The 57,671-nt window shown below is 46.1% G+C and carries 45 protein-coding genes and 3 pseudogenes (1 of these 48 only partly in view); 19 read left to right on the top strand and 29 right to left on the bottom strand.

The annotated features are described in order from the left end of the window. Window positions 1-84: 84 nt before the first annotated feature. On the top strand, window positions 85-555 hold the full coding sequence (locus tag OU793_RS10880; RefSeq protein ID WP_069508220.1) for an ASCH domain-containing protein: 471 nt from the start codon (window positions 85-87) through the stop codon (window positions 553-555). Window positions 556-623: 68 nt separating this feature from the next. On the opposite strand, the gene OU793_RS10875 is transcribed toward OU793_RS10880, so the two are convergent. Continuing rightward, window positions 624-1,211 carry a trans-aconitate 2-methyltransferase gene (locus OU793_RS10875; protein WP_021452443.1) on the bottom strand — a complete coding sequence of 196 codons (588 nt, stop codon included), beginning with the start codon at window positions 1,209-1,211 and terminating at the stop codon, window positions 624-626. A 122-nt stretch (window positions 1,212-1,333) separates the two neighbouring features. Beyond that, a pseudogene (locus OU793_RS10870) lies at window positions 1,334-2,910 on the bottom strand (phospholipase D family protein). 742 nt (window positions 2,911-3,652) lie between these two features. Here OU793_RS10870 and OU793_RS10865 point away from each other — a divergent pair. The 5 genes and pseudogenes from OU793_RS10865 to OU793_RS10845 all read left to right on the top strand — a co-directional run bounded on the left by OU793_RS10865 (window position 3,653) and on the right by OU793_RS10845 (window position 11,046). Continuing rightward, a pseudogene (locus OU793_RS10865) lies at window positions 3,653-4,794 on the top strand (efflux RND transporter periplasmic adaptor subunit). 13 nt (window positions 4,795-4,807) lie between these two features. Continuing rightward, window positions 4,808-7,966 (top strand): efflux RND transporter permease subunit, encoded by a 3,159-nt coding sequence (locus tag OU793_RS10860; protein WP_159404288.1) that lies wholly within the window; start codon window positions 4,808-4,810, stop codon window positions 7,964-7,966. A 337-nt stretch (window positions 7,967-8,303) separates the two neighbouring features. Continuing rightward, the gene (locus OU793_RS10855; RefSeq protein WP_005464185.1) at window positions 8,304-8,570 is read left to right on the top strand and encodes a hypothetical protein; all 267 of its coding nucleotides are present in this window, start codon (window positions 8,304-8,306) and stop codon (window positions 8,568-8,570) included. 411 nt (window positions 8,571-8,981) lie between these two features. After that, window positions 8,982-10,202, top strand: a complete 1,221-nt coding sequence (locus OU793_RS10850) for an alpha/beta hydrolase (RefSeq protein WP_159408130.1) — start codon at window positions 8,982-8,984, stop codon at window positions 10,200-10,202. A gap of 4 nt (window positions 10,203-10,206) precedes the next feature. Beyond that, entirely contained in the window at window positions 10,207-11,046 is an 840-nt protein-coding gene (locus OU793_RS10845; protein WP_159404289.1) for a DNAase, read from the top strand. Window positions 11,047-11,615: 569 nt separating this feature from the next. Here OU793_RS10845 and OU793_RS10840 read toward each other — a convergent pair. From OU793_RS10840 to OU793_RS10815, 6 genes are read right to left on the bottom strand one after another with little or no spacing between them, the layout of a single operon-like run. Further along, window positions 11,616-12,275 carry an HAD family phosphatase gene (locus OU793_RS10840; RefSeq protein WP_159404290.1) on the bottom strand — a complete coding sequence of 220 codons (660 nt, stop codon included), beginning with the start codon at window positions 12,273-12,275 and terminating at the stop codon, window positions 11,616-11,618. Between the two features lies 1 nt (window position 12,276). Further along, window positions 12,277-13,296 carry an ABC transporter ATP-binding protein gene (locus OU793_RS10835; RefSeq protein ID WP_140143456.1) on the bottom strand — a complete coding sequence of 340 codons (1,020 nt, stop codon included), beginning with the start codon at window positions 13,294-13,296 and terminating at the stop codon, window positions 12,277-12,279. Continuing rightward, window positions 13,296-14,081 (bottom strand): ABC transporter permease, encoded by a 786-nt coding sequence (locus OU793_RS10830; protein ID WP_005464197.1) that lies wholly within the window; start codon window positions 14,079-14,081, stop codon window positions 13,296-13,298. Before OU793_RS10830 ends, OU793_RS10835 begins: the two co-directional genes overlap by 1 nt. A gap of 3 nt (window positions 14,082-14,084) precedes the next feature. Further along, a complete protein-coding gene (locus OU793_RS10825) occupies window positions 14,085-14,984 on the bottom strand; it encodes an ABC transporter permease subunit (RefSeq protein WP_025525367.1) in 900 nt (299 codons plus the stop codon). After that, window positions 14,981-15,805, bottom strand: coding sequence for an alkaline phosphatase family protein (locus tag OU793_RS10820; RefSeq protein ID WP_042780351.1), 825 nt, complete (start codon window positions 15,803-15,805; stop codon window positions 14,981-14,983). The genes OU793_RS10825 and OU793_RS10820 overlap by 4 nt, the downstream gene beginning before the upstream one ends. A 30-nt stretch (window positions 15,806-15,835) precedes the next feature. After that, window positions 15,836-16,918, bottom strand: a complete 1,083-nt coding sequence (locus OU793_RS10815; RefSeq protein ID WP_005464148.1) for an ABC transporter substrate-binding protein — start codon at window positions 16,916-16,918, stop codon at window positions 15,836-15,838. Between the two features lie 209 nt (window positions 16,919-17,127). Here OU793_RS10815 and OU793_RS10810 point away from each other — a divergent pair, with 209 nt between their 5' ends. Beyond that, window positions 17,128-17,856, top strand: a complete 729-nt coding sequence (locus tag OU793_RS10810; protein ID WP_064484233.1) for a UTRA domain-containing protein — start codon at window positions 17,128-17,130, stop codon at window positions 17,854-17,856. Window positions 17,857-17,925: 69 nt separating this feature from the next. Here OU793_RS10810 and OU793_RS10805 read toward each other — a convergent pair whose 3' ends face one another. Further along, complete coding sequence (locus OU793_RS10805; protein ID WP_193237401.1) at window positions 17,926-19,509, bottom strand: BCCT family transporter; 1,584 nt, start codon at window positions 19,507-19,509, stop codon at window positions 17,926-17,928. A gap of 303 nt (window positions 19,510-19,812) precedes the next feature. Here OU793_RS10805 and OU793_RS10800 point away from each other — a divergent pair, with 303 nt between their 5' ends. Beyond that, the gene (locus OU793_RS10800; protein WP_159404292.1) at window positions 19,813-22,221 is read left to right on the top strand and encodes a glycoside hydrolase family 2 protein; all 2,409 of its coding nucleotides are present in this window, start codon (window positions 19,813-19,815) and stop codon (window positions 22,219-22,221) included. 52 nt (window positions 22,222-22,273) lie between these two features. On the opposite strand, the gene OU793_RS10795 is transcribed toward OU793_RS10800, so the two are convergent. From OU793_RS10795 to OU793_RS10760, 8 genes are all read right to left on the bottom strand, one after another. Beyond that, window positions 22,274-22,927: a LuxR C-terminal-related transcriptional regulator gene (locus OU793_RS10795; protein WP_024703103.1), complete on the bottom strand. Its 654-nt coding sequence runs from the start codon at window positions 22,925-22,927 to the stop codon at window positions 22,274-22,276. Continuing rightward, complete coding sequence (locus OU793_RS10790; RefSeq protein ID WP_005479824.1) at window positions 22,927-23,742, bottom strand: helix-turn-helix domain-containing protein; 816 nt, start codon at window positions 23,740-23,742, stop codon at window positions 22,927-22,929. The genes OU793_RS10795 and OU793_RS10790 overlap by 1 nt, the downstream gene beginning before the upstream one ends. Window positions 23,743-23,807: 65 nt before the next feature. Further along, window positions 23,808-24,824, bottom strand: coding sequence for a GGDEF domain-containing protein (locus OU793_RS10785; protein ID WP_005479826.1), 1,017 nt, complete (start codon window positions 24,822-24,824; stop codon window positions 23,808-23,810). A 371-nt stretch (window positions 24,825-25,195) separates the two neighbouring features. After that, window positions 25,196-25,450, bottom strand: a complete 255-nt coding sequence (locus tag OU793_RS10780) for a hypothetical protein (RefSeq protein ID WP_011106259.1) — start codon at window positions 25,448-25,450, stop codon at window positions 25,196-25,198. Window positions 25,451-25,634: 184 nt separating this feature from the next. Next, a complete protein-coding gene (locus OU793_RS10775) occupies window positions 25,635-27,137 on the bottom strand; it encodes an efflux transporter outer membrane subunit (RefSeq protein WP_140103194.1) in 1,503 nt (500 codons plus the stop codon). Next, complete coding sequence (locus OU793_RS10770) at window positions 27,134-30,196, bottom strand: efflux RND transporter permease subunit (RefSeq protein ID WP_140103195.1); 3,063 nt, start codon at window positions 30,194-30,196, stop codon at window positions 27,134-27,136. The genes OU793_RS10775 and OU793_RS10770 overlap by 4 nt, the downstream gene beginning before the upstream one ends. Before the next feature lie 10 nt (window positions 30,197-30,206). Further along, window positions 30,207-31,289 carry an efflux RND transporter periplasmic adaptor subunit gene (locus tag OU793_RS10765; protein WP_005464114.1) on the bottom strand — a complete coding sequence of 361 codons (1,083 nt, stop codon included), beginning with the start codon at window positions 31,287-31,289 and terminating at the stop codon, window positions 30,207-30,209. Between the two features lie 104 nt (window positions 31,290-31,393). After that, on the bottom strand, window positions 31,394-32,275 hold the full coding sequence (locus OU793_RS10760) for a LysR family transcriptional regulator (protein WP_140103196.1): 882 nt from the start codon (window positions 32,273-32,275) through the stop codon (window positions 31,394-31,396). 112 nt (window positions 32,276-32,387) lie between these two features. Here OU793_RS10760 and OU793_RS10755 point away from each other — a divergent pair, with 112 nt between their 5' ends. After that, entirely contained in the window at window positions 32,388-32,747 is a 360-nt protein-coding gene (locus OU793_RS10755; protein WP_180793859.1) for a DUF6559 family protein, read from the top strand. Between the two features lie 137 nt (window positions 32,748-32,884). Then, window positions 32,885-33,919: a PotD/PotF family extracellular solute-binding protein gene (locus OU793_RS10750; RefSeq protein ID WP_005373831.1), complete on the top strand. Its 1,035-nt coding sequence runs from the start codon at window positions 32,885-32,887 to the stop codon at window positions 33,917-33,919. 105 nt (window positions 33,920-34,024) lie between these two features. On the opposite strand, the gene tyrS is transcribed toward OU793_RS10750, so the two are convergent. From tyrS to ppsA, 4 genes are all read right to left on the bottom strand, one after another. Further along, entirely contained in the window at window positions 34,025-35,284 is a 1,260-nt protein-coding gene (gene tyrS / locus OU793_RS10745; RefSeq protein WP_159404293.1) for a tyrosine--tRNA ligase, read from the bottom strand. An 82-nt stretch (window positions 35,285-35,366) separates the two neighbouring features. Further along, window positions 35,367-36,173 (bottom strand): helix-turn-helix transcriptional regulator, encoded by an 807-nt coding sequence (locus tag OU793_RS10740; protein ID WP_015312930.1) that lies wholly within the window; start codon window positions 36,171-36,173, stop codon window positions 35,367-35,369. Between the two features lie 224 nt (window positions 36,174-36,397). Then, the gene (locus OU793_RS10735) at window positions 36,398-37,177 is read right to left on the bottom strand and encodes a hypothetical protein (RefSeq protein ID WP_005464130.1); all 780 of its coding nucleotides are present in this window, start codon (window positions 37,175-37,177) and stop codon (window positions 36,398-36,400) included. Window positions 37,178-37,396: 219 nt separating this feature from the next. Further along, window positions 37,397-39,766 carry a phosphoenolpyruvate synthase gene (gene ppsA, locus OU793_RS10730; protein WP_005479906.1) on the bottom strand — a complete coding sequence of 790 codons (2,370 nt, stop codon included), beginning with the start codon at window positions 39,764-39,766 and terminating at the stop codon, window positions 37,397-37,399. A 216-nt stretch (window positions 39,767-39,982) separates the two neighbouring features. Between ppsA and OU793_RS10725 the strand changes: the two genes are divergently transcribed. Next, a complete protein-coding gene (locus tag OU793_RS10725) occupies window positions 39,983-40,819 on the top strand; it encodes a pyruvate, water dikinase regulatory protein (RefSeq protein ID WP_005464081.1) in 837 nt (278 codons plus the stop codon). Window positions 40,820-40,900: 81 nt separating this feature from the next. On the opposite strand, the gene ansB is transcribed toward OU793_RS10725, so the two are convergent. Both ansB and OU793_RS10715 read right to left on the bottom strand, forming a co-directional pair. Continuing rightward, the gene (ansB, locus tag OU793_RS10720) at window positions 40,901-41,965 is read right to left on the bottom strand and encodes an L-asparaginase 2 (protein ID WP_005483970.1); all 1,065 of its coding nucleotides are present in this window, start codon (window positions 41,963-41,965) and stop codon (window positions 40,901-40,903) included. A gap of 413 nt (window positions 41,966-42,378) precedes the next feature. Beyond that, window positions 42,379-43,635 carry an adenylosuccinate synthase gene (locus tag OU793_RS10715; protein WP_140103199.1) on the bottom strand — a complete coding sequence of 419 codons (1,257 nt, stop codon included), beginning with the start codon at window positions 43,633-43,635 and terminating at the stop codon, window positions 42,379-42,381. 105 nt (window positions 43,636-43,740) lie between these two features. Here OU793_RS10715 and OU793_RS10710 point away from each other — a divergent pair, with 105 nt between their 5' ends. The 3 genes from OU793_RS10710 (at window position 43,741) to OU793_RS10700 (ending at window position 45,699) form a co-directional block, all read left to right on the top strand. Next, entirely contained in the window at window positions 43,741-44,610 is an 870-nt protein-coding gene (locus tag OU793_RS10710) for a LysR family transcriptional regulator (RefSeq protein WP_005373812.1), read from the top strand. A 4-nt stretch (window positions 44,611-44,614) separates the two neighbouring features. Beyond that, the gene (locus tag OU793_RS10705) at window positions 44,615-45,007 is read left to right on the top strand and encodes a ribosome recycling factor family protein (protein WP_025508641.1); all 393 of its coding nucleotides are present in this window, start codon (window positions 44,615-44,617) and stop codon (window positions 45,005-45,007) included. Window positions 45,008-45,084: 77 nt separating this feature from the next. Further along, entirely contained in the window at window positions 45,085-45,699 is a 615-nt protein-coding gene (locus OU793_RS10700; protein WP_005464091.1) for a LysE family translocator, read from the top strand. Window positions 45,700-45,792: 93 nt separating this feature from the next. Here the strand turns inward: OU793_RS10700 and OU793_RS10695 are convergent, their stop codons facing one another. Both OU793_RS10695 and OU793_RS10690 read right to left on the bottom strand, forming a co-directional pair. After that, entirely contained in the window at window positions 45,793-46,314 is a 522-nt protein-coding gene (locus OU793_RS10695) for a DUF2058 domain-containing protein (protein ID WP_005479918.1), read from the bottom strand. 135 nt (window positions 46,315-46,449) lie between these two features. Beyond that, window positions 46,450-47,454 carry an AraC family transcriptional regulator gene (locus OU793_RS10690; RefSeq protein ID WP_140103200.1) on the bottom strand — a complete coding sequence of 335 codons (1,005 nt, stop codon included), beginning with the start codon at window positions 47,452-47,454 and terminating at the stop codon, window positions 46,450-46,452. A gap of 131 nt (window positions 47,455-47,585) precedes the next feature. Here OU793_RS10690 and OU793_RS10685 point away from each other — a divergent pair, with 131 nt between their 5' ends. Genes OU793_RS10685 through OU793_RS10675 form a run of 3 tightly spaced genes read left to right on the top strand, consistent with a single transcriptional unit; the run spans window position 47,586 to window position 49,963 of the window. Further along, complete coding sequence (locus OU793_RS10685) at window positions 47,586-48,347, top strand: SDR family NAD(P)-dependent oxidoreductase (RefSeq protein ID WP_029845534.1); 762 nt, start codon at window positions 47,586-47,588, stop codon at window positions 48,345-48,347. Window positions 48,348-48,387: 40 nt separating this feature from the next. Continuing rightward, a complete protein-coding gene (locus OU793_RS10680; protein WP_023585584.1) occupies window positions 48,388-48,900 on the top strand; it encodes a 2,4'-dihydroxyacetophenone dioxygenase family protein in 513 nt (170 codons plus the stop codon). Between the two features lie 4 nt (window positions 48,901-48,904). Beyond that, a complete protein-coding gene (locus OU793_RS10675; RefSeq protein ID WP_159404294.1) occupies window positions 48,905-49,963 on the top strand; it encodes a zinc-binding dehydrogenase in 1,059 nt (352 codons plus the stop codon). An 83-nt stretch (window positions 49,964-50,046) separates the two neighbouring features. Here the strand turns inward: OU793_RS10675 and OU793_RS10670 are convergent, their stop codons facing one another. After that, window positions 50,047-51,171, bottom strand: coding sequence for an alkene reductase (locus OU793_RS10670; RefSeq protein WP_005483963.1), 1,125 nt, complete (start codon window positions 51,169-51,171; stop codon window positions 50,047-50,049). 10 nt (window positions 51,172-51,181) lie between these two features. After that, window positions 51,182-51,811 carry a glutaredoxin 2 gene (grxB, locus tag OU793_RS10665; RefSeq protein ID WP_017447933.1) on the bottom strand — a complete coding sequence of 210 codons (630 nt, stop codon included), beginning with the start codon at window positions 51,809-51,811 and terminating at the stop codon, window positions 51,182-51,184. A gap of 199 nt (window positions 51,812-52,010) precedes the next feature. Between grxB and OU793_RS10660 the strand changes: the two are divergent. Next, window positions 52,011-52,932 (top strand): annotated as a pseudogene (locus tag OU793_RS10660) (LysR family transcriptional regulator). Here OU793_RS10660 and OU793_RS10655 read toward each other — a convergent pair. Further along, on the bottom strand, window positions 52,885-53,796 hold the full coding sequence (locus tag OU793_RS10655; protein ID WP_086590430.1) for a LysR family transcriptional regulator: 912 nt from the start codon (window positions 53,794-53,796) through the stop codon (window positions 52,885-52,887). The pseudogene OU793_RS10660 and the gene OU793_RS10655 sit on opposite strands and share 48 nt — an antisense overlap. A 220-nt stretch (window positions 53,797-54,016) precedes the next feature. Here OU793_RS10655 and OU793_RS10650 point away from each other — a divergent pair, with 220 nt between their 5' ends. Beyond that, window positions 54,017-56,896: a Six-hairpin glycosidase-like protein gene (locus OU793_RS10650; RefSeq protein ID WP_140103206.1), complete on the top strand. Its 2,880-nt coding sequence runs from the start codon at window positions 54,017-54,019 to the stop codon at window positions 56,894-56,896. A 105-nt stretch (window positions 56,897-57,001) separates the two neighbouring features. On the opposite strand, the gene OU793_RS10645 is transcribed toward OU793_RS10650, so the two are convergent. Further along, on the bottom strand, window positions 57,002-57,671 hold the 3' end of the coding sequence (locus OU793_RS10645) for a DEAD/DEAH box helicase (protein WP_069544733.1). 899 nt of this gene lie beyond the right edge of the window; the window shows 670 of its 1,569 coding nt (coding positions 900-1,569); its start codon lies beyond the right edge, outside the window; it ends in the stop codon at window positions 57,002-57,004.

Here is a 57,671-nt window from a genome sequence, read left to right as displayed (position 1 = left end):
GAACGGTAAATTCTTTGGTCAGTTGTTCTTTGTTTTACAACTGGTTATGCTCGTCCTTAATTCTTTCTCAAGTGTGATAAGTGCATGGACGCAAAAGCAAAAAACTACTTAAATCGGTATCTTGATTCACTCTCCCCAGAGCAGAAAAGTGCTATTCCATCAGTCAGTGCTGACTACTATTGTGCCGATGAATACAACGCGAATGTGTGCGCCGAACTCGTACGTATTGGGCAGAAAACGGCATCGTGCAGTATGGATCTGTGGTACCGAGAGCACGGGGAGCCGATGCCAGAGGTCGGGCATTTGCAAGTCGTCACCAATTGGGACGGTGAGCCTGTTTGTGTGATTCAAATGACGGACGTGAGCACTTGTCGATACGATGAAGTCACCGCAGAGTTTGCCTACGCAGAAGGCGAAGGTGATAGAACGTTGAACTGGTGGCGTGACGCACATGCTGCATTTTTTAAAGCCGAGTGCGATGAGTTGAACATCGATTGGCATGAGCAACGTTTGCTGGTTCTAGAACGCTTTAAAGTGGTGTATCCATCTGAATAATCAGCGTTGAGTGACTAAAAAACAGCACCGAGTTTGGTGCTGTTTTTGTTTTTATTCCTGCATTCAGATTAACGTTTCACAGCCGTGACGCTGAATACATGCCAATGTTTAGGCGTCCCGACTATGGTGGTGCCATCTTCATCTCTTTCATGCATGGAGACGATGTCATAGCCCTCAAAACATTGCTCGACTTGCTGGCGAGTGAGTGAAGTTAGATGAGCATGCGAGTTTGAATCAACCCAAGAATCGTTCACGCCTAAAAAGTCTCCGCAGAAAACACCACCTGATGGCAAAGAAGAATCGATTTGATTCCACACGTTTTCAAAGTGCGCTTTTGGGCAAAAGAACAGGCTGGCGCTAGCAATAAATAGGGTGCACTTAGGGTAATCAAAATCGCTGAAACACGCTTGCGAGATGGAGAAGTTCGGCTGTTCAGAAAAACGCGTCTCACAGGTTTTTATTGCATCTGAGTTGTTGTCGAATGCGTGAACACGAAAGCCTTGTGCGAGAAGAAAATTGGAGTCTCTCCCTGTACCGCAGCCAGCGTCAACGGCAATTTTCTCTGCTAATGTGTGAAATTGTAGGGCTTTTTCTACATTGACCCTGTGTGGTTGTTGAGCGACTTTTTGATAGTACGGATCCCATGAAACTGACATTGAATTTCCTTTTCGTTATAAAAAACGCCATTCAAATTTGAATAGCGTTTTTGTTGTCCTTGAAGCTAGCCTACACAACTCTATTTTTGCGGCGCTAACGAAATGCGGAGAATGTGACCAAGTTAAAGTTGATCTTCTATTGGCAAAATGCCGGAGAACCAAGCGCCTAATCGGCGAAAAACGCCTGCTTCGGGTTCCGAATCATATTCCTCACCAGTTTTGGTGTTTGTCCAAACAAAACGCCTGCTTCGGGTTCCGAATCATATTCCTCACCAGTTTTGGTGTTTGTCCAAACAATGTCTCCGTCACGTAGAGTGAGTCGATAAGCGTTGTCTTTCAGTTGGCTGGGTAATTTTGCCAAGAACGTTTGCACGTATTCCGGTTGTTCAATCACAACGGCCATTTCGGTATTCAAAGCCGCAGATCGAGGGTCCCAGTTCATAGAGCCGACGAACAGTGTTTTGTCATCAATCGTCATTGCCTTTGCGTGTAAGCTCGCGCGGCTACTACCTGTTAAGCTCCATTTACTCTTGAGCTTCGCGCTGGATTTCACTTCCCAAAGTTTGATGCCGGATTCGAGCAAATCTTCACGATATTTGGCGTACCAGCCATGAACGGCAAAGACGTCATTCGACGCAAGGCTGTTGGTTACGATGGTGATGTCGACACCTCGCTTAGCTGCATTCGTCAGAGCTTTTGTGCCAGCTTCTGTTGGGATGAAATAAGGCGAGATGAGTACGAAAGAGTGCTCAACACTTTTTAATAGCTCGGTTAAGTTTCCGACTAACTGACTATCGTGTGTCGTGACTTTATCTGGCAAATCGAACCAAACTTGTCCATCACCCCAGTACAAATTCAGTTTGCCTTGTTTGAGGTCTTGATACATATCCAAGGCGGTAAAATCGTATCGGCCAGAAGAGAATTTTTCTTGCAAGTTCAGTTTGGTGACTTGTTTTTGAATCGCGGCATCGGAGACGCTTTGAGACTCTGGCGATATCCACTCCATCGGCACGGCGTGTACGCTGTTCCAATAAAGATCAAACTGATCCGCCGTTTGCTGCACGGCTTCCCCGTAGAGCAGTAAATCGAAGTCGCCGAACTCTACTTCTGATTCAAAAGAGAAATACTCGTTACCGATATTTCGTCCACCGACAATCGCAGAGACACTGTCAGCAATCAGCGATTTATTGTGCATTCGGCGGTTCAGTCGTTCGAAGTCACTGGTTAACGCAAAGATTCGTGCAGAGCGGTATTGATGAGGATTGAACAGGCGTATCTCAATATTGGGGTGCGCATTTAGAGCCGCCATGACGTTGTCGTTGCGTTTTTGCATGTCATCAAGCAGCAGTCGGATTCTGACGCCTCGTTTGGCTGCTTCGTACAAACGCCAAGTGATCAGCTGGCTGGTTTCGTCACCGCGATAAATATAGTACTGAAGATCCAAGCTTTTTTGTGCGGACTCGATGAGAGAAGTACGAGCAAGAAGGGCATCGTGTCCTTGGTTGAGCGGGTAAAAGCCAGTGATGGTTTTAGGATCTTCACCATAAGCTTCAAAGTAATGAGCCAGAACCGAATCTTGTTGATAGCCGAAATGGAAAGTTGTGGATTTCTCACTTGGCTGATTTGATTCGATTGATGAGCATGCTGAAAGCACTGAGAACATGGATGCGAAAATGAATTTGGAGAGCGTATGTAACAATGGCACATTTCCTTGTCTTACAAAACCTTACTGTATTGAAGTATAGACATAAGTGCTTTCAACGTGCAGTTATCGCGGCTAAAGAACGAGTGTTTAGTCAAGTAAATCCATGAAGTGAGATCATACTGCGGGAAGAAAGCGGTATTGGGCGCGTTTTTCTCCTAATTTCAGTTTATTTTTATGGCGCACAAAATCATTTATTTTACTTATGTTTCTTGTTGTATTGGTCATTATCACTAATATCTGGCGATAATAACCAATAGCGCTCTGTAATAAATCAATTGAAATATATAACCATATGAATTTATTGAGGTAAATGTTTGGCACAGCGTTTGCCTAGAGACAAAAGAAGTAGGTCAGCACAACTTGCGGAGCTGGTTAATTTTTTGTTAATTTTATTAACTTTGAATAGACGGTTATTTGTGGCTAGTCACCACAGAAAAACGCAGCTCTCTTACTTTACTTGTAATTGGCCTCAGCAAGCAGGCAACGAACACGGGTTCCTTGCCTTGAACTGCATGATTTCGTTTCAAGTTAGTTGAATGATGTAACGGCCACACACCATGTTGTTAGTCGCTACAGAAGTACAAATATCTTCGTCTATTTCAGATGCAATGAACTCACCGATTGCTCACAGGGAGTACTTGCTAACTCATTGAGCATTATGCTTTTTGATGTCGCATTTAGGTTGAAAAACCAACAAGAGCATTCGGCTGAATACAACAATAAAAAAGGATTTTTGATGTTAGCAAAACCCATAGTACGTTGGCTTTTACCCTTCGTTGTCGTCGGCGGATCTTACGCTGGATATGCCGCGATTGCAGCGACAGCTCCAGAGAAAGAGTCAACAAAAGAAACCATAACCGAACCCACAGTTCGAGCCTCTTCTCTTTTTCCTACTGACCATAAAGTCGTGATTACCAGCCATGGCGAATTGGTTCCATTCGAAAAAACACACCTTTCTGCTCAAGTCAGCGGTGAAGTGATCAGTTGGCACCCTAATTTTGTAACCGGTGGCATCGTGAAGCGTGGGGAAGTGCTATTCACGATAGAAAGCGATAATTATGAAGCGGCCGTACTTCAAGCTGAAGCGGGTCTGGCTAGTGCTCGTGCATCGTTAATTGAAGAACAAGCAAAAGCGGAAGTGGCGAAACGCCAAGCGAAAAAACTTAGCGACAAGCAAGTCACCGATCTGTACTTGCGTAAACCTCAGGTGCTTAGCGCGCAAGCGCAAGTGAAGTCTGCTCAAGCCGCTCTCAAACGTGCAAATCGCGACTTGGAAAACTGCCGAGTGGTTGCGCCATACGATGCTTTAGTGGTCGAGCGTGATGTCGGTGTGGGTCAGTTTGTGACGTCGGGATCTCGTGTCGCAACTTTGAATAACATCGAAGTGGCGGAAGTGCATGTTCCAATTGCTGGTTTTGATAGTGCGTTTTTGCCGGAGTCAATCAAAGAGCTGACAGCAACCGTAACTCAGCAAGGCATTCTCTCGACCACACGTGAAGGTAAAGTCGTTCGCGATTTAGGAATGATTGATAGCGCCACGCGCATGATCAATATGGTGATTCAGGTTGAAGATCCTTATGGCATCGATAACCAGCAACCGCCAATCAAATTTGGTTCTTACGTCGAAGTCAGCTTTACGGGCAAAGAGCTCAAGCATATCTATCGTCTTCCACAAGAATTAGTGAAAAACCGCACGGTTTGGGTCGTCAACGATGAAAATCAACTTCAGCCTCGCACTGTCACAGTGTTAAGAGCGGAGGGAGAATTCATGTTGGTAGGTGAAGGTTTGGAACAAAGTGACCAATTGGTTCTGACTCTTCCTGAATACCCGCAAAAAGGCATGGCGGTTATAACGACTCCGAAACCGTCGTACAGTAAGTAGGAGTTTGTCATGGAAGATACGAATCAAAAGGGCATCATTGCCTATTTTGCCAATAACCCTGTGGCTGCCAACCTGTTGATGGTGTTTATCATCATCATGGGTATCGTGAGTTACATGTTTATCCAGCGTCAGATGTTCCCGAATATCGAAGTGAACTACATCGACGTTCGCGCGACTTATCCAGGTGCGTCTCCTCAAGAAATTGAAGAGAGTATTTTGGTCAAAGTGGAAGAGTCGATCAAAGACGTTACTGGCATTAAAAAAGTGGTGTCGCGAGCTTCTCGTGGCAGTGCTTATATTTCTATCGAAGTTGATGTCAACGCGGATATCAAGCGAGTGCTTGATGATGTGAATCAGCGCATCGATACTATTTCTAACCTGCCTCTTGGCATGGAGCCCATCAATGTCTATCAGGTTGAATGGCGACAAGACGTGATAGAAATGGGGCTGGTGGGGGACAGGCCTCTTGAAGAGCTTAAGCCGATTGCGAAGCAGATTGAAGATGAGCTTCTGCAGCTTAATAACGTCATGTTGGTGTATTTAAGTGCGCCAGAGGAAGAGATTGCGATTGAAGTCGATCCCCTTGTGCTGCGTAAGTATGACCTAACGTTGAATGACGTAAGCAATGCCATTCGTCGTTACTCGGCAAACTTCTCGGCGGGCGAAGTCAAAACAAACTCCGGGATGATTGCGGTTCGAATCGAGAACCAATATTACCGTGGAGATGAGTTTAGAAATATTCCCGTTAAGCTAGGTGCCAATGGTGCCAAGGTATTGTTGCAAGACATTGCTACCATCAAAGATGGCTTTACCGAAGAAGAGCGCTACTTCGAGTATTCAGGTCAAAATGCTATCTACATGTCAGTCGAAGCTACGCGCGATCAAAACATCATTCCGGTTGCTCAGTCAGTTCGTAACTACATCGAAGCCAAAAACAAAACCTTGCCGAGTGATGTTCAGCTAAAAATTCTGGTCGACATGACGTACTACCTAAATGGTCGTCTCGACATGATGCTGAAAAACTTGCTGCAAGGCGCGGTGCTTGTTGCGATCATGTTGACGATTTTCCTACGTTTCCGTTTGGCGATGTGGGTAATGATCGGCTTACCAGTGTGTTTCCTTGGTGCGGTGATGATGATGCCAGCTTTGGGTATTACAGTGAACATCGTCTCGCTGTTCGCTTTCATCATGGTGCTCGGAATTGTGGTGGATGACGCCATCGTCATGGGAGAAAGTGCGTACAGTGAAATCGAAGAAAAGGGCGGCGGTGTCGAGAACGTGGTACGCGGTGTCAAACGCGTTGCTACGCCAGCGACATTTGGTGTTCTGACAACGATTGCTGTATTCGCACCATTCTTGCTTTCGAGTGGTATTGATAGCGCTTTCTTTTACGGCATTGCTGGTGTCGTGATTCTGTGTTTGATCTTCAGTTTGATTGAATCAAAGTTGATCCTACCAGCGCACTTGGCGCATACCCATTTTAAACCAGTCAAACCTGGTGGATGGCGAGATCGTTTCAACCAACGTTTCTTCGGCTTTGTAAACGGCACTTATCGTAACTTCGTGAAAGCTTGTACGCATTGGCGTTGGACTGTATTTGCTGTGTTCTGTGGTTTATTGCTGATCAGTGCTGCATTGGTTAAATCCAACTATGTGCGTGTTATCCCTAACCCGAAAGTACCGACGGATTACCCTGCGATTACTATCGAGATGAATGACACGGTTTCCAGTGAGCAAACCATTGAAGCGTTGAAAACCATCGAGCGTGTCATGCAAGAGGTCGAGTCTCAAACTATTGCTGAACATGGGCAAGGAATGATTCGCGATGTGCTTTCTTACAATAGAAGCCGCACCGAAGGACGAGTGTTAGTGCCGCTTGTCGATGAGGAAATTCGTCCGTTCAATACCTTTGAACTTGCTCGACGCTGGCGTGAGGCGATGCCTGTTATTCCGGGGATGAAGAGTATCAAGATCCGCGAACAAAGTGCAGGTGGTGGCGATCGTGATGAGTTTGGCTACTTACTGTTTGGCTCCAACATCAATGAACTTAATCAAGCAGGACGTTACTTGATTGAACGTTTGCAGCAAGAAGAAGGGTTGTACGATATCTCGTCATCCATTGATTCAGGCAGCAAAGAAGTGCTTCTTTCTCTTGCGCCTGTTGCGTACGATCTCGGTCTTGACTTGACCATGATTGCGCAACAAGTCGGCGGCAGTTTTTACGGCGGAGAAGCACAGCGTTTGATTCGCGACGGTGAAGAGATCAAAGTCATGGTTCGCTATCCTCAACTGACTCGTGAAGCGTTTTCTTCATTACGTTACGCTGTCATTACTACGCCAGCAGGCAAGAAAGTGATGTTGGGCGATGTCGTGAATATCAGTGAGCAGCCTGGGGTTAGCACAATTCGTCGCGAAGGTGGTTATCAAACCGTTTATGTGTACGGCTCTATTGATGAAGAACTCGTTGAGCCACAAGAAATTGTGAAAATCATCGACGATAGTATTTTGCCTGATATGAAGAAGCTGCACCCAAGTGTCAAAACAGAGCTGGGTGGTGACATCGAAGAGCAAGCCGCGCAACGCAACGAACAAATCATGTTCTTTGTGGCAGGGATGATCATTGTTTATATCTTGCTTGCCGTACCATTGAAGAGCTATACCCAGCCTCTTATCGTGATGTCCGTTATCCCGTTTAGTTTAACAGGGGCGATTTGGGGACATTTCTGGTTGGGGCTAGACATTAGCATGATGTCGACATTCGGTTTGATCGCAGCCGCAGGTGTGGTGATCAACGACTCGTTGGTGATGACAGATTATGTGAACCAAGTGCGAGAGAAAGGAATGAGCATCAAGCAGGCGGTGGTTGAGGCTGGTTGTGCGCGTTTTCGAGCGATTACGCTGACATCCATCACGACCTTTGCGGGTGTATTGCCTATTATGTTCGAAACCAGTCTACAAGCACGTTTCGTAATACCAATGGCCGTCGCTTTGGGCTTTGCTGTGCTGTATGCCACAGTCCTGACGTTGGTGTTAGTGCCTTGTCTGTATCTAATGCTTGAAGATATTAAAAACATCTTTCGAGCGATTAAGCGCTTCTTCCAGCGTGTCATTGGTCGTTTTAGAAAAGCGTCAGTATCTTCAGATGTTTCTGCGAATACATCGAACTAGCATCTCTTGTCTTAATAAAAAAAGCAGCCTTCGTGCTGCTTTTTTTATGCCGAGGATTTAGGCCTGAATGACTTTAGATGAATGTTTGAGGCGCACGTTTTGAGCCGATAACTGTGAGGATAAATGGCGCTCTATACTATAGATTAACTGAATGAAATTGGCTGTTGGATTTGCTTGGTTAATTTAACACTTGGGGTGCGAAATTTACCATGCTGATATAAATATAAAAACGAACGTTCAATTAAGTTGTTGAATTTAAAGGATTAAAAAGTTGGCATCGTATGTGCAATATATAAATTGTAACCAAAATGAACTGCTAATCCTCAAGGAGCTTATTATGAAAAGCGTAATTCTATCTACTCTAGGTCTTATTGTTGTAACTTCATCGCCAATCGCTGCTGCTAACACTTTAGACAGAGAAGAGTGGAGCTCAGATTTACGTCAGGACTTTTCTGAAATGAAGCATGAAGCTGTAGCAGATATTCAGCAAATGAACATAGACGCAATTGATGCGCGTGATGCTCGAATCGTGAAAAACATCAAAGATGAGCAGGCACAGCTGGTAAAGGTGAAATGCCGCAAAGACGAAGCGAGCAAGTCATAACCTCCGATTGTGAACAATTAATAAAATTAAAATGATGTATCCAATACGAGTTCGACGCTAGTTAGCAGTAGGCGTTGACCTTGTTGCTCTACTTGCCAGCCTTTCAGGCTGGCCTTTTTGTTACAGGTGTACTGTATAATTAGTATCTATGGATAAGTATCTCAATAATTTCTAGTTCAATGGTTAAGTGTCTCTTGTTTCAAACGAGAGACACTTAACCTTTGTATCAATAGATGTATATATCTAGTGAATTATCATCAAGTATAGGGATGAGTGTAATTTTTAAAATTGTTGTTTTCATTAAATTGGAGGCGATGCTATATATTTGAAATTTCGAAAAGATCTAGTCTCCTTTTTATCCTTCATCATACCTTAGTATATGTCCCACTTTTATTTGAATAGGGATTCGTAATGACTTGGGAGTTTATTGAAAGGAAAGAGGCTTTTGATTACATTGGGCTAAATAATAAATCGGTTAATGAAATCGAACAATTCTTACATGGGCGAGTGAGAATTTCGGCTGCACTCTTTAGCAATAAAAAGCTGTATCTATCAAGACAATCTCTCATCATGCTTGCGTCTCTAAATGAGTATGATCAGAAACAAGTTATCAAAGAAATGTATTTTCTTTCATCGAATCCAAGCGCACCGTCGGTAGTTAGACATAAACGTAATCCGCTGCTTCGAATATTTCGCACCAGATATCCCTTCAAAAATTATCATTATTTATTAACTTGTACCCTTAGAGATGGGAAAGTGGTAATCCATGATATAGCTTTTGACCGACAATTACATGGTAAGTCTGTTTTTAAGCATTCACATCAAAGAACCCAAATGTATCATGTGAAAAAAGAAACAGGTAAAAATGGTGAATACAATGGGGTGCAAAACAATGAAGAAGCAAAGTTATTGTTGGCTGAGTGGGATCACACTAAAGCTCAAGTAACTCATCAAGTCAATACACTTCATGCTACGGTAAATGGAATGCTGAATGATTATGAGAAAGCAGCGACACTGATGGGAGTGCATACGCAGGTGGCATATTCAGAAGATAAGCCAACAGAATATACGTTGTTTCACAACCCTTCTGATAATGCGAAGCTAGATCTAATTGAATGTGTTTATGACAAAACTCGATTTACTTCGCACAATGCTCAACACCTAGCGGCGGTAATGAAACAATGTGCGGAGCAGGGTAAAAAAGTTAAATGGACAGTACATAGTCAAGGTGCCATTATTTTTAACTCTGCACTTGAATATGTGAGAAAAAAGAATCCGAGCTTAAAATTATTGAATCAACAAGTCGTGGTGCACGCAGGAGGAGAAAACACAACGAAGATAGGAAAAAACGCACAGCATGTTGGTTTGAAGATAAACTACAATAAAACCCGGACTAACCCTTTTGATATTGTCCCCAACATTGCTGCGAGGCAAACTCCATTGTCGACAAGTAGTCTCGTCCGTTGCTGTAAGTTTTTAGGATTGGTGATGAATGGAGAGGTCACAGAGAGCCCACATACATTACCCTATTTTGGTGTTGAATCCTATCGAAGACAACTGATGATGTCTGGTACTAATATGGCTAGTAAACGTTTAAAAGATATTGATGCATATTTAAAGAACAAGAGTTAGAAATATGGGCCTTATTAAAATTTGTAAAGATGGCTTTCGAGGAAAACCAGATTTTTCAAACTTGCTACATAATGTATTCCAGATAGATGACTTAGTATTGTCATTTGAGTGTCCGAATAATATATATGAAGGGCATGTATACCAAGATCTTGTGGAGTTAAAAAAATTCGATATTGACTCAAAAGTAGAACGGCATGAAAAGTTAATAAAATTGGCTTCTATTTATTTCTCATTTCAAAAAAAAATATTAAACCCTCTATTACCTATAAATAAACAAGGTGGTTTATATATTAGGCTAAGGATCAAGTCTGCCAATGAGAGCATTCACTCTGTCAATCAGTTATCTTCATTAATAGAAAAAGAGTATGTGGAGTTTTATCATGCTCTAGAGTCTCCTGAAGGATCTAAGAAAGGAGATCATACAGAGATGATGAATGATGCTATCGATTACGCAAATCATCGCTGGGGATTAGAGCCGATAAACGAAGAAAAAAAGAGAGCGAAAGAAGAGTTTCTCGTAGGGGAGTTTCTTCGCGGCTACCCCCCAATTAAATGCCAAGTTATTGATGTTGGAGAGAAAACGTACTCAAAATACGTAGAAGGTAACTTGGAGTATAAGAAGGACTATCGAAGAGTTTACAATTTGCATATCAAAAACGAGTTTTACTTTAGTATCGAGTTTTTATACGAAATCGAGCCTATGTTTGCTCAAAAGAAGTTTTTAGATTGGGTGAGAAGTGCTGATGAAACCTTTGAGAAAAAGGTGTTAGAGTTACTAGAATTGTCTCCGCTTGTTGATTCGTATACTACCTCCAAGGTAGAGAGATTGACGAAACAAAACTGATCCTGTGCGCTCTGACTTTAAAACTAAAAGAAAAAAGCCCGCAAAGAATTTCCTCTGCGGGCGTAAAAAGGGCACCAAATTGGGTGTCTATTCATTTTGGAGGTGGTCGAACGTCCATATAAAACTGACAATAGGCTTGGTGAAAGGCTTACCACCAGCGCGACCAACGGAGCTAAAGTTAACATTGTTGTAATCATTGTTAAAATGTTAATTCTTCAATCAATGATTTCATTATCGTTAGTCTGGATTGTGAATATGTTGTTCGACTGTACGCGCAGTGTGCATAAACTCAGTTTTTGATAACCAATTGACTCATAAATTGAGTTTTGCTTATTTGTTTTTGTTATATAAATTCGCTCTCAGTATGTTCTCAATCTTTCATATCTCAGATTAAGGTGACATAAAGTCCTTGCGTTTGTTAATGATGTGTTTTGTTTTTGCGCGAGAGCAGCAGCGTGTTTGAGTGGTAGGTTATGCTCTTAGGTGCGATGGAAATTAAAGCCAAGAAAGTAAAAGAGCAGCCTATTTCGCTCTTTTACTTTGTAAAGATTAGCTTAAGATGTTGGCGACTAACCCCAAGACAAAACTGTCCAATTGGCTTTATCTGCGCGTGCTTTTAATTGAGGGCAAGGATTCACCAAATATGCGTAATCTGCGTATTCGCATAAAGGTAAATCATTGATGGAGTCGGTGTAAAAATGGACTTCAGAATAAGATTCTGGCTGAGCATCTAACCATGCTTTCAAGCGTATAACTTTGCCTTCACGATAACTCGGAACACCTGCAATTTCAGCGCTGTAGCTGCCGTGCTTCTCAACCAAATCAATTCCTAATGCGACGGGAATTCCTAATCGACGGCCGACCGCTTCGACTAAGAATGTCACGCTCGCAGAGATGATAACCATATCGATGTCATCGCGAGCCAACTGTGCTATCAACGTTTTGGATTGCTCAAACTGCTTAGGCAGGATGTGGTGCTCTACACACTCTTCTACCAACGTATGGACGTGTGCAACGGGCATGTCAGCCAATGGCGCCATGCAGAATTCTAGGTAGTCCTCCATGTCCATTTTGCCTTCTGCGTACAAGGCCATTAAACGCTGATCTTCCTCTATGAAGTTTGATTGCGTTGCTATGCCTTTTTCAACCAAAAGCGCATTCCAAATCATCGCACAGTCGGCGTTGATTAGAGTTTCGTCCATATCAAAGACGTACAAAGGTTTGGACATGTTAGGCTCTCACTGGTTGAATTTCATTAAGGTTAAATAGCAGCTCTAGTTGACTGCCGTTAGCTAGCAAGCGTTCGGATGAACGGTTGAGCAAATCGACCGTAAGATCGCACTCTTCGACGCACACTTGGTAGCGAATTACATTGCCAAGCAGTTGGTGATTTTTGATGGTTCCCATCTGCGGAGCAGAAATATGGTTTCCGTATTGGCGACCATGCTCTTTCACGTAGATGGACTCTGGACGAATTGCCACCTTCCATTCGGTATCGATATTAAAGAGTTGTTTGGCTTTGTTAGCATCGACCAAGTTGTAATGCCCCATAAACCCAGCCACAAATTCATTGGCAGGGTGAGTGTAGATCGCTTCTGGTGTGCCGGCTTGAACAATTTCCCCTTTGTTCATCAAAAAGATTCGATCAGACATGATCATCGCTTCTTCTTGGTCATGAGTCACAAAGATGGTGGTTAGGTTCATCTCTTTTTGTATATCGCGGATCTGTTGGCGAAGATGCTTACGGATCTTTGCATCCAGTGCCGAAAGCGGTTCATCAAGTAAAAGAATACGAGGTTTAACCACGAGCGCTCGGGCTAATGCCACACGCTGACGTTGGCCCCCAGAAAGTTGGTGTGGGTAGTGTTTTTCTTTGCCTTTTAAGTCAACTAACTCTATGACTTTCGTCACTTCGCGTTGAATTTCATCAGAGGCAAGTTTCTTCATTTTCAAGCCAAAGGCGATGTTGCCCTCAACCGTCATGTTTGGAAACAGCGCGTAAGACTGAAAAACCATACCGATGCCTCTTTCTTGTGGCACTTGGTGGGTGATCTCTTCGCCATTTACCCAGATTTCGCCACCATCAACCGGATTTAAACCCGCAAGACTCCGAAGTAGGGTGGATTTACCACAGCCACTAGGTCCTAAAAGCGTGATGAACTCGCCTTGTTCGATAGCGAATTGAATGTCTTCAAATACCTTATTGTCACCAAAACGTTTGGTAAGGTTTTTTGCGGTTACGTAACTCATTATTTGACTCCTCGGCTGAAACGACTTGCCAACCAAGTCAGTAAGAAAATAAACAGGAAATAGGTCATCACGAGCGCAGATGTGAAGTGGCCGCTGGTTTGACGCATGTTGTACAAATAGATTTGTAGGGTTTCGTAGCGAGTGCCGACCAAAATATTGGCGAACACGAACTCTCCTAGTAAGAATGAGAAGGAGAGGAACAACGATGCCATTAAACCTTTCTTTAAATTGGGCAAAATGATCAACAAAAAAGCTTTGGTCGTACTTGCGCCAAGCAAGTGCGCTGCGTCCATCAAATCATGTAAATTGATGGCTTCAAAGCTGTTGGAAATGGCGCGATACATAAATGGCAATGCGATGGTGAAGTAAGTACCCACTAAAATCCAGGGTGTACCGATGAGGGAAATTTCGCTGTCAGCATAGAGTTGAAGAAGGCCGACAGACGAAACCACTGGTGGTACTGCAAATGGCAGCAAAATCAGGATATTCATCAGCTTGTCGAGTTTCGGAAAGTAGTAAAACACCACGAAAATCGCAGGCAGTATGAGAACAACACTCAGTGCTAGTGCTGAAAGGCCAATAAAGAGCGAGCGACCAAACGCCTGTAAGAAGCGAGGATCCGTAAGCAGTTTAATGTACCAGTCAAAAGTGAAACCATCAGGCAGAATCGTTGCGCCCCAGCGAGAAGAGATCGAGTAAATGAACGTCGCTAGAATCGGGATCAGCATGATTCCGACGATGGTGTAAACGACGCTTTTATGGAATCGAGAATTTACGTCTTGCATGGTTTACTTCCTGCTTTTCTTGGCTGCGTAACTTTTGGCAATCAGCCACTGGTTAATCACCGTAATAAACGCCAACAGCGCCATTAAGATGACCGAGATGGCGGCTGCTAAATTTGGCTCTAGGAACAAATCACCAGACACCAAACTAGCTATACGAATGGTAATGACGTTGTAGTTACCAGAAGTGAGCGCATAGACGCTGGCATACGCGCCGATCGCATTGGCGATCAAAATAATGAAAGTGCCAAACAGAGCAGGAGAAAGCACAGGCAAAGCCACTTTCGCCCAATATTGCGCAGTTCTTGCCCCCAACAGTGCAGCCGCCGCTTGCCAATCATCGCTCAGCGCATCAAAAGCGGGATAAAGCAGTAAAACCGCCAGTGGGATTTGGAAGTAGATGTAAATCGCTAGCAAGCCCCATTTGCCGTACAAGTCAAAATCACCGAGCAAACCATATTGCTTGAGCAACAACGTAATCGCGCCGTTTGTGCCTAAGATGATGATGAAGGCAAACGACAGAGGTACGCCTGCAAAGTTGCTGCTCATGTTGGTGAAGGCAATCACGGCGTCTCTTAGCTTACTGTTTACTCGGCGTAAGGAAGAAACTAACAGCGTCGCAATGGCGAGCCCGAAAATGCTCGACCAAACGGACAGCCATAAACTGTTTCCGAATGCTTGCAGCATGAACGCAGAATCGAGTACTTCGATGTAGTTATCGAGAGCGAACTCTCCATCGTAGATAAAGCTGTTAAACAGCACCCAAATCATGGGCGCGAGTTGAAATAGGTAGAAAAAAAGCGCAAAGGGAACCAGCCAGATTGCGGGTTTGATGCGCTTGAGCCAAACGCTTGTCGTTGGTTTCGCCGCGCGGCTCGCGCTTGGTGATAAAACAGAACTGCTCATAGTGCTAACAACGCTTGCGTGTAAGGTTTATTATGGTCAAGGTTTAACAACTGACAAACCGTGCCACAAATCTCGGTTTGCTTAACGTGACACTCTTGATGTGTGAACTTGTCGCCAATCACAAACATCGGGACTTCACGCTCTTCAGGGAGAATACCGCCGTGAGAAAGATCGTTGTTCATGCCATGGTCACTGGTGACGATGATCTGATAGCCATCGGCCAACCATTGCTCGATGTAATTGGAGAGAATGATGTCTGCACTGCGTGCTGAGTTGCGGTATTGGCGAGAATCCAACCCGTGCTTGTGACCCATGTCATCAATGTTCATTGGGTGGATCAGCAAAAAATCAGGCTGGTGAGTGCGACGCAAATGTTCCGCGTCTATGAAAAGCGCTTCATCAGGATAATGATCCCAATGATAGAAACAGCCGTGCTGAATATTCATGGTTTCATCGTTCGTAAAACGATCGCGAATCGGCTCAAACGGGGCGCGGTTATAGAGTTCACTCACCCAGTGGTAAGCCGCCGCCGTCGTCACTTTGCCTTGCGATTTTGCCAAACTAAAGATGGAATCATGATTCGACAGACGAACGATATTGTTGTTCACAATGCCGCTTTCTACGGGGCGAACCCCAGTTAAAATGCACTCATACAGTGGACGCGACATTGAAGGGAGTTCACATTGCACGGGGTAAAGCGTGGCGCGCATTTCTGGTCGTGAATGACCATGTTCTAGTAGACCGTTTAGGTAGCCCATACAATTGCGGGCTACCTGATAGTTCAGTCCATCTAGAACAACAAGGATAACCTTATTGCTCATGATAAATTCTCAATACTTCTTGGAGGGAGGTTACTGTTGGTGAATCAACACACTTTCTTGCCATTGACGCGGCAGCTTACGTGCTGATTTTTCCCATGCAGAGAAGTCGGTCACTGGGTGAACGTTGCTGTACTGGTCATTTGCAATCAGCTTGTCTTGCACAGATTTTGGCAGAGTAATACTGGTGCGAATTGGACGTGCGTAACCTTCTGCTAGGTTTATTTGGCCTTGGTCACTAAAGATGTACTCACGAGCCAATTTGGCTGCGTTTGGATTTTTCGCGTATTTGTTGATGATGGTTGTGTAACCAGAAATCACGGAACCATCTTGTGGAATCGTGACAGTAAAGCGCTCGCGGTCAATCTTGTCGCGGTAGTTCAGCGCGTTGAAGTCCCACATGATCGCCACTTCAACTTCGCCTTTTTCTAGGTTGGCGATGTTCGGATCGGTAAACGACAAGCGACCTTGTTTCGCCAGTTCAGCAAAGAACTTGATTGCTGGTTTAAGGTTCGATTCGTCACCACCGTTGGCAAAAGCGGCTGCCAAAACCGCGTTGTTCGCTTGCGCCGCAACGCCTACGTCTCCAACCGTCACTTTGTAGTCACCTTTGAGTAAGTCACCCCAAGTTTTTGGTGCGTCTTTGACTAGGTTGTTGTTTGAGATAAAAGAGATAGTGCCAGTGTATGCCAGCGCCCAATGGCCATCTTTATCTTTCGCCCAATCGGGAATGTCATTCCAAGTGGTCGGTTTATACGGTTGAGTTACGCCTTTTTTCACGGCAACTCGCGCAAATGCAAAACCGACGTCACCGATATCTGCGGTCGCATTTTTCTTCTCTGCTTCGAATTTCGCGATTTCTTGTGCAGAGCTCATGTCAGTGTCTTGATGTTTCAAACCGTAGTTTGATTGCAAATCAGCCCACGTGTCTTTCCAGTTTGCCCAACTGTCTGGCATGCCCACACTGTAAACCGAGCCTTCTTTTTGAGCGGCTTTTACTAGGGATTCTACATTGGCATCCGCTGAAAAAGCAGGCGCCGATAATGTTGCTGTAATTGCGGTGGCTGCAAGCAGTTTGGCAGGCACGGCAGTGGAACGGCTAAGCAAAGTTTTCATTGTCTCTATCCTTCTGGACTAGGTCAGTAAGTTCGCTTTTTATCCTATGGGGGGAATGTGACGGTTTGGTGCAGATAATTTGACAGTTATGATTCACTTCTGTGGCGTTTGCATTTCATTTGATGAATAAGTGAGCAGTTTGGCTTGTCATATTTCTGTTACTTAAGCCGCTTATGTTGTTGAGAAAATATCTATTGGACTAGGTCAGAATGAAAGCAACAGGTGCGGGCCAGTTAGGGACGCAGTTAGGAAAAATTAAAACCAGCTTGAGACAGCAAATTCACTCTGGCGTGGTTTCTCAAGGGCAAAAACTGCCTTCAGAAAGAGAGTTAAGTGAGCTGTTTTCTACCACCCGAATCACGATTAAAGATGCATTAGTCTCGTTGGAAACTGAAGGGCTGATTTATCGAGAAGAACGCCGTGGTTGGTACGTGTCTCCTGAGCGAATCTGCTACAACCCGTTGTCGCGTTCTCACTTTCATCAAATGATTCGTGAGCAGCATCGGATTGCAGCCACCCAACTGATCAGCGTGCGCAGTGAAATGGCGGCAGGGGATTACGCAAAAGCGCTTGATATCGAGCAGATGACGCCAATCCACATCATTGAGCGTTTGCGTTGTATTGATGGACGAGCCGTGCTGTTTGTTGAAAACGTGCTAAAAGCGAGTTTGTTCGATGGTATTTTGGCAGAGAATCTGACTATGTCGCTGACGGGCATTTTCCGTGAGAAATATGGCTACGAGACAATGCGCTCTCGATTCGATGTCATTCCAACGTCAGCGCCAGCACATGTGGCGAAAGCATTGAACCTGACTGAAGGACAACCTGTACTGAAAATTTGTCGCGTGAACTACAAGCAAGATGGCGAGCTAATGGATTGCGAGTTGGAATATTGGCGACCTGACGCGGTGATGATTCGCATAGACAGCGTGGGATAAACAGCAGAATCAAAAAGAGCCCAATTAAGGGCTCTTTGCATTTTATGGAGTTGGATATCTAAAACAGACTTAAACCAAACCTTGCTCCTTCGCCATTTGATTGGCAATGCCCGGCGCTTTCAAAATGCTAGGTAGCAAAATGAAAGATACGGGAACCGCGGTGATCACAATGAAGGATTGCAGCGCAGTGATACCGCCTGAACCCATAGAAATCAGCGCGATAGCCACAACGCCCATCATCAATCCCCAAAACGAGCGAATCACTGCGTTTGGCTCGGCAGAACCCGTCATTACTACACTGATGGTGTAGGTCATCGAGTCACCAGTCGTAACGATGAAGGTGGTGGTCAAAATCAAGAACAGCACGGAAATGATCATTGGAAATGGCAGTTCACCAGTGATTGCAAGCAATACGGCTGGAAGGTTGAAGCCTTCAAAAGCCGAAGAGATCAATCCCGGATTCGCGAGCTCGAATGCTAAACCGCTACCGCCCACGATGCTGAACCAAAAACAGGTGATCAGCGGCGCAGCAATACTGATGGACAAAATCAATTGGCGAATTGTACGGCCACGCGAAATACGCGCGATGAAGATTGCCATCATTGGCCCGTAACCAATAAACCAACCCCAGAAGAACACCGTCCACCAGCTTAACCAGCCAGTGTCACCGCGATAAAGCGCCATCGGGAAGAAGTTATCCACCATGCGGCCTACGCCTTGCACATAGCCATCAATAATAAAGCTCGTTGGGCCAAAGAACAGGATGTAACCGATCAGCAGTACCGACAGGATGATGTTGTAACGGCTCACAAGTTGGATGCCTTTGCTTACGCCACTTAGCGCCGAAAGCGTGTACATCACGATGGCAGCGACAATCACCATGCTTTGGGTGATGAAGTTATCTGGGAAAACAAATAATGAGTTCAGCGCGTAGCTGATTTGCAAACCAAGAAAGCCAATAGGACCGATAGTACCAGCGGCAACGGCGATGATGCTGCACGCATCCGCCAGGTTACCAATCCAGCCATGAATCGCTTTGTCGCCAAAGATTGGGTAAAGCAACGTGCGTGGTTTAAGTGGCAAGCCTTTGTCGTAGTGCAGGTGCATCAAGACGATGGATGAAAGGCAACCGAGAATCGCCCAAGCCAAAAATCCCCAATGCATAAACGACTGAGATAACGCATTGATTGCAGAAGTTTTTGGTGAAGCTTCACCATACAAAGGTGGCGCTGTAACAAAGTGAGCAATTGGCTCGGCAGCAGCCCAAAAAACACCACCACCAGCGAGTAGGGTGCACAGTACAATCGACAGCCATTTGAATGTGTCGATGTCTGGTTTCGCTAAGCCGCCCAAACGTACATACCCTGTACGACCAAACGCGAGAGCCAAACCGATAAGGAAATTGAGAAGAAGCAATACTTGCCAGTAAGCTCCGAAATATTTTGTCGCAAACCCAAAGCCTGCGTTAACCATTGCGGTTAGAGATTCGGTGTTCGTCAATGCAAGCAGAACGAACAAACTGAGGAAGCTACCACTCAACCAGAATACTGGATTGGTGAGTTCGAGGCGTTTCAGTAGGGAAGGGGGATGAATGGCAGAATAGTCTGCTTCCTGAATAGGAGTATGGGGGGCGGCATTCGTCATATTTGACATAATTACTTCGCTTTTTAGGGCTCGGAAGCCGTGCATTTCCCCTCACATCAAGTCGATGAAAAGTGTGAGGATGTTCAAAAAGCCGCTGATGGTAACATGTCGAGATAGCGAATATAACCGTAGATTTAGATTAATTTTTAACACTTTAGCCAAGCCTCTGATTTTTTGCAGAGATTTTGACTGAAATTTTAGCGTGAAGTGCGCCGCATTTCGTTTGTAAATGACATTCCCCTTATTCTTGTAGGGACTCATCAGAATTACATTGAGCCAACCTGTTCTAATAAAAATTAAAGGTCTTACCCTATGGCTCAAATTGAACTCAACGGGACGTGGCAACTTACCTCACCACAGCGTTCAGATATCGATATTCCTATGAATTTACCCGGCGATAATGTCTCGGCATTATTGCAAGCAGAGCTCATCCCCAATCCTTACTTTGCTGACAACGAAGCCAAAGTCCGCTGGATCGAAGCGTGTGATTGGCATATTGAACGACAGTTTGAAGTGGGCGACTCCACGCTGTGCGCTTCTCATATTTGGATGACGCTGACTCGCGTTGACACTTTGGCTCAGTTCTTTATCAATGGTGAGCGAGTACTAACTAGCAGCAATATGTTTGCCCAGCAACGTGTGGATATTAAACCGTATTTAAAACAAGGTACTAACACAATTCGGGTTGAGTTTGCTCGGGTGGATTTAGAAGGTATCGCAAGAGCAAAAAAACTGCCATTTCCTATTCCATCGGCAATGGGCAACAACCAAATTCCACACATGAATTTGATCCGCAAAACACAATGCCATTCCGGATGGGATTGGGGCATTTGTTTGATGGTATCGGGAATTTACGACCCAATCCAAATCGATGTAGTGACCGACATTTGGTTAAAAAATGTCTCAATCGAGCAACAATGGCAAGCCGATGGCAGTGTGATTTTAGACGCGCTGGTGGAAGTGCAAACCGACAACCAAAGCCATCATGTTACCGTGGAATTTGATGGCGAAGTTCAATTTATTCAAACCGAAGGAAGTGGTCACTATCACTGTCAGTTCCATGTTCAAAAGCCGCAACTCTGGTGGCCAGCAGGTTACGGCGATGCGCATCTGTACACCATTTCTGTTGGTTGTGGTGAGCAAACGCTGTCGCGCAAGATTGGACTTCGTCAGTTGAGCTTAAATAGTCAGGCAGATGAACATGGCTCTGCGATGGAATTTATCGTCAATGGCACGCCTATTAATGCCAAAGGTGCGAACTGGATTCCTGTCGATGCGATGCCGGGGCGAGAATGTGAATGCCGTTATCGAGACCTACTGCAAAGTGCGGTTGATGCCAACATGAACATGATTCGCGTGTGGGGCGGCGGTCAGTACGAGAGTGAAACCTTTTATAACCTTTGCGATGAACTCGGTTTGCTGGTGTGGCAAGACATGATGTTCGCCTGCTCGTTGTACCCATCAAACGACGAGTTTTTAAAAGACGTAGAAGAAGAACTTCGATTCCAAATTCCGCGTCTTAAAGCGCATCCTTCCATTGCACTTTGGTGTGGCGATAACGAAGTAATTGGTGCCATTGGTTGGTATGACGAATCTAAGCACAACAAAGTGAAATACACCGTCAATTATGACCGCCTCAATCGCATGATTGAACAAGTGATTACTCAGCAAGATGATTCGCGCCGCTTTTGGCCGAGCTCTCCCTGCAATGGCGAGTTGGATTTTGGTGACGCATGGCACGACGATCGTAAAGGCGACATGCACTTTTGGGATGTATGGCATTCGGGTAAATCATTTAGCGCGTATCTAAACATCAATCCTCGTTTTTGCTCTGAATTTGGCTTCCAATCTTGGCCATCTTTCGCGGAGGTGAAGCAGTTTGTACCCGAGCGAGACTGGAACATCACTTCACCAACGTTCGAGCAACACCAAAAGAATCCACGTGGTAACAGCATCATCACTGAGATGTTTACTCGTTACTTCCGTTTTCCATCGGGCTTTGAGCAGATGTTGTATTTGAGCCAGGTGCAACAAGCGATGGCCATCAAAACCGCGTGTGATCACTGGCGTGCGATTTCTCCAATTTGTCGAGGCATGCTGTATTGGCAGCTCAATGACAACTGGCCCGTCAGTTCGTGGTCAAGCTTGGAGTACAGCGGCCGTTGGAAGCAGTTGCACTACCATGCGAAGCGATTTTTTGCGCCGCAGTATTTGGTATTTTCCGAGCATACAGGCAAGTTGAGCCTGCATTTGCTCAATGATGCCAAAGAGCCCGCAAGCGTCAATACACAGCTCAAGTGGGTAGATTGGCAAGGGGAAGAAAAGCAATGTTGGAGTTTAGAACAGACGGTCATAGCAGACAGTAATACGATTTTGTGGCAATTGGATGAATCGTTTGAGAAGGATGAACTTAGGTCAGGCTTCTTCTATGTTGAAGCGCAAATCGGTGAAGACAGAATAAGTAATACATGGTTTTGTTCTCATGAGCTGAAAACTTTGCCGATGGCGAAAGCCAATATTGATGTCTCGATTGAGGGACGCCAAATTACATTAGTTGCGGATAAGCCTGCTTTCTTTGTGCATGTGGAGTGTGATACCCAAGGTCGTTTTAGTGATTCCAGCCTCACTCTTCTGGCGAACCAGCCTGTAACGATTGAGTTTTTGGGAGACGATCTGGCCGCGATGTCGACATCATTACGGGTTTACCATTTGATGCAGTAAACACAAACTCAACGTTGAAAGGGGGCTTCCATGCTCCCTTTGTTGTTTCACACTAGAGCAAATTACGTTTTGCCCACGTAATGGCTTGCATGCGATTTTTGACTTCGAGCTTACGGAAAATACTATAGAGGTGCGATTTCACCGTGTGCTCACTGACAAAGAGCGAATCGGCAATATCAAGGTTTGAGCCACCCTGACACAGTGCAGAGAGCACTTGCATCTCACGACGGGTCAGTTCCATTTCGAGTTTCGTTTCTAGCTCACCGACGGTATTGTTTAGGCTCAATAGGTGGCCAATCAGTTGATTGAGAATATCGCGAGAGAGCCAATTCTCTCCGTTCAAAATGCCTTTTAGCCCCATCATTACCTTGTCGAAATCATCCTCAAAATAGAACAAACCTTTCAAGTTTGACCAAGTGAGTAAGCTCTCGATCCTCAGATTCGGTTCTGCGTTGACCAATACAGTCGCATCTACGTGCTCTAACTCACTGAGAGTTTGTTTGACCTCTGGCAATTCAGGGAGAGAACTATCGACTATCGCTATATAGTGTTCATCGCGGGTGCTAGGGAAATTGACGTCAGCGCCTTGGGTTAAAAGTACGGGTTTTTCTAGGTTCTGTTCAATAGCGGTTTGCAAGCCGCGACCTTGAATGTTGTTGAAGGTGAACAATAAGACGGTGTTGTTGGTTGTGTTGGTATTCATCATCAATGAACCTCCTGTCGAGACTGCATAAACTCATTTCCTACTTGATGAAAGCGATAGAGCACCAGGTCTAACAGCCCATCAAAGCAATATTTCACCATGGGGTTTCCGAAGATTTGTGTGGCGGGGGCTCTAAAGAACGTAACTCGCCGATGTTGATAGAAGTCCCGAATAAAAATGTCGAAGAGAAGTTGTTTAATCACGGGCTCATGAACCGGGAAATGGATGATCGTATTTCCCATGACTTGGAGAATGTCGGTGACTAAGTACTTCAGTATCGAGCGCCCTAAATGCCAAAAGCTGAGAATCCTAAATTCAGACCTCAGCTCTTGATAAATCAAATGGCCAACCAACATGCCTTCACAGTAGTAGAGGCGGGCCTTGCTGGGGGATTCATTGAATTGATTGAGCGTGTCTTCTATTCCGCCGGGCGTGATCAGTTGTTTGTGCACGGCGTTAATTTGCTCATACTCCGTCAAACTGATTTGGCTAAGAGCGCAATTTTTCACATCGGTTACACGGTATTCGTAAACAATGTCTTTAAAGCTCAAATAGATGCTTTTGCTTTGTGAAGCTTTGACCCGTTTGTATTCGCTGGAGGTGTATTGATACTGCTTGCCGATGTAGTGAGCGAAAGCAAGCCGCTTGAGCAAACTGGGCGTTACTTTACCGCTTTCCCACTGGCTTAATGTGGGTTGATTTAAGCTTTCAAAAGCGCTGTAACTTCGGGCTAGCTCATCCGCTAATTGGCCTTGAGTTAACCCCCTTTCCTTTCGAATAGCAGCCACTGCATGCGAAAATTCTAACTTACTAACCATATATCTACGTCCTGAAATTATTATATTTTTGAGTGCTTCTCAGCGGCTCGGACCGAGCCAAAACTTTATGTTCTTGATCTTTTAGTGAGGTACATCATTTGGTCAGCATGTTGAATTAAGGAATCGCTACAGCTTCCTTCATGAGGAAAGCGAGCCATACCAACACTTAAACCGATGTGAACGTTTTGAAAATGGATAAAAATGGGTGCACTGCATGCGTGATGCAGCAAAGACTGAAATTGTTCTAACTCCTTGGTGTCTTCGATGTTTGGCAGGCACAGAATAAACTCATCGCCTCCGATGCGTGTCGCGAACTGGCCGTCGTCTAACAGATGCAAAATACGTTGGGCGGTGATCTGCAACACCTTATCTCCGGCGTCGTGACCAAATTCATCATTCACGGCTTTAAAGCCATCAAGATCGATGTACAACAGAGTAAACGGTTGGGCACGTTGAATCTGTTGTTCGATCAGTTGATTGCCTTTAAAGCGGGAATAGCACCCAGTGAGCTCGTCGATTTCGAGTAATCGTTCAAGCTTTTCCACCTGTTCATATTGTTTTTGCCAAATGCCATGCCAATAACACTCGATAGAGCGTAGTCCTTTGTAAATAAACAGGTTGAACAAAAATAAAAACGTACTTTGAATGAAAAATTCTTTTAAAGCGTGGAGTTTAAAAGGGTCATTCCCTGCTGTTATCAAATCAATGTAAAAGCAAAAAGTCATTGATAAGGCGTAGGTAAAGAACGACCAAAAAACACCGAACTCAACCATGGTCAAAAGTAGGTTGATCGTCACCAACGACGAAAAAAGAAAATGTCCGCCTAAGAAAAAGTACAGGTAAAAAGTGAGGGTGTAACCGAGGATTAGGGCAATGACGACAGATTGATGTTTTTGCTCGAGCGTGAAAGTTCGACTTGCCCAAAGGTAAGTAAAACAAGTGCTCGCGGATAACACGTAAGGAAGGTATACAACAAGATTAACCCCTCTGATTGCACAAGCGAATAGGGTAAAAATAATCCCCAAACTTGTAGAGCGCATGTAGTAGCGCGTAAAAATTTTGGTGAACTGCGTTCTGTCCATCGTTATGTCTCTTAGGAACAGCAAATAATGGGCAGTCAGGGAGAGAAGTCTGTATGGACTGAGTGTGAATGGAGGACGGGAGAAACACAGAAAGTGCGCCGCTTAGGTTGGGAAATGCTGGGCGCATATGCTTTCTCGGGCGTTGTTCTCGTCTGCATGCGACACTGCATTTCATAAAGTTGCTCGATACCTACTGCCGTTTTTATAAACTATTCTATGAGGCAGCATGGCATAAAACTATACGGTTTTCGGGAAAATGCTCCGATCTCAATATGTCCGCATAAAAAGTAGGTTAAAAGCCAATTTATTGAATAAAAGCTAAAACTTAAGTGTTAGGTGGGTTGAGATAAATGGTCTTAAAGTTAAGGTTTTTACCTAAGCTTTTGATGAACGCGGTAGCCAACAACGTAGCCAATGTAGAATAACGCAGCGAGCGTAATGAATGCTGTGACGTAGGCAAAAATGCTATTCAGCCCTAGCCCGAAAGCCAGTGTAAATGCGATGCCGTTCACTGCTTCTGCAGGCATCATGTACCAATCAGCATGAACGGAAGATCCGAATAGGAGAAATGTGCAAAGTAAAACGATCGTGCCGCCGAGCAAGCCGACCCATCTGCTGTTGTTCATGTTGTAATCCAGGGGTTACCGAAGTAACGTAACAAAATATTTCAGAGCCGGCATTATACAACCGAGAGAGGGTATAGGTGGTAGAAATATTTGCCTCACAAACTAAGAGGCCATCTAAGTGGCCTCTTTTTAACCGATTTAACGGCATCCGTTATGATGCAAAGGTGTGAGGCTTGTAAGAAACCTAACCTTTGGCATTCGTTTCGGGTTGTGCTTCTGGTTGTAGCGTCCAATCACCACCAAGTGATTTGTAGAGCGCAATCGTAGCTTGTGCGGTTTGCAACTTTGCCGCGACTTGCTGATCTTGCATCATGCGTTGCTGACGTTGCGCATCTAAAACCGATAAGTGATCAATCAAGCCTGCTCGGTACAGTGACTTGGCTTTGTTGACGGCGTTATTGGTGGCTTTCAATGCCTCATCGATTCGGCGCTGATTTTCTTGGCTGCGGCCATAAGTAAACAGCGTGGATTCGGTTTCTGCCAAAGCCGCCTCTACCGTATGTTGATAAGACAATGTCGCCGAATCAAAACGCGCTTGGTTGATGGCTTCAATTGCCTCGCCACGACCCCCATCGAACAAGTTCCAGCTTACGCCTGCCGCGCCCATCCAACCGAAAGAATCGCTACTGAAAAGATCGTCAAAGCTTGACGCCGACAACCCCGGAGCGCCTGTCAAAAAGAACTTCGGATATTGATCAGCAACGCTTGCTGCTAACTCTTCATTGAGCGCGGCCATTTCGCGCTCTGCTAAGCGGATATCGGTACGACGTTTCAACAGATCGGAAGGTAAACCGACCGGCACCATGTCCTGCATGATAGGTACACTATGCTGCTTAGATAGGCGGATTTCGATTTGCGTTAGCGGCTCACCAAGCAATACTGCTAAACGATGTTTGTGCGCTTGTTGTGCAATTTCTAACTGCGGAACGAGCGATTCCATCGCCGCAAGCGTGGCCTTTGCTTGGGCTAAATCGAGATCAGAACCGTAGCCGCTGCGCACGACTTTTCCGACGAGGTCGAGTGTACGTCGTTGATCTTCTAAGTTCGACTTTGCCAATTCAAGGCGCTCACTCGCGCCTTGGTATTGCAAGTAGTTGTGAATCAAATCCGCTGTGATCACCGTGTTCAAGCCGCTTTGATAGATCTGAGCTTGTTCGAGACGAATTTGTGCCGCGTTCGCTTGGCGGTCGATGCGCCCAAACAGATCAGCCTCCCAAGCGATACTCGCGCCTGCAAATACGCCATCGTGCTGATTATCCATTAGGGTGACGTTACCAATTTGAGGTGGCAGACCCGACACGGAATCACTGAGTGGATTCAATATCGGACCGAGTGAAGAGTCATTTTTACTGAACTGATAGTTCATGTAACCCGCACCGAGACTAATTGTCGGCACCTTGAATGACTCCACCATGGTTTTATAGTTGTTGGCTATTTTCACCCGCTCGGACGCCACTTTCAGCGGAATGTTTTGGCTCTGCATGTCTTGAACCATTTGATTCAACACCGGATCGTGAAACTTAGTCCACCAAAACTCAACGTGTTGTGAATCGGTACTCAACCCTGCATTTTCGGCGTTCAAGTAGGTTTCTGCCATGCTGGTGGTCGGTGCTTGGTAGTCTGGCCCCACTGCACAGCCCGCTAAACTTAGGGCTAGAACGACAGGCGTTAGAATGAATTTTTTCACGATGACGCCTCCTCTAGCTCAGCGTTGGTTTGTGTGGACGGTGCTTTTTCTTTGTAAGCAAGGCGATATAGTGCTGGCATGACAAACAGTGACAATATGGTTGCGGCCGCCAAGCCTCCGATGATGGTTGCCGCCATTTGGTCAAACAGCAGATCTGACAGCAGCGGGATCATGCCGAGCGCGGTCGTTAACGCACCCATAGAAATGGCCATAGTACGGTTGACCGTGGCTTCTTTGATCGCGTCAGACAAGCTCTTGCCATTTGTGCGTTCGAGCTCAATTTGATCCATTAGTACGATGCCATTTTTGATGATCATCCCAGTTAGTGTGATGGCTCCGATTAGCGCCATAAAGCCAAATGGTTTATCGAATCCAAGCAGAGCAAACACAGCCCCTGATGCTGCCAGTGGTAGCGTTGCGAGGATGATGATTGGCTGCTTAAAGCCGTTGAACATCGCGACTAGGATGATCACCATGATCAGCATTGCCTTTGGCTGCTGCTTCATGATGTCGGTGACCGCTTTGTCTTCATCGTAATATTCGCCGCCCCATTCCATGCTGTAACCCGCCGGAAGTTGGATAGTTTCAACCTGATCTTTAATGGCATTTCTTACATTCGCTGGTGTGGAGTCTCGGCTCACACCCGCTTGAACAGTGATGGTTTTCACGCGGTCGCGTCGCCAAATCATGCTCTCTTCGGTGACCAGTTCGAATCCATCCACCACTTGACCAAGCGGAACGCTGTTAAAGCCAAGTAGAGAGCGCACAGGTAGCGTTTCTAGTGACGCCATGTTTTGCGATGTGCCACGTAACTGAATTGGAATCAGCTCATCATTCAGGTTCATTTGTCCGAGCGGCATGCCATCTGATGCACGTTTTAGCGCGAAAGCGACATCGGCGCGGTTAATGCCTGCTTGACGCATTTTGTCTTGGTTTAGAATCGGCTTGAGCACTTTGCTTTCTTGGCGCCAATCATCGCGAATGTATTTTGCATCAGGGTTTGAAGCAAAAATCGTTTTCGCTTCCGCCGCTAGTTGATGTAGTACGGTTTCATCCGGACCAGAAAAACGCACCTCAACCGCGAACTTATCTTTGGTTGCCAGCTTCAGCGCTCGGAAGCGAGGTTCGGCATCTGGAAACGCCTCTTTCAGCCAATCATCACCACGCGTCACCAAGTGACTGATGCTCTCGTAGTCTTTGGTGTTGATCAGAATCTGCCCGTAGGCAGGGTCGAGCGGCTCAGGCTCTACCGTTACCGAGAAGCGAGGTGCACTGGTGCCGACATAGCTAGAGATACTTTCCACTTCTGGTTGTGCGACCAACCATTCTTCAACTTTGCGCATGTCTGCCGAGGTTTGTTCAATCTTGGCACCATTGGGTAGCCAGTAATCGAGAAACACAATTGAGCGATCCGACTGAGGAATAAAGTTCACGGCCACATACGGGATTGCCACGGCGGTGACTAAAATCAACGGAACCAAAGCGGCTAATGCTTTACGCGGGTTGTCCACCGTCCAGAATACCAACTGTTTATAACGGCTCGGTTTAGTCTCTTCGTTGTTAGCTTTTGGCTTGATGAACATCCACGCCATTAATACCGTAAACGTCATCGCGACGATCCATGAAAGCAACAGTGACGACGCCACAATGTAGAACACAGAGCTCGCAAACTCGGCGGAGTCGGTTTTGGAGAACAACACTGGGCTTGCGCCCATAATCGCGATGACAGTTGCACCTAAAAGTGGCACGGCGGTTTCTTTGACGGAATCAATCGCGGCGCGAGTTCGCTCGATACCTTTGTTGAGCTTAGCGATCATCATATCGGTGATCACAATGGCGTTATCCACCAACATGCCCAGTGCGAGAATAAACGTACCTAGCGAGACACGGTGCAAATCGATGCTGGCGATGTTCATGTATACAAGCGTGAGCAAAATCGTCAGGAGCAAGCTTGCGCCAACGATGGTTGCACTCTTAAAGCCCATGAAAACCAACAACACCACAAAAACAATCGCGACACTTTCAAGCAGGTTGCCAACAAAGTCGTCGATAGACTTTTGTACTTCTTCAGGTTGATAAGCAACGGTCGAGATGTCGACACCCAGCGGCAGCGTTGCTTGGTAGTTAGCGATGATGTCTTGAATCGTATCGCCAAGTGACACCACGTTAATGCCTTGAACTGGGCTCACCGCCAAGGTGACAGCGGGCTCTCCGTTGTAGCGGTTTTCTGCCAATGCTGGTGTTTGATAACCCATGGTGATATCGGCGATGTCACCAAGACGAATCAACCCCGAGCCAAACTCGCCGGTGCCACCATTGATGATTAAATTGCGAATGTCTTCTAGAGACTGAAACTCACTGGTTTGCGCAATACGAATACGCTCTGTACCTGCATCGAATTTTCCCGCTTCGAACGTGCTGTTTTGTGTGCTCAGTTGGTTCCAAACTTGTGCGATCGACAAACCATATTGAGCCAAGCGCTCGTCTGGCATATCGATATGTACAACGCGAGGTTGAATGCCGTGTAGCTCGATCTTTTTGATGCCGTCGACGGCTTTGATTTGGCGTTGCAGCTCTTCGGCGTAGCGACGCAACTCTTCTGGCGCAGCATCTGTGCTGTGGATAGAGAAAAGCATACCGTAGACTTCAGAGAACTCGTCTTGTACTACGCTGATCTGCGCGCTGGAAGGCAGCTGCAGTTTTACATCGTCCACTTTGCGTCTCAATAAGTCCCATTCCTGCGGAAGTGCTTTGGAATTAAGGCTCTCTTTGAGGTCAACAAAGACCATAGACAAACCTGGGCGAGACAATGAGCGCAAGCGATCCAACTCCGCCATTTCCTGCAATTTGGTTTCCACGGTATCGGTGACTTGGTGCTCGACTTCTTCGGCAGACGCACCCGGATAAAGGGTCACGACTACCGCAGTTTTTACCGTAAAGCTCGGGTCTTCCAACTTGCCTAAGTCGAAGTAAGAATAGATGCCAGCGATCACGCTCAATACGATAAAGAACAGAACGAACTTACGTTGGCGAATCGCGAATTCAGCTAAATTGATCATGGATTCGCACCTACAACGTCTTGATGGTCAGGTTTGGGGCGGCATCACCCTCGCTCAGATAATGGCTACCGCTGATCACCACATAATCGCCTTGCTCAAAACTTCCGGTTACACACGCTTGGTATGCGTCGATAGAGTCAAGGTTGACCGGCTCTGAATGAATAACCGCATCACGAACCACATTCACGTGCAGAGTTTGTTTCTCACCCAAAATTGCAGAGTAAGGAAAGCAATGGCTTGAGTGACTGGTGTTGAGCGCGGTATTAACCGTGACTGCTTTACCGTTGAATAGCGCACTGGAAATCGAATCGATGTCTAGCGTGACGGTATAGGTTTGTTTGAGCAGGTGCTTCTTCGGCGCGATTTCTGCCACGGTTGCTCGGTAGGATTGCTCCGAATCATACCAAGTCAACGATGCTGGCTGACCTAGTGCGAATTGCGCAATCATATTTTCCGGCACGTCGATGTCCACTTCCCAGCTGCCTTCTTGCTGAATTGACACAACACTGCCGCCCGGCAAGGTTTGTTCATGTGGATCAACAGAAACGTCGGCAACAATGCCAGTGAATGGTGCACGTAGAGTGGTGTAACGCAGGGCATCTTTTGCACGTTGGATGTTTTTCTCAACCACTTTGACGGCAGAGAGGCTACGTTCGTAGCTGCTGATGGCTCGGTCTAAGTTTACGCTGGCAATGGCATCATCAGAAGTCGCTTGTTTTACGCGCTTTAACTCGGCTTTCGCGAGTTTGTGGGCTGATTGCGCTTCTAACATGCGCGCTTGTAATTCTTCTAGTGAGACTTGGTAGTCGTGCTTGTCTAGCGTGGCAATGACTTGGCCTTTTTCTACCACGCTGCCTTTATTTACGAACACGCTTTCCACGGTGCCGGGTACACGAAAAGAGAGTGAGGCGGTTTCTTTTGCTTTTACGATCCCGCTGAATGATTTGTTGAGTTCTTCATTCCTTTCATTGACTTCAATCACTTGAACGGGTCTGGATGCGCTTGGCTCCTCAACCTGAGGTTGAGCTTGATTACAGCCGAGTAGAGAGAGCGCGATAGTGCTCAGCGCAGCGGTTTTGATTTGATGATTCATAAGATGGCTCCATAATTTCGGCGCCATCTTATAATTCACAGATGTTCAGATAATCATGCGTGCGCATGATTCAATGTCACAAATTTTATGACAATAAATGCAAACTACAAAAGTTTTGGGATTTTATTGCACAAATGTTCAATAAGTAACCGGCTGGCTTGGTTCAGCGTTTTCGGTTGAGGATAGAGCAACCATCCCGTTTCTTCTGTGACAGCATATTGAGACAATACTTGCACCAATGCACCGGATTCGAGCTCATTTTTTACCAACAGTTTTGGGATATAACTGATGCCTCGGTCAAGCACTGTGGAGCTTTTAATAAAGCCGATGTTGTTGGAAATGAGTTTTGGTTTGAGCGCTACGTTTTGTTCCTGAAAATGCCAAAGGTTGTCGACATTGCCATTTGGCCAACGAAAACAAATGCACTGATGATCGCTCAACTCTTCTAATGTGGCGGGCGCGCCGTGAGTTTGAAGATAGTTCGGTGAGGCAACGACACATCGGTCTAGCGTTAAGATCTTTCTCGCGACAATGTCTGAATCAAACAGCATGCCGCCGTGCAGCGCGATGTCCAACCCCTGCTGAAACATATCAATAAAGCCATTGTTGATATTGCGAATGTCGAGTTCGACCTGCGGGTATTGATCCTGAAATTCAAACAAAATGGGTTGAAGATGTTCATAGGTTTCTGGCAGAAGGCCAAGTTTGATTTTGCCTCTGACCTCGATGCTTTCGTTACTGGCTTGCTGGTTTGCCGAATCAAGCAAGGTGAGTACTTTTTGTAGATCTTGGTAGTAGGCATCGCCTTTGTTTGTCAGCGAAAGGCTGCGAGTGGTGCGGTGAAAAAGTTGCGTTCCGAGGTAACGTTCCAGTTCTCCAATGCGTCGACTAACATTCGCTCGTGGTAAGTCCAAAGCATTGGCTGCCGCTGTAAAGCTGCCAAGTTGGACGACTTTGGTGAACAGTTTTAGATCGTCAATTTTCACTCTTGAACTCCATACTCTTTGAGTGCCGTGCTAAACCCTGACACTCTAGAGTATTGATGTGTGGTATACAAAACTTATTATTAATTATCGAAATATAAATAAGGACTTCAACATGTTGAGATTTATACAACGTCGCCGCATTAAGAAAGTGATTAAGTTTATGAGTACCAGATTGATGGTGGGATACGGCAGTCGTGAGTACTTTTCCGTCGGTCAGGTAAAGACGAGCAACAGCGAGTTAAGCGCGTGCCAACAAAAAATTGCGTTGGCGTTGTATGCGAATCCGCAAGATCTTGATTTGGAAAATCAACCAGAGTTGCAAGCCATCCGCTCTGATGTGGCGCATGACTTCTTCGCTGGTGTCGATTATACCGCTCAAGATGTGCTTCATTTATTCGGTGCTGGTGGCTGGAAAGGTGGTCGAATGGAAGATGGAATGTCTCATCATTTTGGTATGCACAGTCGTTATTAAAAACACGCGTTAATTTTATAAATTCGATAAATATTTTTGCTGTTAAAGATTAATTAAATTTTCTTTCAATTGGGTAACAATTACCTAATTATGCACCCGAATCCCAGCGCGTCGCTGGACTGGTTGGATCGCATACCATGAAATTAATCATCAAAGGATTGGGGCTGAGTGCTCTTGTGCTCAGCATGTTTGCTCATGCAGATAGCAAAACGTTGAACGTTTATGCATGGGGTGGCTATTTGCCGGAAGCATCGTTAAAAGCGTTTGAAAAGCAAGAAGGCGTTACGATTAATTATTCGACCTTTGAGAATAATGAATCAATGTACACCAAGCTAAAATTGCTAAAAGGCTCTGGTTACGATGTGGTTTTTGCTTCTGCGTACTTCATTGAAAAAATGGGTCGAGAAGGACTGCTTTCGAAAATAGATCACGCTCAAGTGCCAAACATGCAAGACACAATGGACGGCTTACTTGGCCAAGCGCACGATCCGAAAAATGATTACTCATTGCCTTATATTTGGGGCATTACCGGGATCAGCTACAATGAATCCATGGTTGAGCAACCAGTGACAAAATGGGCTGACTTATGGGAGTCACAATACGAACAACAAGTCATGCTGATTGATGACGTTCGCGATGTGTTCGGTATGGCGCTGAAGAAAAATGGCCATAGTGTGAACACCAAAGACGAAGCAGAAATCAAACAGGCTTTCGATTCTTTAGTGGCACTGAAAAATAACGTATTGCTGTACAACTCAGATGCACCTCAAGTCCCTTACGTGTCCGGTGAAACATCGGTCGGCATGCAATGGAACGGCAACGCATTCCAAGGGCAGGTTGAAATGCCTGAGCTGAAGTTCGTGATGCCGGAAGAGGGCGCGGTATTGTGGATGGACAACTTCACTATTCCGTCTGGCAGTAAAAACAAAGCATTGGCGCATAAATTTATTAACTTTATGTACCAGTCAGAGAACCAAGCGGAAATCGTGACCAGTTTGGGTTATGCGTCGGCAACGAACGCTGGGCGTGACAAATTGCCAGAAGAGTTGAAAAACAACCGTACTATTTTCCCTTCATCAGAAGACATGAAAAAAGGCGAGTTTATTAATGATGTTGGCGCAGAAACGTTAGCGATTTACGAAAAGTACTGGCAACGTTTAAGAACGCAATAAGCGACGTCTTTGCCTATTGTTAGGCTTAAAATCGTTCAAGTTTGGATTCCCCTCATCACGAAAGTGGTGAGGGGAATTTTTATAGGCTTTGTACTGCGAGTGTTGCTACGCGGCACGCTTTACGAGGCAGAAGTGCTTTTTACCGCGTTGCAGTAACCAGTATTGATCGAACAGTGGGAAGCTCAAACTCGGGTTATCAGCCGACATTTTTTCTCCGTTTACACTGATGGCGTTGTTGCTGATGTGTTCGCGTGCAATACGCTTTGAGCTTGCTAAGCCCGACTCAATCAACAGCTCAACCAAATCTTGTTGTGCGCTCTCAATGCTTGGTAAACCATCCAACTCCAATTGTTTTAATTCACCCAAACTCAGTTGTTGCACATTACCGCTGAATAAAGCTTGAGTGATGCGTTCGGCGCTAGCTAGGCCTTCTTCGCCATGAACAAACCGCGTCATTTCCTCAGCGAGAATACGTTGTGCTTGTGGCTTACCTTGGCTTGCTTGGTCTTGCGCTTCAATGCTGGCAATTTCTTCGCAGCTCAAGAATGTGTAGTAACGCAAGAAGTGGTAAACGTCGGCGTCTTCTGCGCCAAGCCAGAACTGGTAGAACGCGTAAGGAGAGGTCTTGCTAGGATCTAGCCATATTGCACCACCTTCAGTTTTGCCAAATTTGGTGCCATCGGATTTGGTGATCAGCGGCAGAGTTAAGCCAAATACTTGCTCACCATTTTGACGACGAGTTAAATCGATCCCGCTAACGATGTTCCCCCATTGGTCATTGCCACCGATTTGCAAACGGCAACCATATTGACGGTTTAGCTCGGCAAAATCGTACGATTGCAGCAGAGCGTAGCTAAATTCGGTGAAGGAGATACCTTGGTCAGGGCGTTGCAGGCGTTGTTTTACCGATTCTCGGTTGATCATAGTATTAATCGAGAAGTGCTTACCCACATCGCGGAAGAAGTCGATCACATTGATTGCTTTCATCCAGTCAGCGTTGTTCACCATGATCATTGGCTTGCTCAGTTGGTGATTCATCAACTGTTGAATTTGGTTTGAGAGATCGTTAACCCAGCCTGAGACGATTTCCGCTGAGTTCAGACTGCGCTCAGTCGCTTTAAAGCTTGGGTCGCCAATCATGCCCGTTGCACCACCGATCAGGGCAACGGCTTGGTGTCCGGCATCTTGAAAGCGCTTAAGCATAATCAAAGGCACGAGGTGGCCGATGTGCAAGCTGCCTGCAGTAGGATCGAAGCCGCAGTAAACGGTTTGATGTTGTGAGAGAAGTGTCTGAATTTCTTCCAAATCGCTGGCTTGTGCAATCAAACCACGATCTTGTAAATCTTGCAGTAATGGTGTCGTCATTCTTTTTGTCTGTTTTAGTGGTTGTTGTATTCAGACTAAAACGCGACACCTTTTGTCGATATATCCCTAAAGGGATGGTTTTCTATTTTGAGTGCATGATCAGGTGGTTGAGGAACAATTGAAACAGCTCACTCAACGATGAAACATTAAGCTGAGAATAGATGCGCTTTCGATGGTTTTTTACTGTGCCTTGAACAAGATGAAGATGCGCAGAAATTTCTTTAGTATCAAATCCTTGAGCAAGAAGGGAGGCGACTTCCTGCTCCCGTCGAGTCAGTGACTCTATGCCAAATGAGCTTAACGCCTGCTCAATGGCAACCTTCATATTGCCTGTGTAGGCGTCTGGGCGAACTACGGGCTCTGATAAGTTAAACTCGGCTTGTTTCCAATGCTGTTGGCACAGCGATTGAAGAACAGAAAAATGCGAGCGCAAGCTGTTGATTTGCGCGGCAGAGAAGCGTTTACCTTCACGCAAGCAGCCAAAATAGAGAATTACCCAACGACCGGATTCGATTTCTACCAGCATGCTGAGTTCATCTTTCCAACCTGTTTGATCGTAAAACTGTTTTCGATACGTTTGATATTCGATGCCTTTTTTCGCCACATCTTTTAGGGTGAAGATGCCTTGTTGCTTGTTCTGGTTGAGGTTTTGGAAAAACGGATCGTTTTGAAATGAGTTGGTCAGGTAACGTTGAAATAGCAACTCACGTTCATTTTCAATCGAGTCATATAGATAGATCGGGTGTTTGCCTTCTCGGTAACCAAGAATGATCGCGCAATCAAAATCGAAAATTGAGTGAATCACGCTCATCAATTTTGGGGTGAAGTTAGGCGTGTTTAAAGCAGAAATTGCTTCTGCGAGTTGCGCGTTAAAGTTTTGGTTAGGCATGCGATCATCGAGTTGACATGATTTAATTTTGCGCAAGCATAACCAAAAGCAATCCAACGAGAAAGGGAAGTCACCATCTTCTCGTGACTTCCCCCTAAAAAGTTGCTCAGGTACTCAGTTTTGCGTTCTCGATTGTTAATTCTATGATTTTTAATGCTCAGATTTTTATCAATTCCTGTGAAACCATTCGTTGTTGTGAAGTGTTTTCAATCAGAGCAGGTAAATTACTGGGCGTTGGTGAGCTCTTCATTTACCCAGTATTTTGAACCAGATACGTTTGCATCGATAAGTAAGCCTTTTGAGTTGAGCTGATAAACGGCAACGCCGCTGTTGAACTGTGCAGAGAACTCTTCGGCATCTTCGCCTGCAACTGCTGAAGCTTCGCTGGTTGCTTCCCAGCCTTCGTTGACGAACGTATCGAAGTCCTGCTTGCTTTCAAACAAAACCACTTGCTGATAAAACTTGCCGCCGAGGCCGAGCGCAACCCCCATACCAAACATGTTCATGTATGTGCGTTTTTCGGTGGTCTTATCTACTGCCACACCAGAGCCTGAATTAGTGTGGAAAAGCAAAGAGAGTTTACGAGAATCAAAAACGGCGTAGCCGTAAGCTTTATCGTAAATCGCTTTCGCTTCTGGTTTTTCATTAAAGAGTTTGAGTAAGGTGCTATCGGCCATCAAATCAATCGCTTGACGCGCTTCTTCTGGCGTGTCGCCTTCCATCAACTCATCAATTTTTTTGTCTGCGGCATCTATCCATTCTTTGCTTTTTTCGATACTGGCATCTGTCCACTCGCCAGCCGTATTGATTGCTTCTTCGGACCAATTCGTGAAATCTTGCCACGCTTGTTTTGAAAAGGCTTTAGTGTCGTCCCAAACATCTTGAGCGGTATCCGAAACCGCTTCGCCTAGCTCAGACATTTTGTTGGATATCTCGTCCCAATCTGCATGAGCAGGAGAGGTGAGTAACATAAGTGTGGTTAAGATAACGATCGGCTTTTTCATTAGAGCTCGTCCTAAACGTGGTCGGTTTTATTTCATTTTAGGTGAAATTTGGGATAGGGAAAATTGACGATGATTCTAGGTTGGGATTGACGTCACGAACTCACGTACCCTTGACAAGGGCGTGATAGAAGCCCAACAAAAAAGCCCTCAAACCGCAGCTTGAGGGCTTTGTCTCATTGGTTTAGGAGCGCTTGTGTTAAGTGGCTTCCTTTCGGCAAATTACTTGCTAACTTTACCTAGCTGTAACCAAGTGTCGATAACGGTGTCTGGGTTGAGTGAAACAGAGCTAATGCCTTGCTCCATCAACCATTCCGCCAAATCTTCATGATCTGATGGGCCTTGACCACAAATACCTACGTACTTGCCTGCTTTGGTTGCGGCATCAATTGCCATTTTCAGCATGATTTTCACCGCTGCGTTACGCTCATCAAATAGGTGAGCCACATCGCCAGAGTCACGGTCTAGACCAAGCGTCAGCTGAGTCATGTCGTTTGAACCGATAGAGAAGCCGTCGAAGTACTTCAAGAACTCATCGGCCAGCACTGCGTTTGATGGCAGTTCACACATCATGATGACTTTCAGACCTTGGTCACCACGGCGCAGATCAAACTTCGCTAGCAAATCGATAACCGATGCGGCTTCACTTGGCGTACGCACAAATGGGATCATGATTTCAACGTTCTTCAGACCCATTTCGTTACGAACGCGTTTGATGGCTTGCGTTTCTAGTTCGAAACAGTCTTCAAACACTGGAGAAATGTAACGAGACGCGCCACGGAAGCCTAGCATTGGGTTTTCTTCGTGCGGTTCGTACGCTTTACCACCAACCAAGTTGCTGTATTCGTTCGACTTAAAGTCAGACATACGAACAATGACGCGTTTTGGCCAGAAAGCAGAAGCGATGGTCGCAATGCCTTCCGTCAGTTTACTTACGTAGAAATCGATAGGATCTTTGTAACCACGAATGCGCTGTTTGATTTCCGCTTTCAGCTCATCGCTTTGAGCGTCAAAGTTCAACAGTGCTTTCGGGTGAATGCCGATCATCTTGTTGATGATGAATTCAAGACGAGCAAGACCAACGCCTTCGTTTGGAATTTGTGCAAAATCGAACGCGCGATCAGGGTTACCCACGTTCATCATCACTTTTGTTGGCAACAGTGGCAGTTCATCAACAGAAGAGCGTTTTACTTCAAAATCCAAGTCGCCTTGGTAAACGTAACCTGTTTCACCTTCTGAACAAGAGACGGTTACGGTTGCGCCATCGGTCAGTTTGCTCGTCGCGTCGCCACAACCAACGATAGCAGGAATACCCAGTTCACGAGCGATGATTGCTGCGTGACACGTACGTCCACCACGGTTAGTTACGATCGCCGATGCTTTCTTCATCACTGGTTCCCAGTCTGGGTCAGTCATGTCTGTGACAAGCACATCGCCTTCTTGAACCAGTGACATTTGGTCTAGAGAATCAACCAAACGTACTGGGCCTTTACCGATGCGTTGACCGATAGCACGGCCTTCGACAAGCACATCGGCTTTGTTGTTCAGTTCGTAACGTTCAATCACGTTTTGTTCTGTTTGAGAACATACGGTTTCTGGACGTGCTTGAACGATGTACAACTTGCCGTCGATACCATCTTTTGCCCACTCAATGTCCATTGGACGTTGGTAATGCTTCTCGATGATCATCGCTTGTTTAGCCAGCTCTTTGATCTCTTCTTCGTTTAGAGAGAAGGTGTTGCGCTCTTCTTCTGACGTATCGATGATATCAACTTGCTTGCCGATCTCTTGGTTGTTTGAGTAGATCATTTTGATCAACTTTGAACCAAAGGTTTTCTTAACGATCGGGTGCTCACCCGCTTCAAGCATTGGCTTGTGAACGTAGAACTCGTCTGGGTTTACCGCGCCTTGAACGACCATTTCACCTAGGCCCCAAGACGATGTAATGAACACGACTTGGTCAAAGCCAGATTCAGTGTCTAGCGTAAACATAACACCAGAAGAGGCTTTGTCTGAACGAACCATGCGTTGGATACCCGCAGATAGCGAGATACCACGGTGGTCGAAACCTTGGTGTACACGGTAAGAGATCGCACGGTCGTTAAATAGAGAAGCGTAAACGTGCTTTGTGGCTTCTAGTACTGCGTCGATGCCTTTCACGTTCAAGAACGTTTCTTGCTGACCAGCAAAAGAGGCGTCTGGTAGGTCTTCCGCTGTTGCAGAAGAGCGAACCGCTACCGAAAGCTCAGTGTTGCCTTCGATAAGTTCTTCATAATTATTGCGAATTTCCTGTTCAAGATCCGCAGGGAAAGGGGCTTGTAATACCCATTGACGGATGGTAGCGCCTGTCTTACGCAGAGCTTCAACATCGTCAACGTCCAGTTCATCAAGTAATTGGTGAATACGCTCATCCAAACCTTCGTGGTCAAGGAATTGGTTAAACGCGTATGAGGTTGTCGCAAAGCCATTTGGTACTGATACGCCAACATTAGCAAGGTTAGAAACCATTTCGCCAAGTGAAGCATTTTTACCGCCGACTTTGTCGACATCATCCATGGATAGGCCATTGAACCAGAGGGTGTTCTTTTGCATGTCTTTCTCCAGAAACATTGCAGCTTAGTAGGGGGACTTAAATCAATCCAAACAAAGTATTTGTCTCAATTGATGTCAAAGGCAAACGATTACGTTCTGGCTCAAAAAAATTCTGACGAATTTTAAAAGCTGTGGGGAACCTAACTGAAAGCCAAACTGGTTTATTAATATTATGTTTACCATCCTACTCAAAAGATTTTGAAAAATTAAACAGAAATGCAAATAAATAACCAAAGTCGTGATGTGTTCTATGTTTCTGACGGTACGGCGATAACATGTGAGACATTAGGCCATGTTGTTCTTGGTCAATTTCCTTTCATTCCTAATGAAAAAACCTTTCCTTTTGTAGAAAGCCAAGACAAAGTTGCGGATGTTGTTAAAGAAATTGAAACATCCTACCAACGCAACGGCGTTAAACCGTTGGTGTTTTTCTCGATTGTGGTGCCTGGTGTACGCGAAATGCTGCTAGAAGCTCCGGCATACAGCTACGATGTGCTTGAAAGCATTGTACAAAAGGTGCAAGACGACATTCAGATGGCACCCGCCCCGAAGTTGCAGCGCTCTCGCAGTGTAGGGAAAGATTCCGATACCTATTTTGACCGTATTGCGGCGATCGAATACACCTTGGCTCACGACGATGGCATTACACTGAAAGGCTTGGAACAGGCGGACATCATTCTGCTTGGTGTATCGCGCAGCGGCAAAACACCAACCAGTTTGTACATGGCGATGCAGTTTGGCTTGCGCGTGGTGAACTACCCGTTTATTGCCGAAGACGTCAAGATGATGCGTTTGTTGCCAGAGTTCGAGGTACATCGCCACAAACTGTTTGGCTTAACCATCACACCTGAACGTTTGAATGAGATTCGTGAGAATCGTCTGTCGGGCAGCGACTATGCCAGTGAAGAGCAATGTAAGTTGGAGTTGGACACGGTTGAAGCTTTATTCAGAAGAGAAGCGATTCCTTACATCAATACGTCGTCATTGTCGGTAGAAGAAATTTCAACGCGCATTCTTGAGAGAGCCGGGATGAAGCGTCGTTTGTTCGGCTAGTCACTTGGAGGAGAGGAGGTTGCGATCAACCTCCTCTTTACGTATTACTGGTTATCAATTATCAACTTATATAGTTGTTCCTTAGTAGTACTGGAACATCTTCTGAACGTCTTGATAGTTCTTCGTTTGGGTGAGTGACAACATCAGCAAAATACGTGCTTTTTGTGGGTTTAGCGTGCCTGATGCAACAAAGCCGTATTTATCATCATCAATTTCCGCGTCCAAAGTCGTTGAGCCAGTTGGCGTGCGAGAGCTTCTGACGACAACAATGCCATCTTTGCTCGCTTTTTCTAGCTCATTAAAGACCGTGTGGTACAAGTTACCATTACCCACACCAGCACTCACAATACCGTCAAACTTGGCATCAACCAAGGCTTTGACTGGCAAGCTCGACGCATTCGCATAATTATAAACAATGCCTACTTTAGGTAGTGTGTTGAGTTTTGATACGTCGAATGGGGTTTCTGTGGTGTGTTTACGTTCAGGGCTTCTTTGGTACTTTGCATCGCTGTTGTGAATGTAGCCAAGAGGGCCAAAATTTGGAGATTGGAACGTACTTACCGAGGTGGTGTTGGTCTTCGTTACATCTCGCGCATCGAAAATGGTGTCATTCATTGCCACTAGTACGCCGCGGCCTTTTGAGTCCTCATCGGTTGCAGTAACAACAGCATTGTATAAATTGACCGGGCCATCGGCACTCATGGCGGTGGATGGTCGCATCGCGCCCACGATCACAACGGGCTTGTCGCTCTTCACCGTTAAATCAAGGAAGTATGCGGTTTCTTCCAATGTATCCGTACCGTGGGTGATGACGATACCGTCAACATCATCTTGAGCGAGCAGCTCGTTAACCCTTTTCGCTAACTTCAGCCATACCTCATCGTTCATGTCTTGAGAGCCGATGCTGACGACTTGCTCACCAGAAATATCCGCAATGTTGGTCATGCTCGGCACAGCAGAAATTAATGATTCGACGCCAACTTTACCTGCGGTGTAGTTCGACTCAGTGGCAGATTGACCTGCGCCAGCGATGGTGCCGCCAGTCGCGAGGATTTTGATATTAGGAAGATCGGACTGGGCGAACGACAAAGAACTGAGGCACAAACCAAGGGTAATCGTACTGAGGCGGAAAAGATTTTTTGTCATGGGAATCACCTGCTTTTAGGTTAGATGTTGGTTGGGGAACAACCTCTATCCTAAAAACAGAACGGGAGAATTTTTGAGCACAAGCTCAACAAATTGCAGATGAAAATCGTGATCAACTAATCACTTAAAGAATATCAAATCAACCAGTTAACCTAATTAACGTGCTTCTTTAACAAGTGAGATGTACCGGCAACCTGTTCAACATTGAACGAAATACCAGTGATGGATCTGTAAGTAAGAAGTGAGGGCGTGTTTTGCTAAGAGATGTAAAGGGAAGGAGGATAGGAGTTAAGCTTTTAGAAGATTAAATGGCCTGCAAACATAGCGCAAAAAAAAAGCGGCTTTACCCCGGAACAGATAAGCCGCTTGCCAATGATGTGCGATACCAGTCAGAGTTGGTATCGTTTCACATCTTATCGCATAATCATTTGTTCACGACCTGGACCAACAGAGACCATTTTTACTGGTACGCCCATCAGTTCTTCAATGCGTAGAACGTATTTCTGTGCTGCTACTGGTAGCTCTTCAAACTTACGACAACCTGTGATGTCTTCGCTCCAGCTCTCCATTTTCTCGTAGATTGGTGCTAGTGCTGCAGTTTGAGGCCAGATTGGGTTTTCGCTGTGGTCGCCTTCGTAGCCAACACAGATTTTTAGATCGTTAAGGCCTGTCAAACAGTCTACTTTCGTTAGCGCAATTTCAGTTGCTGCTTGCAGTTCAACACCGTTCTTCGTAGCGACTGCGTCGAAGTAACCCATATCGCGTGGACGACCCGTAGTTGCACCGAACTCGCCTGCAAGTTCGCGGAAAGCATCTTGCTCTTCCATTGCAGTGATCAACGTACCAGTACCTACTGATGAGCTGAATGCTTTTGCAACCGCAATAACGCGTTCAGGACGAAGTGCCGGAAGGCCACTACCGATACCCGCGTACATTGATACAACGTTAGAAGATGTTGTCCAAGGGTACTCACCGTAAACAAGGTCACGACCCGCGCCAAGCTGTGCTTCGAACAATAGTGTTTTGTCTTTTGCTTGTAGCTCTTTTAGAGGAAGCGTTACGTTGCAAATTGAATCGCGCCAAGGTGCAGACACTTCTAGCAACCAGTTCGCCATTTCTTCAGCGGTTTGTTCGAACTCGAACGTCGGGTAAAGCGCACGCAGTTGCGGCAGTTTCCAATCCATCATGAATTGAAGGCGTTCAACCAATACTTCTGGTTGCTTCAACCAACCAACTAGGATGCCTTTCTTCATTACGCGGTCACCGTACGCAGGTGCAATACCTTGACGAGTTGAGCCGTATGCTTTGTCGCCTAAACGCTGTTCTTCTAGCGTATCTTCTAGTGCGTGTAGAGGTAGACACAGTGTTGCGCGATCAGAGATGCACATATTCACTTTTACGCCCGCTTTTTCAACTTCCGCAATCTCCTGAGACAGCAACGCAGGGCTGATAACCATACCCGGACCTAACACTGCCAAACAGTCAGGGTTGAATACGCCACTTGGTAGCTGGTGCAGCTTGAACGTACCTAGGTCGTTAACCACGGTGTGACCCGCGTTGTTACCACCTTGGAAACGAATGCTCGCAGAAGCTTGCTCTGCCAAAAAGTCAACGATGCGGCCTTTGCCTTCATCACCCCAGTTTGCACCCACAACAACGATAGACGACATAATTTAATCTCCAAAAACAGATGCAAAAATCTTAAGGTGTTCGCCATAATAAGAGAAATTAATTATACTCATTAACTTGATAAGAATCTCATATCGGAATTGGCAATGTTAGATTTGAACTGGCTGCGAACCTTCGTAACTCTTGCAGAGGTAAAACATTTCGGCAAAACAGCGACGGAACTGCACATGACGCAACCGAACGTAAGTTTGCATATCAAGCAGTTGGAGCAGGCTACGCGCACGAAACTGATTGAGCGAAATCCTGTGCAGTTGACGCAAGCGGGGAAGCGTTTGTTAGCTACGGCGCAGCGGATGCTTAATGAGCTGCAAATTTGTCAGTCGGATCTCAATGCCATCAACGATCTTACGCAGGGGACGCTTTCTATTGCGGCGAGCGATATCGTTTCACGTTTACTGCTTATCAAACCATTTCAGCAATTCAAAAGTGAATACCCGGGTATCGATTTGGCATTGTTCAATACCACGTCTTCTCAAGCGGTGGATTTGGTGAAAAGTGCGCGTGCCGATATCGGCTTTGTTATCGCACAAAAAGAGAGTCAACCGCTGCATTTTACGCCTCTCACGCAGATTCACTGGTGTGCGTTTGGCGATAACATTTTTGAGTGGCAGGACAATCGAAAAGAGAGCCAAACGCTGATTCTGCTAGGGCACGATACTCGAACCCGAGAGCTGATTGATGCGTCTTTACCTGAGTTAAATCTGCCTAAGCATCGCGTGATGGAAGTGGGCAGTGTGGAAGCTCAAATTGACTGGGCTGAAGCGGGGTTTGGGACTGCTATTGTGCCGGATTTCTCGCTCGATCCGAGATTAAAGCTTTCCCGAGAAGTTACGCCTTTGCCAAGTTTTCCAAACACTGATTTCGGCTACATCGTGCGTCAAAATCAAGTGTTATCCAAAGCGGCAAAACAATTGTTGGCTTGGGTTGGCGAGAATGTGTCGGTGGTTGAGGGCTAAGACGATGAAAGAGACGAAGATTACGATTTCGCTCCCATCCTTGATTCACCGTATTGGTGGCGACCATGCTAAGCGAGCGAAAACACTCGCAGCAGAAAAACAGTGCGATCTTAAGCGAATTAGGCGATCTCGTAACTGGCAGATCTCAGGCGAGGCTTTGGATGTAAAAGCGTTTTTAGATCATCTTAAAAGCGAAGAGGCTGAGTCGATGCGCTTTGCGATCAACAAGATCGAGCAATCTCTACTCGCTCACCAAGACAAGTTGGAACCTTTGGACGTGAAGTTGATACGTTTGGTGAGACAAAACCCAAACATCACCTTAGCTGAGTTGATGGCAGAAACGAACTGCACGTTAGTTCAAGCTCGCACGGCACGATTTGACGCCGAGTTGCTTTAAGATTGGTTTGTGGTTTACTCACTTTAATGGCAGATGTTAGGGTACTAACCAAAATAACTCACTAAGACCATTTTATTATGGATATTTGGAAGCTTCTCCTTTTTATTCCTGCTTGCTTCGCTCTCAATATGGCTCCAGGCCCAAACAATTTATTGGCAATGAACAACGCCCGCTGCTACGGATTTAGGGCCGCATTTGTAGCCAGTTTAGGCAGAATTGCCGCTTTTTCAGCAATGATTGCGTTGTCGGCATCTGGCTTGGCCGTGATTTTGTATACGTCAGAAATGTTATTTTTGGCAATAAAGCTGGTAGGGGCGCTGTATCTACTTTGGATTGCATTTAACCTTTGGCGTTCAGAGTCTAGCCCGATCTCTGATTTGGACAACTCGCGCAACTACGCAGGACTTGCGAAACAAGAATTTACGCTTGCTGCTGGCAACCCGAAAGCGATTCTTATCTTTACTGCTTTCTTACCGCAATTTGTTGATGCTAATGCCAACGTTCAAGAGCAGTTCTTTGCACTTGGCTCAACGTTTTTGATTTTAGAAATGGTCGCCATTTCAATCTATGCCATCTTTGGTTTGTACTTAAGACACTGGTTTTCAAACCCGAAAATGGCGAAACGTTTCAATCGCGGGTGTTCACTCTTTTTGACTGTCTCTGGCGTGAACTTGCTGATAAGTAAGCAATAACGACGTACATTGTTCTGTCACTCATTCTATAAAAAAGAGCCGCTTGATGTTAAATCAGCGGCTCTTTTCTTTAGTTTATGTGTTGCTGGTTGTTTACCACATCAAATCATCTGGAACGACGAAATCTGCGTATGGATCGTCTTCTGCCGGAATCTCAGATTCTGCTTCTTTCTGTTCGATGATGACGGATTCGTCACGTTGAGCAATTTTATTCGCTACTCCGCGCGGAATGACAACGTAGCTTTCACCGACAATAGCAATAGCCAAAATGCCTTTGATCAGCTGTTCGCGGATAAGTGAATCTACATAAAGTGATTTCACTAGTGTACCGTGCGTGAAGTTGTATTTGATGTCGCCATCTTTTAGCTCGATCTTGTTCATCTCAATCAGTTGATTGATTTGCGCTTTGATCTCTTTGCTTAGACGCTCTGCGTTTTGTTGTTGGCTTAGCTGTTTGTCTCGCTCTACCTGCTGGCGTTTACTCTCTTCAACCGCCGCTTTAACTTCGCGTGCTTGAACGCGTGATTTCTTTGAGCCTTTTTTCGCTTTCTTTAGTTTTTTCTCGTTAACTAAGCCCGCTTTTAGCATTTGTTCTTGAAGGGTAAGTTTCGCCATGTTTAATCCAGTTAGTGCGCAATTTTCTGCATTTTAACCAGTCATTCTCTGCAAAGAAAGGGGAGTGGCTTTTTAAGCGAGAAAAGCCTCAAGAATTGCCAACAAAACATGGTCTGCTCACCCGTTTAACTCTGCTTATCTAGCCGCTATTTTATCTAACCGCCATTGCCTTGGCGATTTTCCCGTCCAGCGACGAAAGTGGCGGCTGAATACTGCAGTTTCTGCATAGCCCAGTTGCAACGCGATATCAGTAATACTCTGAATATTCTCACTTAAACGCTGTTCGGCGAAATCCTGACGCACTTGCTGCAACAGCTGTCGATAACTCGTGCCCTGCTGCTTTAGCTTGCTTTGCAGCATTCTCGGGTGTAAATCCAATGCTCTGGCGACACGCTCCACGCTGCATTCTCCGGTCGATAGCAAACGACCAATCATATTGGCCGCTTGGTCACTGAGATTGTTGGGATAGCGAGTTTGCAGCTCTTTGAGGTGCTGCTGAAAATGGCGCTCTAGTGCGTCTTCATCTTGGTGGTTCTTAGCGTTAAGCAGACTCGCTTTAAGTAGGATACCGTCAAACTTATCACCGAAACGAAGTTTGTTCTGCTGGGCAAATTCGCTCTGTTCTGCCTCGAAGCTTGCGTGTTGGGTCAGGTGTAAAGAGAAGTGGCTCGCTTCAATATCAAGCAAACTGGCAATAAACATCGCCAGATGCGACACACTCAACTGCATCAACTGCGCGATACCGCGTGCGCTGTGCACATCAATATTGAGCGACAACCGTACCCAATCATCTTGTGGAGTCATGTTGAGAGTGACTCCTGACGAATGCAGATAGAGAAAATCATTCACCCGTACCAAGGCTTCACCGACCGTTTCTGCGCGAGAAACCAGCATCGGCAAATCGCCCAAACTTTGCAGGTTTTGCCGCTCGGCGAGTAACGCGCCAAACAACGGTTGCTTACAACGAGCAGCTGCTTCCTCCAGCAACTCAGCCAACCTTGAATAAGCGAGATAGGTATCGGGATCGCGAAATTGCGCCGTAGACAGCCCGACAGCAGCCATAATCTCAACCGGATTCTGCCCTAGTTTGGAAACCAAGCTATCAAATTTATCGGCGGCGCCACTTCTTACGATATGCATGTCTCGATTTTTAAATGTTAACAAGTTGTAAATCGCAATATATCAAATTTACTTCGCAAAAGGTCAAGTGAGTGTCAGTGAGTTGATTTAAGTTACATTTTGATAACAACAACGCATGGATGAGAAGCAGTATGGAACTTATCAATAAAACGGCCATTGTGACTGGGGCGGCTGGTGGAATTGGCCAAGCCATCATTGCAAAGCTGAGAGAGCAAGGAGCCAAAGTGCTTGCTGTCGATATTTCAGAACAATCACTGCAAATGTACACAAGTTTTGATTCAAAGCAGTTGGGAACCTTTGTCGCGGACGTCACCGATTACCAACAAGTTGAAGCTATGGTGAAGTGCGCGGTCGAACAGTTTGGCTCGCTTGACATCATGGTCAACAACGCAGGCATTGGCGCGCCGAAACCTCTGCTTGACCACGACCCAATTGCCGATTTTGAACCGATCTCAAAGGTCAACCAAAATGGTGTCTACTACGGCATTCTCGCCGCTGGGCGACAATTCCAAGCACAAGGCACACCGGGCGTAATTCTTAATACTTCGTCTGTTTATGCACAAATGGCGTCTGAGATGACTTTTACCTACAACGTCAGCAAAGCGGCGGTCGATATGATGACCAAATGCGCCGCATTAGAACTGGCACCATTGGGTATTCGTGTTTGCGCCGTCGCTCCGGGACGCGTTGATACTCCGATGTTAAGGCAATACGAAGAGATTGGCCTATGGAACCATATCCGCAAAGAACAGATGCGTCAAAACTTCACACAACCAGAAGAGATTGCTGATGTGGTGGCGTTTCTGGTCAGCGAGAAAGCCAACTGTATCAACGGTTGTACCATCAGCGCATCTGACGGTTTCGAGAATTTTAAGTACCCACTTATGGGATAGGCGAGTACGCCCCATTACAGCAATAGCGAGGATGTAAGTTATGTCACTACCAGAAGTTATTCAGCACCAAGATTTCTTATTAACTCTTAATACTAATGAAGAGTCGATCATCGAAGACGCGTTACCGGGTGTGGATGTTTACCCGTTGTTTCTAGACCCAGAAAACGGGACTTGGGTGGTTCGCGCCAAATTCAAACCGGGTATCACTCTGCCTAAGCACTACCACACTGGTGTGGTGCATTTCTATACCCTGAGTGGCGCTTGGCACTACATCGAGTATCCAGACCAAGTCCAAACCGCTGGCAGCTACTTATATGAACCAGGTGGTTCGATTCATACCTTCCACTGCCCTGAAAGCTCAGGCGGTGCCGACGGATTTATGGTGATCCAAGGTGCCAACATTAACTTTGATGAAGAAGGTAACTTCATCAACATCATGGATGCGGGTTGGATTGAGCAAGTTGTTATTGCAACAGCGAAAGCACAAGGCTTTACCGCGCGTTACATCAAACCGGGTGCGATTGCTGGCCTAAGCGATGAGCTAGCGGAGTAACCCCATGCAACAGATGAACAGTATCGTAATGCAAGATGGTAGTGTCCGCCTGAAGCAAGTCGAAATCCCCAAACCCGCAGCGGGACAAGTGTTGGTTCGTAGTCTCGCCTGTGGCATTTGTGGCTCCGACCTTCACATTACTCGACACGCGGATGAGGTATTTGATGTATTCCACCAGCTCGGGTTGATGCCTGATGAAGCCGGTGAGCACGCTCAAGTGATGTTGGGGCATGAGTTCTGCGCGGAAATTGTCGAATACGGATCTGACACTCAACAGACGTTGGCTGTTGGTAGCCGCGTCACCTCAGTGCCGATGTTGCTCAGTCAAAATGGCGCGGGCGTTGGTGTTACTCCGGGTACTTATGGCGCTTACTCTGAGTACTTCCTGCTTGATGAAGCGTTATTGCTACCTGTCCCAGACGGAATGCCGTCTGAGGCGGCGGCATTGACCGAACCACTGGCGGTCGGTTTGCACGCGGTCAATCGCAGTGAAATCGAAACGGAAGAAACCGCGCTGGTTGTCGGTTGCGGTCCTATAGGGCTGGCGGTGATTGCTGCACTGAAACAACGTGGTGTGAGCAATATTCTTGCGGTCGATCTTCAGGAAGAAAAGCTGCAACTTGCTAGTGAGTTTGGCGCAAATCGACTGATCAACCCGACCAGGGAAGACGAGATCGCCGTTGGTGAGCAGTACGCGATGAACTCACGTCTGGTCATTTACGAGTGTGTTGGCAAGCATACTTTGATTGACGATTTTCTGCGCCGCGCCCCTGCCCGAGCGCGAATCGTCATCTCGGGTATCCATACTACACCCGCAATCATTAACTACGCGTACGCGACGGTAAAAGAGCTCAATTTGAGATTCTCTTACTACTACCAACCGCACGAGTTTGAGCAATGCCTACAAGCGATTGCCGAACACACGTTGCCTTGGCAGAAAATGCTCACCGCCAAAGTGGGAATCGATGGTGTGGAAGATGCGTTTAGACAGTTAATGACGCCAAATGACCACATCAAAGTCGTTATTGAACCTTGGCGCTGCGGTGCGTTAGAAGTGATTTAACTCTTAGCCAGATTAAGCTAGCTAAAACCAATTTTAGTTTGGTGACAGCCCCAACCGTAGCAGCTAGGTTGGGGCTTTTTTTGTTAGGCCTGTTCTGCGCATTCCTGTTGCAGAGCAGGGTAATCGGTGTAGCCTCGTTCGTTTCCGCCAAACAACGTTGAGCCATCGAGTTCTGCCAACGGATGGTGATGTTGCAATCGAGAGACCAAGTCTGGGTTTGCTACGAATGGTCGTCCGAATGCGACAAGATCCGCGTAGCCTTTCTCTAACACTTCGTTTGCTCGTTGAGGATCGTAGCGACCTGCGACAATGATAGCGTTGCGAAAGCGCTTTCTAAGTTCGATTCGAAACGTCTCGGGAATCGTTGGTGCATCGGCCCAATCGGCCTCGGACAAGTGCAAGTAGGCAATGTCGCGCTCCTGTAGCTGTTTTGATGCCTCTAGGATCGTTGGCACGATATCTGGGCAGTCCATATCTTTAAACGTAATGAATGGTGCCAATCTCACCCCAACTCGATGCGCACCAACAGCGGCGATAACTGCATCCACTACTTCGATAAGAAAACGGATACGATTTTCTCGTGAACCACCGTAGTTGTCTGTTCGATGGTTTGAGTTGGTTCTTAAGAACTGATCGATCAGATACCCATTCCCGCCGTGGATTTCTACACCATCAAAACCCGATTCAATGGCGCGCTTGGCTGCGTTCGCGAAATCACCGACAACTCGATTGATATCCGCTTGTGTCATTGCGCGTGGCTCAACACAATCGACCATATTGCCGTTGCCTTGTTCATCTGCAATCCAAACTTGCGTCTCTACCGGAGCGAGCGCAGATGGTGCGATAGGCTGTTCACCATTTTGGAATGTTGGGTGAGACACTCTGCCCACATGCCATAGCTGACAAAACATCGCTGCGCCTTGTAATTTGACCGCTTGGGTCACACCTTGCCAGCCCGCCACTTGCGCATCGGTGTAAACGCCAGGTGTGAACGAATAGCCTTGAGAATCGTCCGAAATTTGTGTGGCTTCGGAAATGATCAGCCCGGCAGAAGCGCGCTGTTGATAATACGTTGCCATCATCTCATTCGGGATGTTGCCCGGCTGAGTGGTGCGTGCGCGAGTCATTGGTGCCATGACAATGCGGTTTTGTAGTGACAACGCTTTCAGTTGAGCTGGTTCAAACAGCTTATTTGTTCTTTGTTTCATGATGCGCTCCTTAGATAAGTACTGGCACGTTGGTCGCTTTACGAGCGGTTGCCATCCAGTGAAGTACGGCTGGATCCCATTGCACTTCGGGCGCACTGAAAAAGCCGCGTAGAATGGAAAACATAATGGCTTGATCAACCAGTGACGTTTGCTTTTCTGAACTTAGGTTGAGCAAGGGTCTAGTTTGTTCTATCAAAGCGGCGACTTCTTTCGCAATCGCAGGTGTATCGTTAATCAAAGCTTCAAAATTTAACGCTTCGGTTTCTTTTTTTGCACGCCATGCTTGTTTAGCGGTTTCTGTTGCAAATTCCGGTAACGTCATGTTTGACCAACGCGGATACCCGACTTTTTGTAGCGGTAAAAACGCTTGTTTTTGCCAGTCTAAAACCGGTGTTGAGGGTTGGCTGTTTTCGCTGGAAGATGCCAATTCAAGGAAGTAGTTGATGATGTCTAAGCTTTCCGCCATGGCTTCACCATCGTCTTTGATCAAAAGAGGAACTTGTTTAGCGCCGATGAGGTTTGTGGTGGTGCTCTCGTCGTCATAAGCAATGTTGATGACGTCGAGCTGAATATTCAGCATGCCTGCAACAAAACGGACGCGGGCGCTAAAGGGGCAATGTTCATAAATGTACAGTTTCATTTTTTGTTTCCTATCTCTTGGCTGGGCAGGGCGTGTTGTTGTGCGTTGAACAGCGTTACGGCGTTTAACTTTGCCCTGTCGCATAACGTTCTGGGTCTAAACAATGTCGATAGGGTCAGTATATGGATTCGACATAATTTGATAATTGGGTAATATCTGAATTGATTATTCAGTTTTTCCAAATAATAAGGGCGCGAAGATGGATAAGTTTTCGGATATGACGTTGTTTGTCAGCATCGTTAAACATCAAGGTCTGGCAGCGGCGGGAAGGGAGCTAGGTTTGTCTCCGGCGACGGTAACGGTAAGGCTGCAAGCGATAGAAGAACGCTATGGCGTAAAGCTGCTCAACCGAAGCACACGCCACGTATCACTCACGGACGCAGGGGCAATGTACCATCAAGCTTGTCTGAACATCATTGATAGCGTGAAAGAGACGGAAAACTTACTGCAAACGGGTATTTCGGAAGTGCGCGGAACGTTGAAAATTTCAGCTCCACGAGATATTGGCAAACAAATTATTTCGCCGATGGTGTCGGCTTTTTCTGAGCAATATCCGGATGTGACGCCTTATCTTTATCTTAATGACAATTTATCGAACTTGGCTGAATCGGGGCTCGATTTAGTGATTCGTTACGGTGAGTTAGCGGACAGCAATCTCATTTCGCGCAAGCTGGCGTCGAGTCAACGCGTGCTGTGCGCGTCACCTGATTACTTGGCGAAGCAAGGTGTCCCAAACTGTCCACAAGATCTCGCGGATCATCGCTGCTTAGCCATGGTGCGCAGCAATGAAGAATTAAAAACGTGGCACTTTAAAGATGAAGAGTCTCACCAAACGATCACGGTCACGCCAAAGCGCTTTTCTGATGATGGTGAAGTGATTCGACAATGGGCGTTGGACGGTGCGGGGATTGCGCTGAAATCGATTTTAGATATTCAGCAAGACCTAAAACAACAACGTTTAGTAACGGTTTTGGATGGGTATATGAAAAACTTCAGCGCGACGGGCGGATCTGCATGTCATTTATCAGAGCCGCCAATATCAACCGAAAAGAGTTCGCCTGTTTTTGGACTTTCTAGTTGAGCAATTTAGCGCGCTGAGTGATGCCAGCAATCAGATCTAGATGCGATTCAGAGGTTTCTCGGCGGTGGCGATAAATCCCGACGGTGCCAGGGTTTGGTTCGTTTTTCATGGTTAAGCATCGTAAGCCAAAGGATTCCAAATACGGTTGCAGATGGCGGGTATAAGACATCACCGCGACGCTTTCTTTCAGTACATCAATACTGGCGAGCAGAGAATCCACTTCGTAAGTCGGTCGGTCATCCAGTTGCTGCCTTTCGCGTTCATTTTGTTTCGGGATTGGGTTATCGATGACGTGAGCGAATTTCTTAGCGTCATAAGTGACCGAAAGAGCGGGGTATTCGTGCAGCATCTCTTCGGTGACGGTTTTCCCTAGCAGTGGATGGTTTGGGGAAACAAAATAGGCATCAACCGTTTGAAATAGCGGAATAAACGTAACATCGCATTTAGACGACAAGCCGACAATCTCGTGGCCGATGAAGAATTCAATCTGTTCGTTGATTAATGAATCCATCAAGCCTAAGTGGTTGCCAAATTCGACGTGCGTAGATGCCGAAGGCTGCTTGGTCAGATGTTCATTGAGTGCTTGTTTGACGAACAGCGGCCACCACGCATCGCCAGTACCCATTTTAATTTTTCCGACTTGGTACTGTTTCCGTTCATCAATGCTTTGCATCATTTGGTTGTATTCATGCTGCATCGCGTTGCTATGGCGATAGAGGATGCGTCCGTATTCGGTCAACACCATGCCATTAGGATGGCGTTCAAACAGCGTTACGCCGAGATTCTCTTCCAGCTTCTTTAAATTGCTTGTTACCGTTGGCTGGCTTAACCCTGCCATTCTTGCCGCAGCGCTGATGCTTTGGCAGCGTGCAACCAGTAAAAATTGCTGCAGAGATTTGTCCATTTTCTTTCCCCTCTAAGAACGAGGGGTATTTTGCACAATTTCATTTATAAATCACAAATCTGTAATCTCATTTGATTGAAATTATGCGCATTTCATAGATCTACATCACTGTTGGGGTTTGACGTATAGATGTTATCTATAGCTCGCTCCTGACTTCCTATTTTCCCCTCAAAAGGGTGTTCTTTAGACTGTCGCCAAAACAACAATCTAAGGGATGAACATGAAACCGAGTTTTATTGCGCTTGCTGTCGCGTCTTGTATTGGTCTTGCTGGGTGTGGGTCAGATTCCTCTGATGCGCCTGTGCCGGTCGACAAACCAATTATTTCAGCCGACTTATATTTACGCGGTTTAAATGGGGATTGGGGCACGGCAGAGCATGCCAAGCTAAACTATTTGGGTAATAACGAGTACGAAACCGTACTGCGCGTCGCTCGAGGTAGCAATCAGTTCAAGATTGCTGATCCGGGTTGGCAGATCCAATACACCTATTTTGAGGAGCCCGCGGCGTTCGATAAAGCTCAAGAGTACCTGCCAAAACCGGACACGAATGAAGCGTGTATGAACGATGATTGCAACTCTGAGATCACGTTTGAAGACAAAGGGTATTACAAGTTTTCTGTGAGCTTTGCCGATGAAAGTCGCGCGACAATGACTGTGACGAAAGCAACGCAAGAAGAAGCGGAAAAATACTACTCTGATGCGATTCTCGACCCTGCAATGGTGCATGAAGGGCATCAGAGTAAAGAAGTGAAACTGTTCGCCAATTACGATGACTCGAATGATACCGTTATTTTCTCGGTGAAAGATCCTAAAGCTGAGCTGCGTGAATTTGGTATTTCAACGACGACAGAATTGCGTGATGCGCTCGACCAAGGCTTAGTGATTAATGAACAAACAGGGCCGCGAGTGGTGTCGGGTGATGTCGCGTTTGACGCGTTGTTTGCGTTGACGATGAAAGAGCTAGACCAGCTTGCCGTTTCTGAAATCAAAGACGGCAATTACAACTACAACAACCCAATCAAAGCGGAAGTTTTTGAGACGGGCGCGAAGTGGCATTACGTATGGACGCGTGATTTGGCGTACGCAGCAGACCTTTCGCTTGCATTGATGAATCCAACTCGGGTGCAAAATGGTTTGAATTTCAAATTGTCCGCTTTCCGCGACACGACCGATCAGCAATATGATGGCGAGCAGATTGTGCAAGATACGGGCACTGGCGGCAGCTGGCCAATCAGTACCGACCGCACGACTTGGGCGCTTGGTGCAGAACGCTTACTTTCGGCATTGGATGGAGAAGAGTACAACCAGTTTGCTGAGCGCGCATATAAAGCTATCAGTAATACACTTGAAGCCGATCGCCTGGCGGCTTTTGATGCGAAATCCGGTTTATACACTGGTGAGCAATCATTCCTCGATTGGCGTGAGCAAACTTACTCAACGTGGACGCCAAACGATGTCAATGCGATTGGTAGCAGCAAAGCGTTATCGACAAACGTGGTTCACTACCGCGCGATTCAGCTCGCGGCTAAGTTGGCAGAGAAGTACGATTCAACCAACGCGGTCAAATACACTGAATGGGCTGCGCAGTTAAAAACCGCTATCAACGAGCAGTTTTGGAATGCCGAACGCGGTATGTACGTAAGCTATTTGTTTGACAATGGCAAAGACATCGCTGTCGACAAATACGATATGTTGGGCGAAGCACTTGCGATCATCAGTGGTGTGGCAAGTGATGCGCAGGCAAAACAAATCATGGCCAATTACCCACACAGTGAGTTTGGCGTGCCGGTTTATTTCCCTCAACAACCAGACGTGCCTGTGTACCATAACCGCGCAATTTGGCCATTTGTTACCGCGTACAGCTTGCGCGCCGCGCATCAAACACAAAACGTGGCAGCGGCGAACAATGCCATTCAATCGTTGGTTCGTGGTACCGCGACCAACTTATCCAACATGGAAAACTTAGAGTGGCTTTCTGGTAAGTCATTCATCATCCATAGTGATCATGGCGAAGATCCGAGCTTGGATGGCCCAGTGATTAACTCTCAGCGTCAGCTTTGGTCTGTGGGTGGCTACTTGAACATGGTGGTAGAGACCCTATTCGGCATCCATACCGAAACGGGTAAGTTGGAAGTGAAGCCGTTTATCACAAGTTGGGTGCGCAATAATTTGTTGGCTCAGTCTGAACAAATCACGTTGGAAAACTTTGCCTTCAAAGGAAAGAATTACTCGGTAACGATTGACTTGCCTGAAGTAAGCAAAGATGAAACAGGTTACTACCCAGTTGAAAATGTCACGATGGACGAAGAGGGGCATTTCCACGTGACACTGGGCGCGCTTGTGAATGTAGATAGCAGCATTACTTTAGTTTCTGGGGTGAAACCGTATGTGAGTGAAGACAGTCGCGTTTATTCTCCGCAAGAGCCAACATTGGTGGTAAAAAGCGTTGATAATTCGGTTTCGATTGACGTGACGAGCAAGTACAACGTGAACTTGTATCGCAATGGCGAGCTGATTCAAAAGAACGTGATTGCTCAATCTTATTCCGATACGCCAACAGGTTTTGCTTGTTATTTGGCTGAAAGCATTAACGATAAAGGCTTCCGTTCTAACCCAAGCCAACCGGTTTGTGTCGGTGAAGAGATCCGCATCAAACTTGATGGCGAATATCAGCCACTCAAAGACAATGTCTCAGTGGTTACGGTGAGCAAAGACAGTGGCATCGTAAAAGGTGCAGAGTCGTTTACAGCTCCTGTAACGGGCACTTACCAGTTCGATGCTTGGTACAACAATAACCTAGGACAACTTAATACTGGCATCACGAACACCGTGAAATTGTTAGAGGTATTGGATGATGCAGGTAAGGTGGTTGGCCAAGGTTACTTGCAGATGGGCCATATTGGTGAAAACCGAGATATGCGTTACTCAACGCCAATTGAAGCAGCGTTGGAGCAGGGAAAAACCTATCAGATCGCGCTGAAGGACCACTTCAATATGAGTTACCTCAAATCGAATGAAACCTACATCTACGCTGGTGGTATTGAGGGTGAAAAGAACGAAGCGCAAATCGCAGATATTCGAATCACACCTTTAATGTAGGCTGTTTTAACAAAGCTGTGTTTTAGAAAACTGTGTTCTAAGAAAGACAAAGCCGCTGAGATTATCAGCGGCTTTGTTGTATTTTCTATCGGGGCCGTTTACAGATTAGTTTGCAGCCTGCGGACGAGGTTTACGGCGCTGACCTGACGGTTTGTTTCCTGCAGGCTTAGCATTGTTTGGCTTGCGGTTACCAGACGGTTTACCAGCGTTGCCACTCTTATTACCGTTTGGTTTATTTCCATTCGGTTTATTGCCATTTGGCTTGTTGCCGTTAGGTTTGCGGTCATCTGGTTTGCTGTGTGCACGGCCTTGGTTTTCACGGTTACCTTTAGGCTTGTCTGCACCGCCTTGGTTGGTGCTGTTTTTGTTGCCGTTGTTACCACCGTTGAAGCGACGCTTAGGTTTGTTTGCACCATTGCCTGCTTTCTTTTCGGTTGCTGGAGCGTTTTCACCCGCAGCATTTGGCGCTTTTGGTTTTTTTGGCTTCTTAGGTTTTTTCGGTTTGATTGGGCGAGTATCCAGTTTAGATTCTGGCACCACATTGGTTGGCGCAAAACCTTCCAGCTCTTTACGTGGTAGTACTTCTTGAATCAAACGTTCAATCGCAAACAGCTCAGACGCTTCTAGCGCACACACCAGTGAAATCGCTTTACCTACTTCGCCCGCGCGGCCAGTACGACCAATGCGGTGAACGTAGTCTTCTGCCACTTTAGGTAGCTCAAAGTTCACCACTTGCGGTAATTGAGGAATATCGATACCGCGTGCAGCAATGTCC

The organism is Vibrio sp. VP6, from assembly GCF_028823755.1.
Lineage (GTDB): Bacteria > Pseudomonadota > Gammaproteobacteria > Enterobacterales > Vibrionaceae > Vibrio > Vibrio parahaemolyticus.
This window is presented reverse-complemented; position numbering and strand designations above follow the sequence as displayed.

Excerpts from the sequence above, each read along its gene's own strand:
- OU793_RS10880 (WP_069508220.1), top strand. The coding sequence starts at position 85 with ATGGACGCAAAAGCAAAAAACTACTTAAATCGGTATCTTGATTCACTC.
- OU793_RS10875 (WP_021452443.1), bottom strand. The coding sequence starts at position 1,211 with ATGTCAGTTTCATGGGATCCGTACTATCAAAAAGTCGCTCAACAACCA.
- OU793_RS10860 (WP_159404288.1), top strand. The coding sequence starts at position 4,808 with ATGGAAGATACGAATCAAAAGGGCATCATTGCCTATTTTGCCAATAAC.
- OU793_RS10855 (WP_005464185.1), top strand. The coding sequence starts at position 8,304 with ATGAAAAGCGTAATTCTATCTACTCTAGGTCTTATTGTTGTAACTTCA.
- OU793_RS10850 (WP_159408130.1), top strand. The coding sequence starts at position 8,982 with ATGACTTGGGAGTTTATTGAAAGGAAAGAGGCTTTTGATTACATTGGG.
- OU793_RS10845 (WP_159404289.1), top strand. The coding sequence starts at position 10,207 with ATGGGCCTTATTAAAATTTGTAAAGATGGCTTTCGAGGAAAACCAGAT.
- OU793_RS10840 (WP_159404290.1), bottom strand. The coding sequence starts at position 12,275 with ATGTCCAAACCTTTGTACGTCTTTGATATGGACGAAACTCTAATCAAC.
- OU793_RS10835 (WP_140143456.1), bottom strand. The coding sequence starts at position 13,296 with ATGAGTTACGTAACCGCAAAAAACCTTACCAAACGTTTTGGTGACAAT.
- OU793_RS10830 (WP_005464197.1), bottom strand. The coding sequence starts at position 14,081 with ATGCAAGACGTAAATTCTCGATTCCATAAAAGCGTCGTTTACACCATC.
- OU793_RS10825 (WP_025525367.1), bottom strand. The coding sequence starts at position 14,984 with ATGAGCAGTTCTGTTTTATCACCAAGCGCGAGCCGCGCGGCGAAACCA.
- OU793_RS10820 (WP_042780351.1), bottom strand. The coding sequence starts at position 15,805 with ATGAGCAATAAGGTTATCCTTGTTGTTCTAGATGGACTGAACTATCAG.
- OU793_RS10815 (WP_005464148.1), bottom strand. The coding sequence starts at position 16,918 with ATGAAAACTTTGCTTAGCCGTTCCACTGCCGTGCCTGCCAAACTGCTT.
- OU793_RS10810 (WP_064484233.1), top strand. The coding sequence starts at position 17,128 with ATGAAAGCAACAGGTGCGGGCCAGTTAGGGACGCAGTTAGGAAAAATT.
- OU793_RS10805 (WP_193237401.1), bottom strand. The coding sequence starts at position 19,509 with ATGTCAAATATGACGAATGCCGCCCCCCATACTCCTATTCAGGAAGCA.
- OU793_RS10800 (WP_159404292.1), top strand. The coding sequence starts at position 19,813 with ATGGCTCAAATTGAACTCAACGGGACGTGGCAACTTACCTCACCACAG.
- OU793_RS10795 (WP_024703103.1), bottom strand. The coding sequence starts at position 22,927 with ATGATGAATACCAACACAACCAACAACACCGTCTTATTGTTCACCTTC.
- OU793_RS10790 (WP_005479824.1), bottom strand. The coding sequence starts at position 23,742 with ATGGTTAGTAAGTTAGAATTTTCGCATGCAGTGGCTGCTATTCGAAAG.
- OU793_RS10785 (WP_005479826.1), bottom strand. The coding sequence starts at position 24,824 with ATGGACAGAACGCAGTTCACCAAAATTTTTACGCGCTACTACATGCGC.
- OU793_RS10780 (WP_011106259.1), bottom strand. The coding sequence starts at position 25,450 with ATGAACAACAGCAGATGGGTCGGCTTGCTCGGCGGCACGATCGTTTTA.
- OU793_RS10770 (WP_140103195.1), bottom strand. The coding sequence starts at position 30,196 with ATGATCAATTTAGCTGAATTCGCGATTCGCCAACGTAAGTTCGTTCTG.
- OU793_RS10765 (WP_005464114.1), bottom strand. The coding sequence starts at position 31,289 with ATGAATCATCAAATCAAAACCGCTGCGCTGAGCACTATCGCGCTCTCT.
- OU793_RS10755 (WP_180793859.1), top strand. The coding sequence starts at position 32,388 with ATGTTGAGATTTATACAACGTCGCCGCATTAAGAAAGTGATTAAGTTT.
- OU793_RS10750 (WP_005373831.1), top strand. The coding sequence starts at position 32,885 with ATGAAATTAATCATCAAAGGATTGGGGCTGAGTGCTCTTGTGCTCAGC.
- tyrS (WP_159404293.1), bottom strand. The coding sequence starts at position 35,284 with ATGACGACACCATTACTGCAAGATTTACAAGATCGTGGTTTGATTGCA.
- OU793_RS10740 (WP_015312930.1), bottom strand. The coding sequence starts at position 36,173 with ATGCCTAACCAAAACTTTAACGCGCAACTCGCAGAAGCAATTTCTGCT.
- OU793_RS10735 (WP_005464130.1), bottom strand. The coding sequence starts at position 37,177 with ATGAAAAAGCCGATCGTTATCTTAACCACACTTATGTTACTCACCTCT.
- ppsA (WP_005479906.1), bottom strand. The coding sequence starts at position 39,766 with ATGCAAAAGAACACCCTCTGGTTCAATGGCCTATCCATGGATGATGTC.
- OU793_RS10725 (WP_005464081.1), top strand. The coding sequence starts at position 39,983 with ATGCAAATAAATAACCAAAGTCGTGATGTGTTCTATGTTTCTGACGGT.
- ansB (WP_005483970.1), bottom strand. The coding sequence starts at position 41,965 with ATGACAAAAAATCTTTTCCGCCTCAGTACGATTACCCTTGGTTTGTGC.
- OU793_RS10715 (WP_140103199.1), bottom strand. The coding sequence starts at position 43,635 with ATGTCGTCTATCGTTGTTGTGGGTGCAAACTGGGGTGATGAAGGCAAA.
- OU793_RS10710 (WP_005373812.1), top strand. The coding sequence starts at position 43,741 with ATGTTAGATTTGAACTGGCTGCGAACCTTCGTAACTCTTGCAGAGGTA.
- OU793_RS10705 (WP_025508641.1), top strand. The coding sequence starts at position 44,615 with ATGAAAGAGACGAAGATTACGATTTCGCTCCCATCCTTGATTCACCGT.
- OU793_RS10700 (WP_005464091.1), top strand. The coding sequence starts at position 45,085 with ATGGATATTTGGAAGCTTCTCCTTTTTATTCCTGCTTGCTTCGCTCTC.
- OU793_RS10695 (WP_005479918.1), bottom strand. The coding sequence starts at position 46,314 with ATGGCGAAACTTACCCTTCAAGAACAAATGCTAAAAGCGGGCTTAGTT.
- OU793_RS10690 (WP_140103200.1), bottom strand. The coding sequence starts at position 47,454 with ATGCATATCGTAAGAAGTGGCGCCGCCGATAAATTTGATAGCTTGGTT.
- OU793_RS10685 (WP_029845534.1), top strand. The coding sequence starts at position 47,586 with ATGGAACTTATCAATAAAACGGCCATTGTGACTGGGGCGGCTGGTGGA.
- OU793_RS10680 (WP_023585584.1), top strand. The coding sequence starts at position 48,388 with ATGTCACTACCAGAAGTTATTCAGCACCAAGATTTCTTATTAACTCTT.
- OU793_RS10675 (WP_159404294.1), top strand. The coding sequence starts at position 48,905 with ATGCAACAGATGAACAGTATCGTAATGCAAGATGGTAGTGTCCGCCTG.
- OU793_RS10670 (WP_005483963.1), bottom strand. The coding sequence starts at position 51,171 with ATGAAACAAAGAACAAATAAGCTGTTTGAACCAGCTCAACTGAAAGCG.
- grxB (WP_017447933.1), bottom strand. The coding sequence starts at position 51,811 with ATGAAACTGTACATTTATGAACATTGCCCCTTTAGCGCCCGCGTCCGT.
- OU793_RS10655 (WP_086590430.1), bottom strand. The coding sequence starts at position 53,796 with ATGGACAAATCTCTGCAGCAATTTTTACTGGTTGCACGCTGCCAAAGC.
- OU793_RS10650 (WP_140103206.1), top strand. The coding sequence starts at position 54,017 with ATGAAACCGAGTTTTATTGCGCTTGCTGTCGCGTCTTGTATTGGTCTT.